This window comes from Lacibacter sp. (genome assembly GCF_057361365.1).
The window spans coordinates 114,582-168,307 of record NZ_JBMQSG010000002.1 but is presented as its reverse complement, the minus strand read 5'-3'; the positions used below and the strand labels follow the sequence as shown (position 1 = coordinate 168,307).

49 protein-coding genes and 2 rRNA genes (1 of these 51 only partly in view) are annotated in these 53,726 nt (G+C 39.7%); 29 read left to right on the top strand and 22 right to left on the bottom strand.

What is annotated here, in order from left to right:
* From ACO1QW_RS01170 to ACO1QW_RS01130, 9 genes are all read left to right on the top strand, one after another.
* Positions 1-338, top strand: a 23S ribosomal RNA gene (locus tag ACO1QW_RS01170); the annotation flags it as partial.
* Positions 339-394: 56 nt separating this feature from the next.
* Positions 395-506: ribosomal RNA gene (gene rrf, locus ACO1QW_RS01165) — 5S ribosomal RNA — on the top strand.
* A 180-nt stretch (positions 507-686) separates the two neighbouring features.
* A complete protein-coding gene (locus ACO1QW_RS01160; RefSeq protein WP_486254917.1) occupies positions 687-1,343 on the top strand; it encodes a DUF2306 domain-containing protein in 657 nt (218 codons plus the stop codon).
* Positions 1,344-1,349: 6 nt separating this feature from the next.
* Positions 1,350-2,588, top strand: a complete 1,239-nt coding sequence (locus tag ACO1QW_RS01155; RefSeq protein WP_486254916.1) for a DUF418 domain-containing protein — start codon at positions 1,350-1,352, stop codon at positions 2,586-2,588.
* A gap of 113 nt (positions 2,589-2,701) precedes the next feature.
* Positions 2,702-4,786 (top strand): serine hydrolase, encoded by a 2,085-nt coding sequence (locus tag ACO1QW_RS01150; RefSeq protein WP_486254914.1) that lies wholly within the window; start codon positions 2,702-2,704, stop codon positions 4,784-4,786.
* Positions 4,787-4,811: 25 nt separating this feature from the next.
* A complete protein-coding gene (locus ACO1QW_RS01145) occupies positions 4,812-5,876 on the top strand; it encodes an alpha/beta hydrolase-fold protein (RefSeq protein ID WP_486254912.1) in 1,065 nt (354 codons plus the stop codon).
* A 177-nt stretch (positions 5,877-6,053) separates the two neighbouring features.
* Entirely contained in the window at positions 6,054-7,052 is a 999-nt protein-coding gene (locus tag ACO1QW_RS01140) for an FAD:protein FMN transferase (protein ID WP_486254910.1), read from the top strand.
* A 110-nt stretch (positions 7,053-7,162) separates the two neighbouring features.
* A complete protein-coding gene (locus ACO1QW_RS01135; protein ID WP_486254908.1) occupies positions 7,163-8,371 on the top strand; it encodes a Gfo/Idh/MocA family protein in 1,209 nt (402 codons plus the stop codon).
* 9 nt (positions 8,372-8,380) lie between these two features.
* Positions 8,381-9,748, top strand: a complete 1,368-nt coding sequence (locus tag ACO1QW_RS01130; RefSeq protein ID WP_486254906.1) for a 3-keto-disaccharide hydrolase — start codon at positions 8,381-8,383, stop codon at positions 9,746-9,748.
* Between the two features lie 88 nt (positions 9,749-9,836).
* Here the strand turns inward: ACO1QW_RS01130 and ACO1QW_RS01125 are convergent, their stop codons facing one another.
* A complete protein-coding gene (locus ACO1QW_RS01125) occupies positions 9,837-11,246 on the bottom strand; it encodes a Gfo/Idh/MocA family protein (protein WP_486254905.1) in 1,410 nt (469 codons plus the stop codon).
* A 236-nt stretch (positions 11,247-11,482) separates the two neighbouring features.
* Between ACO1QW_RS01125 and ACO1QW_RS01120 the strand changes: the two genes are divergently transcribed.
* Positions 11,483-12,718 (top strand): MFS transporter, encoded by a 1,236-nt coding sequence (locus ACO1QW_RS01120; protein ID WP_486254904.1) that lies wholly within the window; start codon positions 11,483-11,485, stop codon positions 12,716-12,718.
* Between the two features lie 63 nt (positions 12,719-12,781).
* Positions 12,782-13,504, top strand: coding sequence for a glycosyltransferase family 2 protein (locus ACO1QW_RS01115; RefSeq protein ID WP_486254902.1), 723 nt, complete (start codon positions 12,782-12,784; stop codon positions 13,502-13,504).
* A gap of 120 nt (positions 13,505-13,624) precedes the next feature.
* Here the strand turns inward: ACO1QW_RS01115 and ACO1QW_RS01110 are convergent, their stop codons facing one another.
* From ACO1QW_RS01110 to ACO1QW_RS01065, 10 genes are all read right to left on the bottom strand, one after another.
* Positions 13,625-15,280 carry an ArnT family glycosyltransferase gene (locus tag ACO1QW_RS01110; RefSeq protein ID WP_486254900.1) on the bottom strand — a complete coding sequence of 552 codons (1,656 nt, stop codon included), beginning with the start codon at positions 15,278-15,280 and terminating at the stop codon, positions 13,625-13,627.
* A gap of 54 nt (positions 15,281-15,334) precedes the next feature.
* Positions 15,335-16,213: an aldo/keto reductase gene (locus tag ACO1QW_RS01105; RefSeq protein ID WP_486254898.1), complete on the bottom strand. Its 879-nt coding sequence runs from the start codon at positions 16,211-16,213 to the stop codon at positions 15,335-15,337.
* Positions 16,210-17,844: a L,D-transpeptidase family protein gene (locus ACO1QW_RS01100; RefSeq protein WP_486254896.1), complete on the bottom strand. Its 1,635-nt coding sequence runs from the start codon at positions 17,842-17,844 to the stop codon at positions 16,210-16,212. The genes ACO1QW_RS01105 and ACO1QW_RS01100 overlap by 4 nt, the downstream gene beginning before the upstream one ends.
* A gap of 78 nt (positions 17,845-17,922) precedes the next feature.
* Positions 17,923-18,372: a 50S ribosomal protein L9 gene (rplI, locus tag ACO1QW_RS01095; RefSeq protein ID WP_486254894.1), complete on the bottom strand. Its 450-nt coding sequence runs from the start codon at positions 18,370-18,372 to the stop codon at positions 17,923-17,925.
* An 88-nt stretch (positions 18,373-18,460) separates the two neighbouring features.
* On the bottom strand, positions 18,461-18,724 hold the full coding sequence (rpsR, locus tag ACO1QW_RS01090; protein ID WP_486254892.1) for a 30S ribosomal protein S18: 264 nt from the start codon (positions 18,722-18,724) through the stop codon (positions 18,461-18,463).
* Between the two features lie 3 nt (positions 18,725-18,727).
* Positions 18,728-19,081: a 30S ribosomal protein S6 gene (gene rpsF, locus ACO1QW_RS01085; RefSeq protein WP_486254891.1), complete on the bottom strand. Its 354-nt coding sequence runs from the start codon at positions 19,079-19,081 to the stop codon at positions 18,728-18,730.
* A 263-nt stretch (positions 19,082-19,344) separates the two neighbouring features.
* The gene (locus ACO1QW_RS01080; protein WP_486254889.1) at positions 19,345-23,949 is read right to left on the bottom strand and encodes an Ig-like domain-containing protein; all 4,605 of its coding nucleotides are present in this window, start codon (positions 23,947-23,949) and stop codon (positions 19,345-19,347) included.
* Positions 23,950-24,097: 148 nt separating this feature from the next.
* Positions 24,098-24,781 carry a methyltransferase domain-containing protein gene (locus ACO1QW_RS01075; protein ID WP_486254887.1) on the bottom strand — a complete coding sequence of 228 codons (684 nt, stop codon included), beginning with the start codon at positions 24,779-24,781 and terminating at the stop codon, positions 24,098-24,100.
* Positions 24,778-26,481, bottom strand: a complete 1,704-nt coding sequence (gene recJ / locus ACO1QW_RS01070) for a single-stranded-DNA-specific exonuclease RecJ (protein ID WP_486254885.1) — start codon at positions 26,479-26,481, stop codon at positions 24,778-24,780. The genes ACO1QW_RS01075 and recJ overlap by 4 nt, the downstream gene beginning before the upstream one ends.
* A 2-nt stretch (positions 26,482-26,483) precedes the next feature.
* Complete coding sequence (locus ACO1QW_RS01065) at positions 26,484-27,428, bottom strand: polyprenyl synthetase family protein (RefSeq protein WP_486254883.1); 945 nt, start codon at positions 27,426-27,428, stop codon at positions 26,484-26,486.
* 215 nt (positions 27,429-27,643) lie between these two features.
* On the opposite strand from ACO1QW_RS01065, the gene ACO1QW_RS01060 reads away from it, so the two are divergent.
* From ACO1QW_RS01060 to ACO1QW_RS01030, 7 genes are all read left to right on the top strand, one after another.
* Entirely contained in the window at positions 27,644-29,362 is a 1,719-nt protein-coding gene (locus ACO1QW_RS01060; RefSeq protein ID WP_486254881.1) for an OmpA family protein, read from the top strand.
* 138 nt (positions 29,363-29,500) lie between these two features.
* Entirely contained in the window at positions 29,501-30,331 is an 831-nt protein-coding gene (locus ACO1QW_RS01055) for an outer membrane protein assembly factor BamD (RefSeq protein WP_486254879.1), read from the top strand.
* On the top strand, positions 30,306-30,647 hold the full coding sequence (locus ACO1QW_RS01050) for a DNA-directed RNA polymerase subunit omega (RefSeq protein WP_129130186.1): 342 nt from the start codon (positions 30,306-30,308) through the stop codon (positions 30,645-30,647). Before ACO1QW_RS01055 ends, ACO1QW_RS01050 begins: the two co-directional genes overlap by 26 nt.
* 92 nt (positions 30,648-30,739) lie before the next feature.
* Positions 30,740-31,939, top strand: a complete 1,200-nt coding sequence (gene coaBC, locus ACO1QW_RS01045; protein ID WP_486254876.1) for a bifunctional phosphopantothenoylcysteine decarboxylase/phosphopantothenate--cysteine ligase CoaBC — start codon at positions 30,740-30,742, stop codon at positions 31,937-31,939.
* Positions 31,932-32,852, top strand: a complete 921-nt coding sequence (porD, locus tag ACO1QW_RS01040) for a type IX secretion system protein PorD (protein WP_486254874.1) — start codon at positions 31,932-31,934, stop codon at positions 32,850-32,852. The genes coaBC and porD overlap by 8 nt, the downstream gene beginning before the upstream one ends.
* Positions 32,849-33,268, top strand: coding sequence for a DUF4296 domain-containing protein (locus ACO1QW_RS01035; protein ID WP_486254872.1), 420 nt, complete (start codon positions 32,849-32,851; stop codon positions 33,266-33,268). Before porD ends, ACO1QW_RS01035 begins: the two co-directional genes overlap by 4 nt.
* A complete protein-coding gene (locus ACO1QW_RS01030) occupies positions 33,252-33,962 on the top strand; it encodes a hypothetical protein (RefSeq protein WP_486254870.1) in 711 nt (236 codons plus the stop codon). Before ACO1QW_RS01035 ends, ACO1QW_RS01030 begins: the two co-directional genes overlap by 17 nt.
* Here the strand turns inward: ACO1QW_RS01030 and ACO1QW_RS01025 are convergent.
* Genes ACO1QW_RS01025 through ACO1QW_RS01010 form a run of 4 tightly spaced genes read right to left on the bottom strand, consistent with a single transcriptional unit; the run spans position 33,959 to position 36,571 of the window.
* Positions 33,959-34,609 (bottom strand): response regulator transcription factor, encoded by a 651-nt coding sequence (locus ACO1QW_RS01025; protein WP_486254868.1) that lies wholly within the window; start codon positions 34,607-34,609, stop codon positions 33,959-33,961. The genes ACO1QW_RS01030 and ACO1QW_RS01025 overlap by 4 nt on opposite strands.
* A gap of 35 nt (positions 34,610-34,644) precedes the next feature.
* A complete protein-coding gene (locus ACO1QW_RS01020; RefSeq protein ID WP_486254866.1) occupies positions 34,645-35,469 on the bottom strand; it encodes a sensor histidine kinase in 825 nt (274 codons plus the stop codon).
* Between the two features lie 31 nt (positions 35,470-35,500).
* Positions 35,501-36,166, bottom strand: a complete 666-nt coding sequence (locus ACO1QW_RS01015) for a hypothetical protein (RefSeq protein ID WP_486254864.1) — start codon at positions 36,164-36,166, stop codon at positions 35,501-35,503.
* Between the two features lie 57 nt (positions 36,167-36,223).
* Positions 36,224-36,571, bottom strand: a complete 348-nt coding sequence (locus ACO1QW_RS01010; RefSeq protein ID WP_486254863.1) for a hypothetical protein — start codon at positions 36,569-36,571, stop codon at positions 36,224-36,226.
* 547 nt (positions 36,572-37,118) lie between these two features.
* Here ACO1QW_RS01010 and ACO1QW_RS01005 point away from each other — a divergent pair.
* From ACO1QW_RS01005 to ACO1QW_RS00990, 4 genes are all read left to right on the top strand, one after another.
* A complete protein-coding gene (locus ACO1QW_RS01005; RefSeq protein WP_486254862.1) occupies positions 37,119-37,778 on the top strand; it encodes a response regulator transcription factor in 660 nt (219 codons plus the stop codon).
* Between the two features lie 109 nt (positions 37,779-37,887).
* Positions 37,888-38,580, top strand: coding sequence for a response regulator (locus ACO1QW_RS01000; protein ID WP_340435853.1), 693 nt, complete (start codon positions 37,888-37,890; stop codon positions 38,578-38,580).
* A gap of 77 nt (positions 38,581-38,657) precedes the next feature.
* Entirely contained in the window at positions 38,658-39,503 is an 846-nt protein-coding gene (locus ACO1QW_RS00995; RefSeq protein WP_486254860.1) for an aminotransferase class IV, read from the top strand.
* A 30-nt stretch (positions 39,504-39,533) separates the two neighbouring features.
* Positions 39,534-40,844 (top strand): cryptochrome/photolyase family protein, encoded by a 1,311-nt coding sequence (locus tag ACO1QW_RS00990; RefSeq protein WP_486254859.1) that lies wholly within the window; start codon positions 39,534-39,536, stop codon positions 40,842-40,844.
* Position 40,845: 1 nt separating this feature from the next.
* On the opposite strand, the gene ACO1QW_RS00985 is transcribed toward ACO1QW_RS00990, so the two are convergent.
* Both ACO1QW_RS00985 and mqnB read right to left on the bottom strand, forming a co-directional pair.
* Positions 40,846-41,661: a 1,4-dihydroxy-6-naphtoate synthase gene (locus ACO1QW_RS00985; RefSeq protein ID WP_486254858.1), complete on the bottom strand. Its 816-nt coding sequence runs from the start codon at positions 41,659-41,661 to the stop codon at positions 40,846-40,848.
* Between the two features lie 12 nt (positions 41,662-41,673).
* Complete coding sequence (mqnB, locus tag ACO1QW_RS00980; protein WP_486254856.1) at positions 41,674-42,330, bottom strand: futalosine hydrolase; 657 nt, start codon at positions 42,328-42,330, stop codon at positions 41,674-41,676.
* A 97-nt stretch (positions 42,331-42,427) separates the two neighbouring features.
* Here mqnB and ACO1QW_RS00975 point away from each other — a divergent pair, with 97 nt between their 5' ends.
* The 4 genes from ACO1QW_RS00975 to fabD all read left to right on the top strand — a co-directional run bounded on the left by ACO1QW_RS00975 (position 42,428) and on the right by fabD (position 45,079).
* Entirely contained in the window at positions 42,428-42,838 is a 411-nt protein-coding gene (locus ACO1QW_RS00975; protein WP_486254854.1) for a 6-pyruvoyl trahydropterin synthase family protein, read from the top strand.
* Between the two features lie 91 nt (positions 42,839-42,929).
* Positions 42,930-43,343 (top strand): 6-pyruvoyl trahydropterin synthase family protein, encoded by a 414-nt coding sequence (locus ACO1QW_RS00970; protein ID WP_486254853.1) that lies wholly within the window; start codon positions 42,930-42,932, stop codon positions 43,341-43,343.
* A 76-nt stretch (positions 43,344-43,419) separates the two neighbouring features.
* On the top strand, positions 43,420-44,016 hold the full coding sequence (folE, locus tag ACO1QW_RS00965; RefSeq protein ID WP_486254851.1) for a GTP cyclohydrolase I FolE: 597 nt from the start codon (positions 43,420-43,422) through the stop codon (positions 44,014-44,016).
* Between the two features lie 172 nt (positions 44,017-44,188).
* Positions 44,189-45,079 carry an ACP S-malonyltransferase gene (gene fabD, locus ACO1QW_RS00960; protein ID WP_486254849.1) on the top strand — a complete coding sequence of 297 codons (891 nt, stop codon included), beginning with the start codon at positions 44,189-44,191 and terminating at the stop codon, positions 45,077-45,079.
* 59 nt (positions 45,080-45,138) lie between these two features.
* On the opposite strand, the gene ACO1QW_RS00955 is transcribed toward fabD, so the two are convergent.
* The 3 genes from ACO1QW_RS00955 to ACO1QW_RS00945 are packed head-to-tail and all read right to left on the bottom strand — an operon-like array spanning position 45,139 to position 48,618.
* Positions 45,139-45,588, bottom strand: coding sequence for a GNAT family N-acetyltransferase (locus tag ACO1QW_RS00955; protein WP_486254848.1), 450 nt, complete (start codon positions 45,586-45,588; stop codon positions 45,139-45,141).
* A gap of 52 nt (positions 45,589-45,640) precedes the next feature.
* The gene (locus ACO1QW_RS00950) at positions 45,641-47,440 is read right to left on the bottom strand and encodes a serine hydrolase (RefSeq protein ID WP_486254846.1); all 1,800 of its coding nucleotides are present in this window, start codon (positions 47,438-47,440) and stop codon (positions 45,641-45,643) included.
* A 47-nt stretch (positions 47,441-47,487) separates the two neighbouring features.
* The gene (locus ACO1QW_RS00945) at positions 47,488-48,618 is read right to left on the bottom strand and encodes a trans-sulfuration enzyme family protein (RefSeq protein WP_486254844.1); all 1,131 of its coding nucleotides are present in this window, start codon (positions 48,616-48,618) and stop codon (positions 47,488-47,490) included.
* A gap of 93 nt (positions 48,619-48,711) precedes the next feature.
* Between ACO1QW_RS00945 and ACO1QW_RS00940 the strand changes: the two genes are divergently transcribed.
* Entirely contained in the window at positions 48,712-49,206 is a 495-nt protein-coding gene (locus tag ACO1QW_RS00940) for a DinB family protein (protein ID WP_486254842.1), read from the top strand.
* A gap of 5 nt (positions 49,207-49,211) precedes the next feature.
* On the opposite strand, the gene ACO1QW_RS00935 is transcribed toward ACO1QW_RS00940, so the two are convergent.
* Complete coding sequence (locus ACO1QW_RS00935; RefSeq protein ID WP_486254840.1) at positions 49,212-49,658, bottom strand: DUF1569 domain-containing protein; 447 nt, start codon at positions 49,656-49,658, stop codon at positions 49,212-49,214.
* An 85-nt stretch (positions 49,659-49,743) separates the two neighbouring features.
* Positions 49,744-50,757 carry a beta-ketoacyl-ACP synthase III gene (locus ACO1QW_RS00930; RefSeq protein WP_486254838.1) on the bottom strand — a complete coding sequence of 338 codons (1,014 nt, stop codon included), beginning with the start codon at positions 50,755-50,757 and terminating at the stop codon, positions 49,744-49,746.
* 135 nt (positions 50,758-50,892) lie between these two features.
* On the opposite strand from ACO1QW_RS00930, the gene ruvA reads away from it, so the two are divergent.
* Together ruvA and sov are read left to right on the top strand one after the other, a co-directional pair.
* Positions 50,893-51,477 (top strand): Holliday junction branch migration protein RuvA, encoded by a 585-nt coding sequence (gene ruvA / locus ACO1QW_RS00925; RefSeq protein ID WP_486254837.1) that lies wholly within the window; start codon positions 50,893-50,895, stop codon positions 51,475-51,477.
* A gap of 39 nt (positions 51,478-51,516) precedes the next feature.
* Positions 51,517-53,726: the beginning of a T9SS outer membrane translocon Sov/SprA gene (sov, locus tag ACO1QW_RS00920; RefSeq protein ID WP_486254835.1), read on the top strand. 5,074 nt of this gene lie beyond the right edge of the window; 2,210 of the gene's 7,284 nt are visible here — the first part of the coding sequence; it begins with the start codon at positions 51,517-51,519; its stop codon lies beyond the right edge, outside the window.

Below are 53,726 nucleotides of genomic sequence, written 5' to 3'. Positions count from 1 at the left end.
GGCTGTTCGCCGATTAAAGTGGCACGTGAACTGGGTTCAGAACGTCGCAAGACAGTTCGGTCCCTATCTGTGGTGGGCGTTAGTAAATTGAAAGGACATGACCTTAGTACGAGAGGACCGGGTCGTATGTACCGCTGGTGTATCTGTTATGCCGCCAGGTGTAATGCAGAGTAGCTATGTACAGCAAGGATAAACGCTCAAAGCATCTAAGCGTGAAACCTTCCTTAAGATGAGTTTACTTTTAAGGGCCGTCAAAGACGATGACGTTGATAGGCTACAGATGTAAAACTGGTAACAGTAAAGTCGAGTAGTACTAATTACCCGTAAGCTTTAATTTTTTTTAAATTGCAAACTGCAATTACAACTTTTCCCAATATGATCTTATTTAAGAGTTTATGGTGGTTTTGCCGAAGGTGTTCACCTCTTCCCATACCGAACAGAGAAGTTAAGCCCTTCATGGCCGATGGTACTGCACTACAATGCGGGAGAGTAGGTAGCTGCCATATTTATTCTAAGCCCTTCAGTTTACTGAAGGGCTTTTTTGTTTTTAAAATTTCCCAAGTTTCCATTCCTTCTTCTCGTTCCTTTCCTATAACCCTAATGGGTGATTTTATTCTTGAATGACTTAGCCGAGGTTTGTACTTACAGAAAAACTACTGTATTTTCAAAAGACCAACCAATTGCTTATGTTCATTTTGAAATCGGCTGCAACAATTGCAGTATGGGCATTCATACTTATTCTTTCTGTTTATTTCTTTCTCGATAATGTTGTTGCTTATTTCTATGGTTATAGGAGCGGGATGTTTGGCAACAATTTATTTCACAACCAGCTTTGGGTAGTGATGCATATGGTTGGAGGATCAATGGCATTACTATTAGGACCCATGCAATTCTGGCCATTTATCCGCAAGCGGTTTGTTGCTTTTCACAGGCTATCCGGCAAAATCTATATGGCAGGAATTGCATTGATCGGTATTTCTGCAGGAAGACTTTCTCTTATAAGCAGCTGCGTTCCTTGTCGTGTTTCACTTTTCTTATTAACCCTGTTTGTAGTGCTGAGTACTGGGTTTGCATGGCGTGCCATTAAAACAAAAAATACAAAAACGCACAGGCAAATGATGGTAAGAAGTTATATCTGTGTATTAGGCTTCGTTGCAGTACGTATTGATGATGTGTTTGCTCTCGATTTTCTATTTGGCGATATAACAGATCCAACCTTCCGAAGGGTAGTTAATGAATATTTCTTTTCGTTTGTTCCATTGCTCATTGCTGAAATAATCATGGTGTGGTGGCCTTCGGTTGCATATACGTTTAAAATAAAGTCCTCAGCACCATCAAAGTAAGCTATCGTGAATCAAACAGCTGCAACACCACTTGAAATAAGCGAACGTGCAACGATATTAGATGCACTCCGTGGCTTCGCTCTGCTTGGTGTATTGCTTGATAATATGTTTGGTTTCACCGGTTGGGCTTTTCTCAAATTGCAAGAGAAGGAGGCGTTGACAACCTGGCCATCAGATGCTGTGCTGGGACTAACCGAGCTTGCCTTTGTTCATGGAAAATTTTACAGCATCTTCTCTCTGCTGTTTGGTATTGGTTTTTCAGTTATACTTTTTCGAAGTGAACAACGTGGAGAAAATCCATTGAAAATATTTTATAGAAGATTGTTTTTTTTAGCATTGATTGGTGCAGGGCATTTGCTCCTTGTTTGGGAAGGTGATATTCTTTTGTTGTACGCAATTGTTGGTATGCTGCTACCACTTTTCAGAAAGTTCAGCGATAAGACATTGATTATATGGGCTTCTCTGCTTATTCTTTCGCCAATTGTAATTGATGTGTTGAGAGTCGTTTTTCAATTCAGCCCGGGTAAACTATTATTCGAACAAGCAGCCGCTATTGATTTAAAAAACAAAGTGCCTCAAGACAGTTCCTTTTCGAAATACATTTTTACTTCATCGGATAGTTGGCAGCATTGGCGCAATTGGCTGGAGCCAGGTTTTTTTTATCGTTATGGAGATTTGCTGAATAGCAACCGTATTCCAAAAGTATTAGGGATGTTTTTATTTGGCTTTTACGCAGGAAGAAAAATGATGTATGTCAACCTTCATGCTCATGTTTCATTATTTAAAAAGTTAAGAAGATGGGGTTTCATTGTTGGTATACCCGCAGGAATTGCAACCGCCTTCTGCGAGGTCGATGAAAAGTCGGTGCCCAATGTTATGGGTTTAGCTGATACTGTCATGTATGCATTTAGCGTAGTGCCGCTTTGTCTTGCATACATTTCTTCTTTTTGTTTGCAATGGATCAAAACAAATGGAGAGACCTGGTTAAAATTACTTGCCCCAGTTGGCAGAATGGCGTTGACAAATTATTTGATGCAGTCTGTTATTGGTATCATCCTGTTTTACGGCATTGGATTTGGGCTTGGCGGTAATATAGGGCCTTCCTTTTTCTTTCCAATTGGCATTGTAGTTTACAGTTTTCAGATATTATACAGCACCTGGTGGATGAAGCATTTTAATTATGGTCCGGCAGAATGGATATGGCGCATGCTGACGTATGGGAAATACTTACAACTTAAAAAGTAAACAGTTAAGCAATGAACAACGTTTTAAAGTAATGTGAAACTGCGCCATAGAAAATAGGTTCAAAGTAATGTAGAATATCTTATAGTCAATAGTTCATGAACAAATAAAAATATATGCGCTCAATTGTTATTGTTTTTTTTCTCGCTATCTATTTTTCGAATATTCAAGCCCAGGATCGAACTGCAAAATTCGACAGCCTGTTTACTCAGTTGCATAAGGAAAATAAATTTTCAGGCAATGTGCTGATCGCCGAGAATGGTAAACCGATTTTTCAAAAAAGTTACGGTATGGCTTTTCGTGAAAAAGGCCAGGCGCTCAATAGCGAATCTGTGTTTGAGCTTGCATCGGTGAGTAAACAATTCACCGCCATGGCCATCATGATATTAAAAAAGCAAGGAAAATTGCGTTATGAAGATAGCCTTCGAAAATTTTTCCCTGAGCTGCCATATCATAATATCAACATTCGTCAGCTACTCAACCATACTTCAGGCTTACCCGATTATATGGAGCTTTCAGAAAAGTATTGGGATGTCACAAAAATTATGACCAACAAGGACATGATTGCATTGTTGGCTGAAAAAAAACCGGCTATTCATTTTGCGCCAGGTGAAAAATGGGAATACAGCAATACAGGTTATGCATTGTTGGGAAGTATTGTGGAAAGGGCATCCGGCAAGAGCTTTGCAAATTTTATGGCGGATAATATCTACAAGCCTCTTGGTATGACAAGCACCCAGGTTTATCAAAAAAGATTAGAGAGCCGCACAATCAATAATTATGCTTACGGCTATGTAATGGATGACACCAAAAAAGATTACGTGATGGCCGATAGTTCCTCCGAAGTGAAATCATTGGTTTATTCAATGGATGGAATTTTTGGCGATGGAGTTACAAACTCTACCACAACTGACCTATTGAAATGGGACCAGGCATTGTATACCGAGAAACTTGTGCCGAAAGCCATGTTGCAGGAAGCGTTTAGTCCCGGAATGTTAAACAACGGGAAAAAAACTGAATACGGGTTCGGTTGGTTGATAAGAGAACATCCCGTTTTTAATACTACCTATTTTCATTCGGGTGGGTGGCCGGGCTATACAACATGGATTGAGCGACACCCGAAAACAAATAAGACGATCATCTTGCTGGCAAATGCAGGTAGTGCAAACAAAATTGTTGAGATCAGGAATATTCTATACCAACGGGAAGATCGGGAACCTGCTGAAATAAAGCTGGACGAAAAAACAATGTCTGCGTATGTTGGAGATTATAAAATGTCGGATAGAGATACCATACATGTAATGCTTGAAAATGGAAAATTGTTTGCTTATGGTGCAGGCCAGCCAAAACACCAACTGCATCCGGAACAACACGATCTTTTTTTTAGGAAGAACAGTAGTTATAAAACACAATTTATTTTTAACGCAAATGGTAACGTTGAATCTTTAAAAATTTTACGGGAAGCAGGGCCGGCCATTGAAGCGGTGAAAGTAGAAAAACGAAAAACAGTGTTGGCCATCTTCCCACACCCCGACGATGAAACAGCTATTGCTGAAGTGTTGATTAAATATGCTGAGCTTGGTTACAAAGTGCAACTCGTTATTGCAACAGATGGAAAAGATGGAACAAGGGTTACAAAAATTCCGGCAGGTGATTCATTGGGCAAACTTCGCAAAGAAGAAACAAGATGTGCCTGTAAGATTATGAATATTGCGGAGCCTGTTTTTTTAGGAATTGAACGATTGGATACAAAGATCGGCGTTGGAAAATATTTTGGAGAGCACAAAAGATTTATTGACTCGTTGAAAAAGCTTGTTCCTTTAATTGATCCGGCATTTATTTTAACTTTTGGACCCGATGGTGATACACGCCACTCTGAACATATTATTGCCGGAACTGGAATTACACAAATGCTGTTGCAGGAAGGATGGGTTGACCGTTATCCTCTCTATTATGTAGCGTGGACAAAAGAACAAGGTAACATGTTTGATCTGGCTTATGTAAATGAGCAATATTTTAATGTAAGAATTGATTACACGCAAGCGCAGGAGACAAAAGCATTAACGATCATGCCTTGTTATCCTACACAATACACAGCCGAAGAGTTAAAACAAGACAAAGAGAAGAAGCTGAGCGATAAAAATAATTTTCTTCACTTCCGGAAATTTGTGGTGAAACAGGGAATGCAGTCCGAGTTTTAATTTTTATGAATAATATCAGTGTAACATGAAAAAACAATTGAGCTTACTGTTTGTGTTTTTTATTACCGTGCAGCTTACTGCGCAGGATACAAGCATAGTAGAAACGAAAACTTTTCTTGCACCATCGTTACAAAACAATAAAGGTGGTGAAGATGCTAACCGTCGCCTTTCAATTTACCTACCGCCAGGCTATGAGAAAAGCAAGCAACGATACCCCGTAATTTATTTTCTGCATGGGTTTGCTGCTGAAGATAAAGACATGATGGAATGGATCGGGTTTAAAAACCTGATGGACTCAGCAATAAAGGCCGGTCATCTTCGTCCGGCTATTCTTGTGATGCCTAACAGCATGACAAAATATTTTGGCAGTTTTTATACCAACTCGTCTGTTGCAGGTAAGTGGGCCGATTTTATTGGGAAGGATGTTGTTGAATACATGGATAAGAATTACCGCACTATTGCAAATCGCAATAGTCGTGGGTTAACTGGTCATTCAATGGGTGGCAATGGTGCTTTAAAAATAGCGATGCTATTTGCCGATAAATTCAGTGCGGTGTATGCCATGAGTCCAGGTGCTTTACATTTTTCTGATGAGTTTAGTTTAACCAACCCGGCATTTAAAAGAGTGACTCAACAGAAAAGTATGGACTCCTTACGTAATGCAGCACCTTACTACGATTTTGAAAAGTTTCCTTTTTTTGAAATGATTTATGCCAGCCTGTGCAGAATGTATTCACCCAATGAAAATGAACCTTTGTTACAGGCAGATCAACCAATAAGCTATGTCAACAATAAAATGGTTGTGAATGCTGCGGTACTGAAAAAGTGGGAAGCCAATTTCCCCATCAATATGATCGAAGATCACATTATGGATTTGAAAAGTTTGGCTGCTTTAAAAATTGATTGGGGACGCAACGAAGACTTCAAACATATTCCACGAACAAATATGGATTTCAGTAAGAAACTTGAAGCACTGGGTATTAAACATTTTGCAGAAGAATATATTGGCGACCATGGAAATATGCTTGTTGGTTTTGAAGGAAGAATATTTACCGAGCTATTGCCTTTTTTTGAGAAATATTTAAAATGATGGACTTTTACAGCTGATGTATAAATAGGCTTCATAGCGAAACATTTTCCATTACTAAAATTAAAATCAACAGGTGATTCAGTGAAACCGTTTGCGCATGTTTATACAACGGTTGCCGTCCAAATTTTTGCTACCTTTTGCCTCTTATCGGACAGTGTGTGTTTGGTAGTTTAATTTATGCGATCATTTCTTCTTCTCTTCTTTGTAGCCCTTGCTGCCCATCGTTCCGTTGAATGGCAACGTTTCACAATTACCGGTGTTGCACAAGGCACAACTTATTCTGTTATTTATTATGCCCAAGACAGCGTGGTTTCAAAAGCAATGATCGATGAGCAATTAATGAATCTTGATAGTTCGCTGTCTTTATACAAACCTTATTCGCATATTAATCAGTTCAACAATTCCGCAAAAGGAATGACTGTTGACAGGCACTTATTACAGGTTGTAAAAAAATCAATTGATACTTACAAACAAACAGACGGCTTGTTTGACATCACTGTGCAACCGTTGGTGCAGGCCTGGGGATTTGGTGTTACCAAAGCAAGCGGCGCTCCTGATTCTGCATCAATAAAGAATATTCTTCCTTGCGTTAATACCAAGCTGTTACAACTGCATGGCAACAGGCTGAGTAAAGCAAAGCCTTGTATAAAAATTGACTTAAACGGAATTGCGCAAGGTTATTCGGTTGATGTATTGGCTGCATTGTTAGAAAAACACGGAGTTAAAAATTACATCGTTGAATTAGGTGGGGAAATAAGCGTGAAAGGACGAAAACAGCCATCAGGTGAAAAAATGAAAATTGGAATTGAATCTCCAAATGAAGATGCATTTGAAAATCATCCCCTGCAAAAGATCATTTCACTAGATAAGGGAGCTATTACAACATCAGGCAGCTACAGAAAGTTTTATGAAAGCAAAGGAGAAAAAATTACACATCTCATTAATCCTAAAACGGGGTATCCGCATAGGAACGAACTGATAAGTGTAACGGTATATGCAAAAGATGCAATGACTGCCGATGCGTACGATAACGCTCTAATGTTGATGGGGCTTAAACAAGCGTTAGCTTTTGTTGAGCGCAGAAAAGACCTGGCAGCTTATTTTGTTTATAAGAAAGCTAATGGAAGTATATCAGACACAGTAAGTTCAGCATTTTTAAAACTGATGAATCCGTAACTTAGTCCACTCATGAAATGAGTCATAAAATTTTCGATATCAACTAAATCCTTAACTGATGAAAATTTTATGCGAATAACATGTGGCTGAAGAAAAACTAAAAGATGCACATGAAACGTAGAAATTTTATCCGTCAATCGGGATTGCTTACCGCAGGTTTATTATTGCATCAGCAAATGTTGCAGGCTTATTCACCAACAAGCGAATCAAAGATTATTTCAGTTGGTATTATTGGTTGTGGCGATAGGGGTGTAGGTCTCGGTTATGTGCTGAATGAAATGCCTGAGTTGTTCCGGCTGAAAGCCGTTTGCGATGTGCTTGCATTTCGTCTCGACCAGGCAAAAAAACTCGACAAGCAAAACAATCTTCGATACGAAAAGGACTATCGTAAACTACTCGATGATAAAACCATAGATGCAGTAGTTATTGCTACGCCTCTACATAATCATTATGAAATTGCAGCCGCCGCTATTAAAGCAGGCAAGCAGGTGTACCTTGAAAAAACAATGACCTATAATGCAGAGCAGGCACTTGCATTAGTAAAGTTAACAAAGCAATATCCTAAACAGGTTTTGCAGGTGGGTCATCAATATCGTTACACACCACTTTATTTCAAAGTAAAAGAACTCATCGATAAAGGTTATCTCGGCAAAGTAACGCAGATTGATTGTCGTTGGGATCGTAACTGGAACTGGCGCAGAGCTGTACCTGCCGGTTATACCGACAGGCAAGTGAACTGGCGTATGTATAAAGAATATTCAGGCGGATTGCCTGCAGAATTATTATCGCACCAAGTCGATTTTATTAACTGGGCATTTGGAACTCATCCCGACGAAATACTTGGTACAGGTGGTATTGACTATTATAAAGACGGACGGGAAACCTTTGATAACGTGCAAACAATTTTGCGTTATAACAAAGAAGGAATGATCGGGAACTTTGGTGCAACATGCGGCAATGAAAAAGATGGTTATCTTTTTAAACTAAAAGGAACAAAGGGAACCATTCAATTATTGACGAATGATGGAATATTTTTCCCGGAGAAGCAAACAAAGAGCGAGCTGGAGACAGTTGATGGTGTTACGGGCGCTACTAAAATTGAATGGAACAAAGAAGGCGGTATACCTATCTTAAAAGAAAAATCAAAAGATGGCAGTTGGTATGCCCTGCAGGAATTTTATAAGACCATTACTGAAAACGGCAAACCCGTATCAAATGTTATTACAGGAGCCACCACTGCGTTTTGTGTTCACCTCATGAATCAGTCTATTTACAAACATTCCATTGAAACATGGAAACCGGATTTTAACCTCATATAAATAATCAAGATGAAAAGAATTTGCACGATTGCTCTCATGTTTATTGCATTAAACAGTTTTGCCCAGAATGGCGAATGGAAATCGTTGTTTGATGGTAAAACACTCAATGGCTGGAAACAAATGACCGGATCTGCACCTTATACTGTCGAAAATGGTGAACTGGTTGGAACAACAGTTCCCAATTCTCCCAATTCATTTTTGGCGCTTGAGCAACGCTACACCGGCGATTTTGTATTGGAACTTGAAGCAAAAATGACCGATACCACTACTAATTCTGGTGTGCAGTTCAAAAGTAATTTTGATCCGAAAGCAAATAATGGTAAAGGAAGAGTATACGGTTATCAATTTGATTTTGATCCCAGCTTCCGTAAATGGAGCGGTGGTATTTATGATGAAGGACGAAGAGAATGGTTGTATCCTGTTTCACATAACCCGAAAGGACAGCTATTTTTCTCACCGAACGTTTATCATAAAATAAGAATTGAATGTATTGGCAATACAGTTAAAACATGGTTAGATGGTGTTGCTGTTTCGTATGTAGTTGACACATTAACAGCAAACGAAGGTATTCTTGCGTTGCAGGTTCATTCAATTGGACGTCCGGAGCATGCAGGCGTTAAAGTGTTTTGGAAAAATATACGCATTCAAACAAAAGGCATACAGCCAAAATCTTTCCCTAAAGGAATTTATGTTGCTAATCTGCAGCCCAATGAGCTAACAGCTTACGAAAAGCAAAACGGCTGGAAGTTATTGTTCGATGGGAAAACAACTAATGGTTGGACAGGTGCATACAAAAAATCATTTCCTGAAAAAGGATGGGAAGTAAAAGATGGTATTTTAAAAGTATTGTCATCAACAGGTGCTGAATCAACAAATGGTGGCGACATTGTTACAAAAGATCAGTACAGTTCATTTGAACTGTCTTTTGATTTTAAATTAACAAAGGGTGCCAACAGTGGTGTGAAGTATTTTGTAACACTAAATGAAAACAACAGCGGTTCAGCAATTGGCTTGGAATATCAATTGCTTGATGATACGCTTCATCCCGATGCAAAAGCAGGAAGAGATGGTAACCGCACACTCGCTTCTTTATACGATCTTATCAAGGCACAAAAGACAACACGCTTCATCCGTCAACCCGGTAACTGGAATACAGCACGCATTATTGTACATCCGAATAATCACGTAGAACATTATCTCAATGGTATTAAAGTATTGGAATACGATCGTGGTTCGCAGGCATTTCGTGAGCTTGTTGCCATCAGCAAATACAAAGTATGGCCAAACTTTGGCGAAGCACCGAAAGGCCATATTTTAATACAGGATCACGGCAATGAAGTTAGCTTCAGAAGTATTAAGATAAGAGAGTTGAAATAGTTTTCGTCTGACGAATTACATAAACAAAGAAGCCAACTGATTACAGTTGGCTTCTTTGTTATAAATTATTCATTAAACGTTTGATGTGTTACACTTTATAGTATTGCTCCCATCCTTTTCTTGGTGGTGGACCAATCAATAATTCATTTGCACGTTTGCTGCTTGTAACAACTTTCTTATTTCTGTCGAATACAATTTTCTCACCTGTCCATTGTGCTAATACGCCTAGGCAGAATACCTGGCTTAACGGGCCTGCAACTGCAAATGATGAGCGTGTTTTTTCTTCGCCCTTACATGCTTTTAAAAAGTTAGCAAAGTGATTTGAAGGACTTGTTGGAACAACAGGCAGTTTCGATGCCATGTCCTTTGCTTTTGCTTCAGGAATAATTGATAATGTACTTGCATGCGAACCACCTTTGAACGTAAGATCTTTGCTGTAAATAATTTTGCCGGGATTGAGTTTTGCCGGTTGCATCGCACCTGTGCTTGGTGGTGGAATGCTTGGATCTAATCCCTGCACACCATAACCTTCAGGAATAGGAGGTAAGTTATCGATACCATCGTACCATTTAATTTCTACGGGCGGCATATTGCCACGCTTTGGAAATTTGAAGGATAATGTAGTGGACATGGGGTAGAAGAAATTATTATGTCCGCTTAACTTCAACGGATCAACTTCATATGGCAATCCAAGATCAAGAAACTCATGAGCTGTATCAAGAATATGTGCACCCCAATCGCCCAACGCACCCATGCCAAAGTCGAACCAGCAACGCCATTGCCCATTTACAAAATCTTTGTTGAACTCATGACCTTGCGTTTGCATTTGCCAAACATCCCAGTCAAGTGTTGATGGAATAGGTTCTGCTGGTGGAAACGAAGTGATCTTCGGGTTCCAGCCATGCCAGCGGCGTGCAGAATTCATATGAGCAGTTATAGCAGTTACATCTTTAATAATGCCTGCATCTTTCCATGATTTGAATTGAAAATAGTTTGCTTCCGAATGTCCCTGGTTACCCATTTGTGTTACTACTTTCGGGTTCTTCGCTGCAGCTTTCATCATCAGCTCAACTTCCTGGAAAGTGCGGGCCATTGGTTTCTCAACATACACATGCTTACCCAAACCAATTGCCATCATGGTAATCGGGAAGTGAGCAAAATCAGGAACACCAATTGAAACAGCTTCTATCTGGTTACCCATTTTATCAAACATCTGGCGAAAGTCTTTAAAACGGGGAACATTCGGGAATTGCTTAATTATGTTTTGCGTATGCGGTGCTTCCATATCTACATCGCAAAGCGCTACAATATTTGCAAGCCCTGTTTTATAAAGTTCCTGTATGATCTCGGCACCACGGTTACCAATACCTACGCATGCAAGGTTTACTTTATCTGCACGAAAGCCTCTACCCATTAATAAACCTGGTGTGGCAGCAGCTGCTGATGCAAGCAATGCATCTCTTAAAAATTTTCTTCTTGAATAATTATTGGCGGACATGTACAATCGATTTGTTTATGACAGAATGTTGTGCTTAAAGATAGGTAATAATGAAATTGAGAAAAGCGAACGCTCAATCGTTTGCGACATTCATTTTCCGTTCATGTAAAGGATAATCGGCTGTAAGTTCGTCTTTACGTAAATTTGCAGCTTCTCCGGGAAACATCTATCTGTCCTTTGTATGTCCCGTGAACACCTATCTCTCTGCAAAAGGATTTATTTAAAAGATTAACAGTATGAGTAAAAATGAACGGCTGATCATTGTTTTGTTGGCATCCATCAACTTCACCCACATTCTTGATTTCATGATCATGATGCCATTGGGAAATTACCTGATGCCTTATTTTAAAATAAGTCCGCAACAATTTACATTTCTCGTGGGAGCATATACGTTAACTGCAGGTATATCGGGATTCACTGCTGCATTTTTTGTAAACCAATTCGACCGTAAGAAAGTGTTGTTGTTTGGTTATATCGGTTTCTTATTGGGAACAATTGCCTGCGGTATTGCACCGGAGTATGAATTATTACTTGCAGCACGCATCCTCGCAGGAATGTTTGGAGGATTGATTGCTGCCCAGGTGCTTTCTATTGTTGCTGATCTTATTCCGTACGAAAGAAGAGGAGCAGCGATGGGCGCTATTATGAGTGCATTTGCAGTGGCTTCAACATTTGGTGTGCCCTTCTCATTATATCTTGCTAATATCATCAGCTGGCATGCACCATTTATACTCGTGGGTGTACTAGGTTTTGTCATCGTTCCATTGGTTTGGAAATATCTTCCGGCAATGAGTGGGCATATTGCTGAACGAAGCGAAGACCGCAATAAGTTTGAGGCATTGCAAGTAGTAGCACAAAATCCTACGCAACGACTTGCGTTGCTGTTTTCTTTTTTGATGATGATGGGACACTTCCTCATCATTCCGTTCATTAATCCATACATGGAATTTAATAACGGCTATTCGAAAGTTGTTACGCCCATGATCTATCTCGTGGGTGGTATCTCCTCTTTCTTTGCGGCAAATATTCTGGGTAAGCTGGCCGATAAGTATGGTAAGTTCCAGGTGTTTTCTGCATCAGTTCTTACATCATTGGCGTTTGTGTGGATCATCACTAACCTTCCACCCGTTCATGTGGCATTGATGCTTACGCTTTTTGCCATCTGGTTTGTATTGGCTACAGGACGGGGTGTTGCTGCGCAAGCCATGATAAGTAATGTGGTAAACCCGCAACACCGTGGAAGTTTCATGAGCTTTAACAGCAGTGTGCAACAATGGGGAACAGCTACCGCTTCTATTATTTCAGGAATTATTGTGGTGCAAGGGGAGGGCGGAAAGATTTTGCGTTACGAATGGCTGGGTTACCTGAGCATTGTTGTGCTGGTGGTTTGTTTTTTTCTTGCCAGGAGGCTATTCCGTAAAATGCAGAATACTCCTGTTTCTCAACTGGAGATGCCTTTACAGGAAGTATAATTTTTCTAGTTGCAGCCATAGAATTCTGTAATCTTGCAACTCAATTGCGAACAGATATTGTACATGACAAACAGCATTCAGAAACTTTCCATTGTAATACCTGCTTATAACGAAGCAAAAACCATTCACTTGATCCTCGATAAGATCAGTGCAGTGCAGTTGCTCAATAATATTGAGAAAGAAGTGATCATCGTAAATGATTGCAGCAGCGATGATACCAGGGGTGCTATTGAACGATATATGCAGCAATCATCTTTGCCAATTGTTTTGTACAATCATGAAGTGAATAAAGGCAAAGGCGCTGCTTTGCATACCGGTATTAAACAAGCCATAGGTGATCTTGTAGTGATTCAGGATGCCGACCTTGAATACGATCCGCAGGAGTTTAATGTGTTGTTGAAACCTGTACTTGATGGGTTTGCAGATGTGGTATACGGGTCACGTTTCATGGGAGGTAATGCGCATCGTATTTTGTTCTTCTGGCACAGCATCGGTAACAAAGTGCTTACTACATTATCAAACATGTTTACCAATCTGAACTTGACAGATATGGAAACCTGTTACAAATTATTCCGCAGGGAGATCATCCAGAAAATTGATCTGAAAGAAACACGTTTTGGTTTTGAACCTGAAGTAACAGCAAAAATTTCACGGCAGCCCGATATTCGTATCTACGAAGTTGGTATTTCTTATTACGGACGAACTTATGCTGAAGGGAAGAAGATCAATTGGAAAGATGGTTTCCGTGCCATCTGGTGCATTTTGAAGTACAATTTATTTCGATAGGATTTTGAAGTTGGTCCAATATTTCTCACCGCAGAGAAAGAAGGACGCTAAAGCAATCGCAGAATGAACCCTCTGCATTTAACTCCTATTCTCTTTTCTCGGCGGTAAAAAACTCTTTGCTTACAGCATCTTCACCACATAATATTTTTGGCACTGTTCCGCTCTTGTGTTCTTGTTGAGAAATTTTCCTGAGAGTGAAGTAACATGATAATCCAATCCTTCTTTTTCAATCACATGCATTTTCCCACTTTGCTGAATTTCCTGCAAACCTTCATCAGATGTGTAGAGGTAAGTGCCTGTCGTTGCTGCATTAAGTGAATCAAGTTTGGTAACGATATGCTTTGCATAAAAGTGAATGGCTTTCCCACTACCCGTGAATTTGTAAAAGAAAAACTTGTGGGCAGGAATTTTTTCATCAACAATATATCGACCAACAACATTACCTGATTGATATTGCAGCAACTGCGGATAGAACCATGAGCTGAGAAAAATATTCAATCCAATGATCAATGCAAACGAAACAGCAATAATCTTCCTGTTTATTTGCTTATTCATTAATAATACAATCGTTGCAGCAAGACTGATGACAGGAATGGTCCATGGCCAGATAGAAGTTGTTGGAAAACTGTAGAGCAATATTATGGCTGGTGCAACAACCAAAGCTGCACAAACGATCCATTGAATAGGTGTTAGAATATTACGCAGTAACGGGAGTTTCTTTTCCCAAAATAACAGGTATATCATTTTGCCCGTGATGATGGCAATGAACGGAAGCACCACATAGATGTAATGCGGTAACTGATATTTTGAAATACCCAAAGAACAATAGCTCAAAATAAAACCACCTGTAGTTAAAAATTCTTCGTTCCTGCTAACAAGAAAGCGATTGCGAATGATGTGGATGATCTCGTAAACAAGCCCTGCAACAAAGAACAAGGTCCACGGCAGCATACCCCACAATAAATTTTCAAACAGGAAACTGAAAGGAGCATTGTTGTTCCATACATTCTCGCCGGTGATACGGCCAAAACTTTGTGTCCAGTAAAAGAATTTTAAGCCGGAAACATTCTTTAATCCATTTACTGTTTTTTCAGGATGTAGATCGAACTGTTGATATAAACCAATGCTCATTGGTATTAACACAATTGCAATCACTAATATGCCCAGCAAATAAACCGGTTGAAAAAGTTGTTTCCATTCACGCTTCAATACAAAATGACTACCGAATGCAAAAATGGGAACAAATAACGCAATCGGTCCTTTGGTGATCATACCTCCGCCAATAGCTGCAGCGCCTAAAATAAAATGAATGATCTTTTTTGATTTATACCATTCTGCTAATTGCCACATAGCAATAATTACCCAGCTCATTAGAATCGTATCGGTGCGAATGTCACTCGTGATCAGAAATACTGCCTGGCATGTTGCCAATACAGCAGCAGATAAAAGAGCAATTGTTCTATCGTAAAACAATTTTGCATAACGAAAGGTTGCAATAACAGCGGAGATGGCAAAGAGGATAGAAGGAAATTTGTAACCAAGATTATTCTCGCCGAATATTTTCATAGATAAAGCTGACACCCAAAAGAGAAAAGGCGGTTTATCTAAATATTCTTTCCCTTGTTCATACACCTGCAGGTAGCTGCCACTCTCTTTCATTTCACGGCTAATACCTGCGTATTGTGATGCATCAACATCCATTGTGTCGACAGCGATACCAATAAAATAAACAGCGCAAATGAGAGCGAAAAGAACGAGTATGTTTGTCTTGTTCATGTAAGTTATTCCAGATTGAAGGCACGAAACTACATTCGTTTATTGATAAAGAAGTTATGCCACTTCTCTTCCTGTACTTGCACGCCACAACATAAACCATTCTTCACGCTCCAGTTTTAAAAGTGTGGCAGCAACTGCGGCGTGCACACGTTCAATTTTAGACGTACCTAATACCGGTAAAATGTTTGCAGGATGTGTCATTAACCAGCTCAGCAAAATAACATCGGCACCTGTTGCATATTTTTCAGCAAGAATATTGGCAACAGCAATAATGCGTTTGTTACGTTCATCCTCATCATCTTCTATGAATAAATTGCCGCCGCCCATCGGGCTCCAAGCCATGGGGATAATACCGTGTTGCTGACATTGATCCAATGTTCCATCACCAAAAGGTTCAAGGTGGAGCAACGAACATTCAACCTGGTTTACGGTAACAGGGATACGACTTCTTAATAGATCAACCTGCCACTTCCTGAAATTGGACACACCAAACTGCAACACTTTACCTTGTTGTTTCAACTGTTCAAATGCTTTGGCCACTTCGTCTGCATTGAACATAGGGTCGGGACGATGGATGAGTAAGCAATCAATATAATCCGTTGCAAGATTTTTTAATGAACGATCTACCGATTCCATAATATGTTCATAGGAGGTATCATAAGATTTTATTTTATGATGGGGACGATTAACAGAGACCATTTGAATGCCACATTTGGTAATGATCTGCATCTGTTGCCTTAAAGACGGTTGCTGCTGCAATACTTTTCCAAACTCTTCTTCTGTTGTGTAATCACCATAAATATCAGCATGGTCAAAGCTTGTAACACCAGTGGCAATACAGTCTTTAATCATCTGCTCATATTCATCGGTTGTAAATCTTGCTCCCCATGCACCCCATTTCATGGTGCCGGCAATGATATTGGAATACTTCATTTTAGTGTTGAATTTTCGATGATCATTTCTGCTAAACGTCCATCACGTTTGTAAATATCGTTACGCAAGTTCAACCTTCCACTTCTGTCTACCCATGATGTGAAGTAAGCAATAAAAACGGGGATCGGCTTTTTGATTTTTACATATTGTTCCTTCTCTGCATTAAGTGAAGAATCAATTCGTGCTTCAGTCCATTCAGGTTGATGGCGTAAAACATACATAGCAAGTCGCCGTGGATCTTCAACCCGGATGCATCCATGGCTAAACGCTCTTTTATCCTGGCTGAATAACGATTTTGAAGGTGTATCGTGCAGGTAAATGCTATGACTGTTGGGAAATAAAAACTTCACCTTGCCCAATGCATTCCATGGTCCGGGCTTTTGTCTTACCGCATTCCCGTTCCATTCCATATGATTACGTTCGAGATAATTTTTATTTCTGCGGATTGCAGGAAGAATTTCATTTTTCATAATGCCCGGGGGTACATTCCAGTAAGGACTAAACACCACATTGTTCATCAGTCCATTGAAGATGGCTGTTTTGTTCAACACTGTGCCTACTACCACATTCATACTCCATACCAGCGAATCATGTTCGTATGCATGGAATTTGTATTCGGGAATGTTGATCACAATGTAATCTGTCTTTAGTGAAACAGGCAGCCAACGACAACGCTCCATGTTTACAATGATCTGCTCCACACGTTTTGAAATGGGATAATTTAATTCTGCAAGCATGCTGTTGCCGACAATTCCATCATCTTTAATACCATAACGTTCCTGGAAATTTTTCACGGCATTTTCTAATTCAGCATCAAAGATTGGCGATTTATTATTACTCTTGAGATCGCCGAGCAAGAATAGGTGCTCTTTGATCTCACTGATCACTTTGCTGCTATCGTTTAACCGATAAGTTTTCTTATCAGCTTTAATGGGTTTCCATTTACCGCTTTCTTCAAGTGAACGATATTGTTTCAAAAATGATTTCAGTAAACCATATTGGCGGTAAACAGGTTCTGTTTGCATGAAGGCAGATGATGGCACTTCCAACAATGAATCAAGGAACGCTTCGTATGATAATTTCTTGCGAGGCAATCCCCAATCAGTTTCGTTCATCGCCTTGGCTCCAAGGCCCGACCAAACTTTCTTTGCATAGAAAAAATATTGAGCGGTGAGCATCAACTCTGCTGTGCTGTTTGCTTTTTCAGTAAAGCTTTCTGTTGAATCGTTATCCATCAGCTTATGAAACTCATCCTCGTATAAGATTTGCATAGGCACGCCTTCGTCAGAAATGTTTTCGATCTTGTTAAATAAGTTGCCGGCCTGCTCAATCATTCCATTGTTATCGAACCAGGCATAGGAGAACCGGCGATGACTATAAAATTCGAGCAAGTCTTTTTCAAATGACTTCAACTTCGGGTATTTGGTAAAGAAGTCCGGAATAGCACTGCTGTCGAACTTTAATTTTGTTTGCGTGCTGAAATTACCGGGCAATGTAATATCCGGTTGTGGTTTGGGAATAGTATCGGTGCTAACAGGTTTATCCTTTCCGTCAGACGATTTACAACTTGTAAATCCAGAAACCAGGATAATGAGAAGAAAGTATACTGAACAAATTGTTTTAAAAGGCATTCTTTAAGATTGATGCCATGAAAATAAAAAAGTCCTGCTTATAAAAGCAGGACTATGATTATTTCGTTTGAAAAGAAATTAAGCTTCAGCTACAATCTCAAGATCAATTTCAGCTTCGTTACCGTTGGCAAAATCAACTTTTGCTTTGTAGGTTCCGAGTTCTTTTACTTCATCAGTAAGGTGAATCTTACGACGGTCAATTTCATAACCTTTTTGCTCACGAATTGCACGAGCAATCATAACGGTTGTAACGCTACCGAAGATTTTACCGCTGGTACCTGTTTTAGCAGTAAGCTTTACAGGAGCTTCAGTAAGTTTTGCAATTACCGACTTAATTTCAGCCAGCATTGCATCTTCTTTCTTCTTCTGAACTTTTAAACGCTCAGCCAATTGCTTTACGTTTGAAGGAGAAGCTTCAACGGCAAATTTTTGAGGGATCAAAAAGTTGCGGGCGTACCCGTTCTTTACTTTTACCACCTCGTTCTTCCCGCCGAGTGTATTTACATCCTGAATTAAAATAACTTCCATTGTTTTGTTTTTAGTTTCCGTAACCCAGTCTTTTCAAACTGTCTTCTCGGCCGTGGCGGAGAGTTAGGGAAAGGTTCACTAATTATTTTTATTTCAACAAATCAGTTACATAAGGAAGCAACGCCATTTGACGAGCTTTCTTAACTGCATCTGATAATTTACGTTGGTACTTTAAAGAGTTACCAGTTAAACGACGGGGAAGGATCTTACCCTGTTCGTTCAAAAACTTTTTGAGGAACTCAATGTCTTTGTAATCGATGTAACGGATACCATACTTCTTGAAACGGCAATATTTTTTGCGAGGTTTCTCGGTTTTAATCGCCGTCAGGTATTTGATTTCATTCTTTGCCATGACTTAAGCCTCCGCTTTTTGGTTACCGGTTGGTACGCCATTTTTCTTTTTGTCATTGTACTCAACGGCGTATTTGTCGAGTGCAGTGTACATGTGACGGAGCACTTGCTCATCACGGTGGATTTGTACATTCAACTTCTCATTAAAGTCTGAAGCTGCTTTGTACTCAATTACCCAGTAAATACCGGTTGTTTTTTTCTCGATTGGATAGGCGAGAGATTTTAAACCCCAGGGATTGCTGTGCACCACTTCGCCGCCATTTGCTGCGAGTAAATCGGTGTAGCGTTTTTGTGCTGCCTTGAATTCGTCTTCAGACAGAACCGGGGTAAAAATCACCATCATTTCGTAATTGTTCATTACTGTTTGTGATTTAAAATTAATAATTGGGTTTATCCCATCGGATTCCGGCATTTCTGCCAGAAAATCTGCCAATACAGATTTGGGGCTGCAAAGGTAGGGGAAACAGGCTGAAGATGGTGCAGCAAGCAGAGTTTATTTTCCTTGAAACCCTTACCCAGCAAAGATCACCGGAAATAGCTGATTCAGAAGCTATTTGCCTGGTTGAGGACAAAAAAAGCCCCGTCAACGACGGGGCTTTCCAAATAATAAACGAGTTGAACTTATAGTTTCAGGAGTTTGATCACCTGACGATCTGTTCCCTGGGTAATCTCAGCAAAGTAGATACCTGAACGGAATCCTTCCCCAACTACCAGTTTTTGCATGGAGTTGATATTGCTTCGTTGTTCCAGAACCCTTCCCTGAATATCCAATATTCTCAGATTGATCTTTCCATTTTGCTGAGCACTGATCAAAAGCGTGAACTCGGAAACAGATGGATTTGGCAATACCTGTACCATCAGTTTGCCGGTTTCAATCGCTCCATTTCTTGCTGAAGCAGGGGGAGCTGAGCTACTGCAGGCACCCAACATATCGCCATGTGCCAAGTGGTTTACCACATCGCCCTGGCTGATGCTGATGGATTGTTGATTTTTATGGCAGATTGTAACCTTGTCGAGTTTCTTACCACTTCTTACATCTACCACATCAATTGTTTTTTCAGCAGTCGCCTGGCAGCCATTTGCATCGGTTACTGTCACAATGTAAGTTGTTTGGGTAACCGGACTTACGGTTGCAGTTGAAGTTGTGGCACCAGTGGACCAGTTGTAATTGTATGATGCTGTGCCGCCGTTTGCATTTGCTGTTAATGTAAGTGAAGAGGCAGGGGCATATCCGATGTAAACAGTATTTGCTAATGTACCTGATGGTAATGCGTAGGCATCAGGAATAGTAACTGTTGGATTAGCATTAATAATAACAGTTGTGCTGCATGTAGCTGTATTTCCCCAGCTGTCAGTTGCTGTCCATACGATAACACTGTTACCGATGCTGAAGTCGCCACTTGCGTTGTTACCTGTGCCATTACGCTCTGTTGCACCAGTGATGCTGTAAACATAACTGATCGCATCGCCACAATCATCATTTGCAACAAATGCAGGGATTGTGTAATTGAGGGAAGTAGCGGCGCAAAGTTTCACTTCTGCAGTGCATGTTGTTACTGCGGGTGCTGTTGTGTTGCTGAAGCGGTAACGACTAAACACAGGATAATGATCTGATGTTGTTGAACCGTAGTTATTCACTAACGATGTAACATCGGTCAGGATCTTTGCACTTGCAGGAAGATAATCGTTTACCAATTCATTTGAAATAGTTACATGATCGATAATGTCGTTATAACTCACAGTTGATTTTTTACCAGCAAGGCTTAATGGTAATGTCACAGGTGTGAAGCTGGTAATATCATCCGTAAATATCTTGTATGAAGTAACGGGAGGATTTATACCTGCAGTGATGGTGATGTCAAGATCATCATTGTAATCACCCAGCATAATGATCCTGTCGGCAGCATAATTCTGTTGCAATGTATAGTGCAACGTGTCTGCTCCACGTTTTCTCCTGTTATACGATTCAGTTGTTGGTGATGTATTTGCTTTTGCATGTACCAAAACAAATTTCACAGGCTTGGTTTCACAATTAAGTGTTACATCAGCACTCATCATAAATGGAAAACGGCCACTCGCCCAATAATCGTAAGCAGGATTTGTAAGATCTGCTGCCGAATTGATTCCTTGCGATAATAATGCAGTTGTGCTTACATTACTCAATACTGAAGTTTTGTAAATGAAGGCCAGCTTTTGTGCTGTGGCCAATGCAGACGGAGGATTTTTGCTCGTGTTGGTGTGTGATCCATAATTACTGATCACATAAGTATAACCAGGCATTTGACTCACTACGGCTGCCAAACGTTCTTCACTTACTATTTCAGTAACTGCATATACATCGGCATTAATATTATTCAGAATGGTTTTTACGTTTTGTTCCTGCTGGGCATCATTTGTTGGGCCATTTTCGGCGCTGCCAAACCATTCGATATTCCAATTCACAACTTCAAGCGTAGTAACAGGATCGATGCTTGTGCCGCTTACATTAACTGTTTGCGAAATATCACCCGTTGTAATTGAAATATTTCCAGCGAAATCAACATTGTTTTGTGTTGGTGCAAAACGAACATAAACTGTTTTAGAAATGTTGTTTGCCTCAACAACTGAATAACTGAGAGAAGAACTGAAACTGTTTCCATCTTTCGATAAAGTAAAGGCGCCAGTTGCAGTTAATGTAATATCACTTGTTAAATCGTTTCCGATAATAGTGAATGTTTTATCACTTGTTGTTCCGCTTGCAGCAAATGCAAATTGAACATCAGTAGTACTTACAGTTAAACTTGGCGGTGGTGGCACAGGTGAATTGCCAAGGCTAATATCATCCAGCGTCCAGCGTGCACCCTCATCTTCATCCGAATAGTAAACAAATGCAAAATGCACATTGCTTCCTTTGAATGCAGAGAGGTTGATGTTTTCTGATAAGGTCCATACGTTTGATGTTTGTGTCGGAAACTTGCCATTAATATCAGTCCATGTAGCAGTTGACGGATCACCACTTACATAATCAGTTGAAACTTTCAATTGCAGAGGCTGACCGTTGAATGCAGTGCGGCTCCAGAACGAAAGCAATGGATAATTGGTTGAAGTCAAATTAAACGATGGTGAAATAAGCCAATCTGTATTGGGCACATTTGTTCCATTTGCAAAACCATTGATCTGTACTCCGCTTGGGAAGGCTGTTGTTCCTGCAGGTGCGTTTGGATCACGACCGAATGTTGTACATCCCCAAACAACACTTCCAACCTGGCTGTATTGTGTAAAGCCATCGCTTAAACCAGAAGTGCAGTTCTGGAAGTTGGCAACATAAATATTAATGCCCGTTGTAAATGCCCATGTGCTGTTGCCGCTGATGCCCGCAAATGGGTTGCCTTCAAGATCTGTAACAGCGCCTGCTGAAACTTCGAGATAGTAGGCAGTGTTTACCTGCAAGTTGTTTAATGCAATAGTTAATGTTCTGCCTGTAAGAGTAGCGCTGCTTATATTGATCGTTTGCACAATACTGTTGTCGCTTGTTTTCTTCAACACAATTGTTCCGCTTCCTTTCACCACATCTTCATTAAATGTGATGGATGCCGAAAGGTTAACGGCAGTGTTGGTTGTGCCGTTCGCAGGAACTAATGTTGTTACAGTTGGGGGAATAAGATCAACAGGATTTGCTTCAATGGTAAAGTCATCAATAGCCAATCCATCATCAGAACCACTTGCATTGAAATCGTTCCACCGAATAAGGAAAACTGTTCCTGCTGGAATGGATAAACCACGAATAGTATAAATAATCTCTTTTTTATTTTCTACGCTGTTGCCGTCTTTATTTCCCGCAGCCGTGCCTGTGTTGGGCGTTTCAAAATCAAGTGCATCAACAGTGATCCATGTGCCATTAGAAAGACTTGTTGCATCGAGGCTATATTGAAATGAAAGTTTATCCGCTCTTAGTGTCGTACCTAAACGCCATTCTTCTCCTGTGTAACTAATCTTGATTTTTGTGATTACCGTTCCAGTGCTATTTTGAATTTGTGCACCGAAAGATGAAACGAGACTTCCGGATTGCAAGGTACCCAATGCTCTGTCGGTGCTTCCGGTCGCCCCAAAACTGTATGTATCGCCTGAAGTTGAAGAGCCATTTCCTGCACTGTATAATCCGTTTGCATTACCTAAGGTTTCTAAAAATAGCCAACCGGTGGGAAGAGAGGAAGATGTGCCGGTATTTACAAGTGAGTTAAAATTCTGTGTGTAACTGGTGACAAGTGAGATATTGGGATTTGCCAAGAGATCGTTGTCAGCCATAGTGATACTGGCATTTGCTGTTCCAACAATTGCCGGGCTTGTAACGGAAGTTATAGTGATCTCAATGCTTTCGTTTCCTTCAATTAAAATATCATCAATTGTATTTAAGGTTATAGTTGCTGATGTGTTGCCGGGTGCAATAGTAACAGAGCCCGCTTGCGGATTTGTATAATCGGTGGTAACGGTCGCCGAGCCCGCTAATGTATATGTAACTGTAATACCGCCCGCAGGTGCAGGGGCAGTAGCGGTAATCGTGAAGCTGCCATTCGTGGAAGGCTCAGCAGCGTTTGTTCCTGCAACAGCTGAAACAGATAACGCAGGACCTGAACATGGATTTAAGGTGGATGCTGTATTTCTTGGTGTTGGAGCCGCAGCCGCAAAATCAGCAACGTTATTATTGTTATCAGTACAACCATTCAAAGCTCTGATGACTGCATTTGTATTTGAAGGGGCAGGAGTTGCTCCACTACCTTCAAAACAATTTGCGGTGCTGCCAAATCCTACGAAATCTACCACAGTTGGTCCGCTGGGGCAACTTGTTCCGGCAGTAATTAATGTGTTTACATTTAACAGCGCTACTTTGCCGGCAGTACCGCTCATTGCAGTTGTTGCCGTTACGTCAGGTGTTGGCAAAGCCGTTGTGCCGCCTGCACCTTGTGCCTGCTGAATAAGATAATACTGGCCGGGTGCAAGTGTGACGTTGGTAAGATCAGTCTTTGTCCAGGATGTACCTGTTGCTGATGCGTATTGTACAGACCATCCGTTGAGACTGACAGAATTTGTGCCTCTGTTGAATAATTCAATAAAATCATGGGTGTATGTAGCACCGGTATTCCCCCCGCCACCGTACACCTGACTTATTACTACTTGCGAAGAACCGGTTAAGATAAATGCTGCAACAAATAGTAGTGACAGCAACAACCGTAGTTGAAGTTTTCTCATTGCTTTAGTTTACGTTACTTTAAAAAAATGTGGAGATTACAGGAGAAAGGATCGGATTAATCGGCAGGATATTGAAGGTTAAATGTAAGGCCTATCAATGATTAAGGAATAAATCCACGATGAAATTTTTATTAACAGTAAAGTCACTTTAAAGAGCAGGTGCCTTTTTTGAAAGGATAACTCCTTCCAGGAAATTGTATTTTTTAATGCGGTATAAAACGTCGTAACCATCGGCAAAAAATAATTCCTCATGTCGGGGGCTGCAATAAATTACATAAATGTCACGGGGGAAATATTGCAAAGATTGATTGATTATATGGATAATTTTTTTCATCAACACCTCATCAAAAGGATTGAAAAGAAATACAGTTGTCACATCTCCGCTAATATTTAAGGTGCTGATATCGCTCCAGATCAAATCATAGTCTATTGAAGGGTAGCGTTTTTTTGTTAGTGCAAGATTTTCTGCTGCTGCTTCAATCAGTTGTTTTGCAAAATCAATCCCGGAAAGTTTTGTAAAACCGTAAGCTGCTGCTACGCACAAAGCCCGGCCTTTGCCACAGCCGATGTCTAAGAACCTCCCTTCTTTTACTTTTGCCGGCAAATGATTCAACACTTTTTCAACAGTGAAATAATTTACGGGCATGTATTCCGTGGCATGTGATAATTGATTGCCTTTGATCTGGAATTCTGAAAGATCATTGGCTGAAGTAGTAGAGATGCCGTATTTTTTTTCGCCTTTTAATTCTTGTTTTAAGGTGAAGAAACCTATCCTGATGCCCCAGTTTGAAGCAATGTATAAGAAGTAGTTTATGTGTTGCAGAAGTTTCAATCAGTAGATTGTCTGATGTCGATAACCTTTAGTTGAAGACTGATGGTGCCGTTCCAATCATTTTCATCAATTGTATACACTATGTCGAATTTACCGTTTTGTACAATGGGAAATAAATGTGCTGCCCGAAAGAATATTCCTGTTATTACTACATCATTTTGTTTAACAACTAAACGGATATGCTGATCTTTCACAATTTTACTAAAACCGGTATCGCTTACGTTTTTCGAAACAAAAACCGGACGCATATTCTCAGGGCCAAAAGGTTCCATTTGTTTGATGATGTTGTAAAGCCCTGATTTTATATCGGCAAACTGTAACTCTTCATCAATAATAATTTCAGGAACCAGCTGCTCTTCTTTAATTGTTCGCATTACTTCATTTTCAAAGGCAGCAGCAAATGCGTCAATATTTTCGGGCATCAAGGTGAGGCCTGCGGCCGCAAAATGTCCTCCATATCCCAACAGATGTTCACGACAGGCATGAATAGCTTCATATAAATTAAAGCCATTCACACTTCTTGCACTGCCTGCGGCATAATCGCCACTTTGCGTAAGCACAATTGTTGGGCGATAATAGTGTTCAGTTAATCTTGATGCAACAATGCCAACCACGCCTTTATGCCAATGCGATTGATAAAGCACTGTTGATTTTCTCATTTTCAGTTGTTCGTCTCCGTTAATCAGCGCAAGCGCTTCTTCGGTAATAGACATATCTGCTTCCTTTCGGTCATCATTATCAGCATGAAGCATCTCTGCAAACGTTAAAGCTTCTTCATACGTTGAAGCAATAAACATTTGAACGGCTTTACGGGCATCATCCATACGGCCTGCGGCGTTAACACGTGGTGCAATTAAAAACACAAGGTTATTAATATGCATGGTTGTTTTTACAGCACTCAAAAACATCAACGCTTTAATACCGTTCGAGGGCTTTTCATTCACACGTCTCAATCCGTGAAAAGCAAGGATACGGTTTTCGCCGGTCATGGGAACGATGTCTGCTGCAATTGCTGTTGCAACAAGATCAAGGTAGCGATGTACATGTTCATCATCAAGGTTTAACGTTTGTACTAATGCGCTGATAAGTTTAAATCCAACACCGCAACCACACAATTCTTTGTAAGGATAAGCACAATCTTTTTGCTTGGGATTGAGAATGGCAACGGCTGGGGGTAATTCGGTATCGGGCAAATGATGATCACATACAATAAAGTCAATGCCTAATTCTTTTGCATAGACAATCAACTCAACTGATTTAATGCCGCAGTCGAGTGAAATAATAAGATTAAAGCCGTTGGCTTTTGCAAAATCGATCCCTTGTTTTGATACTCCATATCCTTCACGGTAACGATGAGGAATATAAAAGTCTAATAATGATGTATCGTAAACCGAACAAAGAAATTGGTACATGCATGCCACACTGGTTGTGCCATCAACATCATAATCACCAAACACCAGCATTTTTTCATTGACATTGAAAGCATGAAGCAAACGATCAACTGCCTTTTGCATATCCTTCATTAAAAAAGGATCATGCAGGTCATTTAGTTGCGGACGAAAATATTGTTTGGCTTTTTCAAACGTATCAAATCCTCTTTGAACGAGGATGCTGCAGAGTACAGGATGAATCTTCAACTCTTGGTTTAGTGCCGCAGTCCTTTGCGTATCTTTTTTTAAGAAAGTCCATCGTTTCTGCATGCTTAATATTTTCTATCGGTGGTATATCTTACCAAAGCTTCAAGACCATCTCGTATTTCATTTTTGGGGAACTGATGAAGAATCGAAATGGCTTCATCACGATATTGATTCATCGTTTGTTCAGCATAACCAATACCTCCTGCTTTTATAACCTCGTCAATAATGTATTGAACGTTTTTCTTCTGCCTGTTTTCGTTTTTAAGGAGATAAATCAATTCTTTTTTCTTATCAGGTTCAGCATTGTTCAAAGTGTAGATCAATGGAAGAGTCAGCTTTTTTTCTTTGATGTCGTTTCCAGTAGGTTTGCCAATAGAAGCACTGCCGTAATCAAAAAGATCATCTTTAATCTGAAAGGCAATGCCCGCTTTTTCTCCAAACAATTTCATCTGCTCTGTTTTTTCAACATCCATGGTTGTAGACCAGGTTCCTGCAGCACAGGCAGAGGAGAGAAGGGAGGCTGTTTTATTTTTAATTATTTCGAAGTAAACTTCTTCGCTAAGGTTTAGTTTTCTTGTCTTTTCTATTTGCAGTAGTTCACCCTCACTCATCTTTTCAACTGCTTCCGAAAGTATTTTTAACGTGGTAAAGTCATCGTTTTTCAAAGAAAGTAGCAGACCTTTTGACAAGAGATAATCGCCTACCAACACCGCAATTTTATTTTTCCAAAGAGCATTGATTGAGAAAAAACCTCGCCTTTCCATCGATTCATCTACAACATCGTCATGAACAAGGGTGGCGGTGTGCAGCAATTCCACAAGAGCAGCCGCACGGTGGGTACTTTCGGTAATTGGTCCAAATAATTTGGCGCTCAGGAACACGAACATGGGCCGAACCTGCTTCCCCTTCCGTTTAATAATGTATTGCATGATCCGGTCAAGCAACGACACCCGACTTTTAACCGCCTGGCGGAATTTTTCTTCAAAAGCCTGTAGTTCGTCTTTTACCAATAATTGAATTTGGGAGGAAGCACTCATGGGTTGGCAAATTACATTAATTGCACATCTTTCGTTTATTTTGGATGCCCAATGCAGCAATATTTGATGGAAATTGGTCTCATATGACTATCTGATTGTAAATAAATTGCAAAAAATTTGCTTTTTAAACTGTGATCTCTATTTTTGCACTAATCATCAGGAATTTTCGAAACTTAATTACAACAACTATGGCAAGCAAAAAGTACACCCTTCTTATAGGGGCCCTATGTTTTATTTTAACAAACCTCTCTGCTCAGAGCTACGATTGGAAAGACTCCTCTCTTATCCCTAAGAAATCACAAGCTCAGCACAACGAATTTTTACAAAATCAGCAACCTTTCCCAGCAAAGCCACGTAACCAGTGGGAAATTGGTTTAAGCGTTGGTAATGTTTTGGTGGCTGGCGACGTAACACCTGTTATCCCTCAAATTGGTTGGGGTGCACATGTGCGTAAAGCATTTGGTTATATTTTTTCTGCCAGAGTGCAATATGCAGGTGGTATCGCAAAAGGGTTGAACTGGATCCCTGCGTTCAACTATGCAAAAAATCCGGCATGGGCTTCACAATACAATGCTCCCACAAATTATCGTTATACCGGAGCTGCGGGTTCTGTTCCCGGCCTTCCAAATGGCTCACCTGGGGAGCTTTATCAAATCGGTTCAAAGAGTTTAGCGGCAGGTCAGTACGTACCTTACAATGAAACTAACCAGGATCCGGTTTACTATAACTTCAGAACTATATCTCATCAACTTTCGTTACAAGGTATAATCACACTAAATAATATCCGTTTCCACAAATCAAAAACTAGCTTTATTATCTATGGTCTTGGAGGTATAGGAGGCATGGTTTACGAATCAAAAGTAGATGCCCTAGATGCAAATGGCAGAACATATGGGAAAGCTCCAAGTGGCACAGGTCTTTTCAGCCAAGTGTATACCCAATACCAAGTTACAAACAAAAATAAGCGTGAAATCCGCCGAGACTTGAAAGCCGGCATGGATAAGAAATATGAAACTGCCGCAGAAGGACAAGATTGGCGTCGTCCTAAGTTATTTGATATGACTTTCAGGCCAATGGTTCAAGTAGGCGCTGGGTTGGCTTTTAAAGTAGGCAAGCGTTTCAGTATAGGTATTGAAGAAGTATTGACTGTAGTGAAAGATGATCTTCTCGATGGTCAACGTTGGCAAGAGCATTCAATGGGTGATGCTTCTTTAACTCGTGATTTCGACAACTGGCATTATACAAATATTAATTTCAACTATAGCCTTGGTTCTAAAGCTGTTGAGCCTCTCTGGTGGTTAAATCCATTGGATTATGCTTACAATGAGTTGAACGCTCCACGCCACATGAAGCTTCCAAAACCTGTTTTGGATGATGCTGATGGCGATGGTGTAACAGATCAGTTCGATAACGAACCTAACACACCAGCAGGTTGCCCTGTTGATACTCATGGTGTTGCTCGTGATACTGATGGTGACGGTGTTCCTGATTGTAAGGATAAGGAATTGATCACTCCAACTCAGTGCCAGCCAGTTGATGCTGACGGTGTTGGTAAGTGCCCAGATCCTGAGTGCTGCAAAAACTTAGCTGCTGCTCCTCCAGCTTGTAACCTGGTTGATCTTCCAAGCATCAACTTCGGTGGAAACTCAAGTTCATTGAGCGCAGAAGGTAAAGCATTGGTTGGTAGTGTTGCTTCTTCACTTCGTGGTAATCCAGAATGTAAATTGATCGTTTGCGGTAGCGCTGCTAAGAGCAAATCTGGTCAGGCATTAGGTCAAAAGCGTGTTGACGCTATCGTTAAATACCTCGTTGAAGTACAAGGTATCAGCGCTGACCGTGTAGTTGCTCAGTACGACTGCCATGAAGGTGATCCTTCAGTAGTTGAGCTCCGTGCAGAAAAGAAATAAGTTTATATAGACTAATTGCTTATAAAGCCCTCCGGTCAAACGGGGGGCTTTTCTTTAGGAAAAGATTAACCGCATTTTTTTCCTCTTAGAAAAAGGATAGGTCTAATTTGCCCGAAAATCTTAACTTTGCTGGCTTTTATGAATTTGATTACCCGTCTTGTATTTTTCGTGGTTGTTACCGGCTCGCTTGCAGGATGTAATAAAAAGACTATTACAAATATCCTCAAGAGTAAAGACGTAGAATATAAACTTGGTATGGCTGAGCAGTACTATGCTAATAAGAAATATAGTAAGGCGCAGATTCTGTACGAAGATTTGTTTCCATTATTGCGAAATGACCCACGTTTTGAAGATCTTTATTATAAGTATGCGTACTGTGGCTTTTATCAAAAGGATTACCTGAGTGCAGAAAATCTTTTTAAAGGATTTCTTGAAGTGTTTCCTAAGAGCCCGAAAGCCGCAGAGGTTGATTATATGAGAGCTTATTGCTATTATAAACAATCTCCTGGTGTTGATCTTGATCAAACAGCTACTCAGAAAGCGATAGGGTTTATGCAAGCGCATCTCAATAACTATCCTGAATCGTCAAAAGCTGAAGATGCCAAAAAGATTATAGAAGAATGTTATGCAAAGCTGGAACAGAAGGAATACAAAAGTGCAGAGCTTTATTACAATGTGGGCTCGCATAGAGCGGCAGCGATTACATTTACTAACCTATTGAATAGTTATCCGGAATCGAAACGTGCAGATGAATATAAATTGATGATTATAAAATCATATTATCAATACGCACAAATGAGTATTGAGGAAAAGCAAAAAGAACGTTTTCAGAAAGTGGTAGATGAGTATTATGATTTTGTTGATCGTTTCCCTGAAAGCAAGCTGTTAAAAGACGCTGAAAAATATTTCACTCTTTCTACAAATAATTTAAAACAAAATAAAAATGAGCAGACTGATACGAAAAGTTAGCGCCAACACCAGCAATGTTGTTGAAACAAAAAATGTGGCTGACTTGAAGGCAAAGACCGGTAATTTATATGAATCAATTGCAGTTATTGCTAAACGTGCCAACCAGATCAATATTTCTTTGAAAGAAGAACTGCACAATAAACTGGAAGAGTTTGCAAGTCACACCGATAGTCTTGAAGAAATTCATGAAAATAAAGAGCAAATCGAGATTTCAAAGGCTTACGAAAGAATGCCTAATCCAGCTTTGCTTGCAACGCAGGAATTTGTGGATGATAAAGTATATCATCGCAGAGCAGAGAATGATTTGTTTTCTTAATCTTTAGTTGCGTAAATGATTTAAATGGCGGTCGTTACACGACCGCCATTACTGTTTTTTTATTGAATATTTTACTCTACTTTCATTTTCTGATGAAGCTACAGGGAAAGAAAATTGTATTGGGAATTACCGGCAGTATTGCTGCTTACAAATCTATTCTGCTCTTAAGGTTATTAGTAAAGGACGGGGCCGAGGTGAAAGTAATACTCACGCCTTCAGCAAAAGACTTTGTGTCTCCTCTTGTGTTATCGACTTTATCAAAGAACAATGTACTCACCGATCTTTTTGATGAAAACAGTTGGGCTAACCATGTAGAACTTGGAAGATGGGCTGATCTAATGTTAATAGCTCCTTTAAGTTGTAATACGCTGGCGAAAATGGCCCATGGAATGTGTGATAATCTCCTGCTTGCTGTTTACCTGTCCGCCACTTGCCCGGTAATGATTGCTCCGGCTATGGATGAAGATATGTGGAAACATCCGGCAACAAAACGCAACATTGAAATACTTCAATCTTACGGAAATCAAATAATACCCGTTGAAGCTGGCGAACTGGCCAGTGGATTAATTGGAGAAGGAAGGATGGCTGAACCAGAAAATATTCTACAAACAGTGCATGGTTTTTTTTTGACCAGCGCTCAGTTTAAAGGGCAGAAAATTCTTATTACTGCAGGCCCTACCTACGAAGCAATTGATCCGGTGCGATTCATTGGTAATCATTCAAGTGGCAAAATGGGAATCGCACTTGCTGATGAGCTTGCAAACCGGGGAGCGGATGTTGTACTTGTCCTTGGCCCTTCATCTCAACAAATCACAAACAATTCCGTAAAAGTCATTAGGGTAAACAGTGCCGAAGAAATGTACCAGCAAAGTGTTGAACAGTTTGCTGATTCTCAGGTAGCGATTATGTCGGCGGCAGTGGCAGATTATACACCTATCGTTACGGCAAATGAAAAGATCAAAAAGAATGAAGGCGAGTTAGAGATTAAATTAAAAAAGACAAAAGATATTCTTGCAAAATTGGGTGAAAGTAAAAAAGACGGCCAGTATTTAGTTGGCTTTGCTCTTGAAACCACAAATGAAAAGGAGTATGCGTTGGGAAAATTGAAGTCGAAAAAAGCCGACATGATTGTATTAAACTCTTTAAATGATGCAGGTGCCGGGTTTGGTGGCGATACAAATAAAATTACCATATTCGACAAGAATGAACGGGAATATTCGTTTACAACAAAGAGTAAGAAAGATGTGGCAAAGGATATCGTGGACACAATTAAAAAATTGATGCATGTATAAAAGCATATTGCTTTTTTTGTTTTTTATTTCAGTACTGATCAGTAATGCACAGGAACTTAACGCCAGAGTGCGTGTGGTCGATAACCAAATTCCGACAACAATTGACAGGAAGATATTCCGAACACTAGAAGCATCACTTACTACGTTCTTAAACAACCGCCGTTGGTCTGCTGATAACTTTAAGCAGAATGAAAAGATCAACTGCCAGGTACTGATCAATCTTGAAGGAATGGGTGAGCCAAATGTTTTTTCTGGAAGTATCACTATCCAAGCGGCACGGCCGGTTTATTCTACTTCATATGTTTCTCCTATTATCAATTTTAAAGATCCCAATTTTGATTTTAAATATGTAGAGTCGCAACCGATGGAGTTTAATGAGAACCGTATTTCAGGATCGGATCCATTAGTCTCCAACTTAACAGCAGTGGTGGCCTATTATGCCTATCTTATCGTTGGGTTTGATTATGAATCATTCTCATTGCGTGGTGGTAATCCATATTTTCAAAAAGCACTTAACATTGTGAATAATGCGCCGGATGCAAGTAAGATATCGGGATGGAAGTCATTTGAAAATAATAATCGTAACAGGTATTGGCTCACAGAAAATCTTATCAACAACCGTTACACTGTAATACATGATGTTTATTACAATTACTACCGGAAAGGGATGGACTATTTGTACGAAAATGAAGCTGGCGCACGTACCGAAGTAATGAATTCTTTGGTGTATCTCGATAACCTAAACCGGGAAACTCCCAACTTAATGATCGTTCAGTTTTTTATGCTGGGTAAAGCGGATGAATTGATCAACCTCTTTAAAAAGGCACCGCCACAGGAAAAATCAAAAGTTGTTGAAGTTCTCAGCAGGCTCGATGTTACCAATTCGAACAAATATAAACAAGAGCTGAGATGAGAGGCATGTTGATATTGTGGATCATTCTTGCTTTCTGCGCATGCTCTGAAACAAAAAAAACTCCAGAGAATATACTTGAACCAGAGAGATTTCAAAAAGTACTTAAGGATGTCATGTTGGCTGACGCATTATCAACAGAGCGTTCGTTCAAAGACACATCGCTTAAAATAAAAGATGCAAATGCTGCTTATTTTTTGAAGATATTTGAGATACACGGAACTACAAAGAATGAGTTTATGCGGAGTTATAATTTTTACCTGAGCCGTCCTGATCTTCTTCGTGTCATTTCCGATTCCGTTTCTGCAGTACTTACCAGAGAAAATCAACAATTAACAACAGATACACTTAAACCAAAGCCAAAGCCCAATGGTAATAACAGCCCGAAAATTAGAATCGGAGATGGGAATAAACAGTGAGATCGCTCACTATTTTGCTAACGAACGGAAAGTGCCATCAAATAACGCTTATTGGAAAAACAAGCGGATTTATATTTCATTTGGCTTTGGATTTCAAGCCATCCCTTTTATGTTCGACTTAGTGCATAAATGCGGCATATCTACTGAACTGCTTTTGCACGAAGATCACCTAAGTCTGATGGAAGAAGGGTTTGATAAAGTAGGGAAATATGAAAGCAATGAAATTACTTTTCCCGAATTTTTAAATGAATGTAAACTGTTGTTGCAAGGCAGGGTAAGGCAAAAACACCTTGCCGCAGATCTTTTTGCACTATTCTCTGGAAAACCTACATCGTATTTCGAATTTGAGACAAAGCATAAAGCGCTTGCAAGATCCGATAGTTTTCTTTTTACATTGGTTGATCTTGATGTATCTGATGAATGGGTAAGATCTTTTCTGCCCATATGGTATTCTCTGGCAAGACCAGTTTTATTGCTGGACGACTTTAAAGACCTGGAACAAGATAGAAAGAATGCTGATGAAAATATAATTATAGAGCTTGGCGATAACGGTAAAGCTGTAAAGCAGGCCTATGATTTCGGGATGCAGGATTTAAAGACATTAACCACAGTAAACCCAAAACTCGCAAACTATATTGAAGATTTTTTTAAGAAATCACTATTACAGGAACATATCCGTTCAATGCTTTCTTAGTCAATTAATGAGTTTTTCATTGCAAAGAAAACAAGCCCCACGGAGTTCTTAACGCCAAAACGTTCCATTAAGCGATCCTTAATTGCTTCAACGGTTCTCGCACTGATCTCCATTTCTTTCGCTATTTCCTGTGCAGTGTATTCCATGCAAAGCAAACGAATCACTTGCTTCTCTTTGTCTGAAATTTGAATTTCGCTATTGAGTGTGGGCACTGCCTTAACCTTGTTATGCGACTTTTTAAGGAGTATTCTGTTTACAAAATTGTTGAGATAATATCCTTTTGTAAATACTTCAAGTATCGCTTTTTTTATTTCGGAAGGATCTGAACTTTTTAAGAGATATCCATTGGCACCATTTTCCATGAGGTGAGTTACGAAACGCTCATCTTCATACATTGTAAGTACCAACACGTGAATGTTTGGATAAAGTTTATTTACCGCCTTGGTAGTTTCAATACCATCTTTGCCTGGCATACGCAGATCCATTAGAATTACATCTGGTTGTGCTTCAGCTAACCCAGCCAATAATTCTTCACCGTTTTCGGCTTCAAGAACAAATCTGATGTTTGTATACGATCTCAACGAAAGGATTACTCCTTTTCGAAAAATTTGGTGATCGTCTGCTATTGCAACTTTAATTTGGTTCATAAGATCAAGGGTTGTAAAGTTAGTGTTTTCAGATGTTATAACATCGCCTCAATCGGTATCTCGATAGTAACCTTATAATAGGTGTTGGAAGGATCTTTTTCAAACAAAATTTTCGAGTTTAAAATCTTTACCCGGCTATAGATATTTTTCAACCCCATACCTTGTGGAGTATCCCTCAGCTTTTCATATTCAGTTTGTGTTAGTCCCTCGCCATCGTGATGCATACGAATATAAATGTATTGATCCGTTTTATTTTGTGTAAGATGGATAAAACTTGAATGACTATGCTTGATGGTATTATTTACAAGTTCCTGCAACACCCTGAAGATCGACAATTCATATTCCAGTTTCAGGCGGCGTTTGTAATCATGAAACCGGGCACTTGCGCTAATAGAGCCGCTACCGTTTATTTTCTGAAACATATCGTTCACCGCACTCTCTAATCCAAAGTTTTTCAACGTTGGCGGAATCAAACTATGCGACATATTCCTGATGAGCTGAATAGTATCATCAATAATTTGTTTTGCATTGTATATACTCTGCAATTGCGTTCCCTGATCCTGGTGAATAAGGTTTTCGTTAAGATATAATCTCACAGTTGCCAAAAGCGGACCAGCATCGTCATGAAGATCAGCTGCAATGCGTTGCCTTTCTTCTTCCTGGCTCTGTATAGAAGCCTGCAGCATCATCTGTTGTTGTTCTTCCTGCATTTTTTTCATGCGTAGCTGAAAGTAAATAACCTTCCGCTGATGAAAAACGATAAACACAATTAATCCAATTGCCAACAGCAACATTCCAAATGTGCCGAAATAAACGACATAAGTTACATTGGTAGCGTTTGTGGCTTGCAAAAAAAACATGGGTTGTGGCAGTGGTTTTGGTTGTGTTCAGTTAGGTTAGGGATAGTCGCCCATCGGAAAGCGCTTGCTTATCAGGCTTAATTGTAAATGCAATTGAAAATAGAACATTCCGGATGATAAAAATCAAAGCATGTATAATGATATATTGATTTTCGAAAACCGCAGATTGTTTTACAATATTATTATACCAAAAGATAAAAAAAGTTCCGGCCGTAAAAACAAGAAACCCAACAATAGACCAAAAAGAACTTTGCGTATAAATAAACATTGTTTTTGGAAAACGGATTTGCTCGAAAAAATACAGTAAACAAAACAGTAGAATTAGAACTGTATTTACTGTTGTTACAATGGAAGTAATTGTGGAAGTTGTTTTAAAAATATAGGGAATGAATTGAAGTGCAGCGTAGCCGATAGTACAAATCAAGGTTAGTTTTTTGTTTATTGGACTCACTAGTACCTCTCGGAAAAAGAAATAAATAAAGGTTAAATAGGTTAAAGGATTAAAGAAGCTTATGACTTGAGTGATTCCCAGATTATCAGTTTTGGCACTAATGATAAACGCAGCTTGCTGAAGTATAGTGAATACAACAAACCAAAAAATTACCCAGTTTTCTCTGCTTTTGGATCCTGTTCTAAGGAAAAAGAGAAAACTGGGTAATAAAAGGGAAAGTCTTGCTATAGTTTCTAATAACTCCAAAAAGCGATTTTGAAGCCAAATATAAAGAACTTTGCAGACTTAATTTTAAGCACTTGATTACCAGCCAGCAGTTTTGAAAGTTTGGTCGCTCACCAATCCTTCTTCTGTTTCTAATTCGCCGGTAACTTTTACTACATTGTAGTTCAAGATTGGGTTCATGTTTGCATCAACACCAACTAAAATTGCTTGACGAACGCCTTGATCGTTGTATCCAGGAACAATTGTAATACCAGCACAACCAGGTTGAGCAAGGATCTTTTCGATCATTTCTCTTCCCATTGTGTTAGCATAATGTTGCTCAGGATGTTTGTCGAAAAAACGTTTTGCCATTTCCTCGCCAGCTTCGAATCCAATGTGGCGACCAATGCTTTCTACTTGTGGTTTTTGAAGTAATTCATTTTGCATAGTTGTAGGTTTAGAAGTGAAGTTTAAGGCACTAAATTTTCAAAATTTGGACGCCTATGCAATAGCTTTGTATGTGAATAACTAGTACGAAATGTCATAATATGCACTAATTCAATACATTATATCTGATAATTCAGAAAATAAGTAAATAGACTAAAGCAATATTACGATAATATTTGCGTAAAATTACTATTTATAAAATGGGAAATTAACGTGAAATTTATTCGGAAATGAACGAGGTAAGACTACTGTGTGAAAAAAATGTGCATAAGTGAAAACCCTTAAAAAAGAGCATTAATGCCGAATAAATAATTTTCAAAAAGCATCCTTTATGCGATGCCCAGGCAAAAATACTCTTGAAAACCTGGAATGCAAGCAAATCATAAACTGTTTTTAGCGGCCAAAGTTTTATCGACCGTCCTTTTTTGCGTGCCTTTCTTGCCCTTATGTTGAATTTCCCTGTAAAAACCCACTTTTGCTAATAGTAAACTTTGAAGTATGAAAACTCTGAAGTATTTTGCAGAAACCTCAAAAACCACAATATCCGATGTCTGCAGACACTAACATTAAGTTCGCCATAGCTGACGATCATAAAATCTTCCGTGACGGTATTAAAATGGCTCTCGGCGGCAGGCCCCACCTCAAATTAATTTGGGAAGCTGAAGACGGTAAAGACATGATGCACAAGCTTACCATCAAAAAGCCCGACATACTTTTAATGGACATCCGTATGCCTGAACTTGATGGTATAAATGCTTTGCAATTGATCCGCAAGGAATACGAAGAGGTGAAAATTGTGGTTCTAAGCATGTATGATGATCAGCAAATGGTGAGCAAAATGATGGAAATGGGGGCAAATGCTTATCTCACAAAAACCACAGATCCCAATGAAATTTACGATGCCATCCTCACTTGTATGAACGAAGACTTCTATTTTAATGAGTTAGTAAATCAGGCTGTTTTACTAAAGTTGAATTATAAGAAAACAGTAAAACAATTTTATCCAAACTCAACAAAATTCTCAGAGAAAGAATTGCAGATATTGAAACTCCTGTCTGAAGACAAAACAACAGAAGAAATCTCGAAAATCGTTTTTCTTAGTCCACGTACAATTGAAACTATTCGGCAGAACATGAAAAACAGGGTAGGTGCAAAGACCATTGCGGGTCTTATTGTTTACGGTATGCGCAATCGGCTTATAGAGTAGGTACCGTAAAAACCACAAGTTAAAATCAGGTACTACTACCTGTAAAAATGAGCAAAAAAAAATTCAATTTGCACTCTGAACTAAGTATTCTGTCTTTAACGTATATCCTATGTACACAATGAAAACCGTAAAACCAGCCGACTCAACAACTGACTTAATTAAAGTAGCGATCACAGATGATCACGTTTTGTACCGTGCCGGTGTAAAAACCGCATTGGGTATGAAAAAAGATATCCAGGTGATCTTTGAAGCCGACAACGGCATGCATCTGTTAAATATGCTGAAGTCAATTCAGCCCGATGTTATTCTCCTCGACGTGCAAATGCCTATTATGGATGGCATCGCCACTCTCCCGGAAGTAAAAAAGCTTTATCCTGATATCAAGATCATTATGCTTACAATGCATGATGAACACACAATGATCACCCGTTTAATGGAGCTTGGCGCAAATTCATACCTCACCAAAAACTCCGATAGTGAAGTTATTTATGAAGCTATCAAAACCTGTCACGAGCAGGAGTATTTCTTCAATACACTTACTAACAAGGCATTGATCGACGGCTTGAAAATGAAACGCCAAGGCGATGCAATGATGGGTCATGATGTAAAATTGAACGATAAAGAAATTAATATCCTTCGATTAATGTGTGAAGAAAAAAGCACAAAGGAAATTGCTGATATCGTTGATTTAAGTCCACGCACAGTGGAGGCGATTCGAGATAAACTCAAATCTAAGATAGGGGCACGCTCAACAGCTGGGTTAATTCTTTATGCTGTAAAACATAATATTATTGAAGGTTAAGATATTTTCAACCAAAACCAACCTGTGTAGGCGATACTGAAAAGTGTCGCCTCTTTTTTTATCTATATTCGTTGCGTATGGCGCAATACTATAGCCTTGATGGGAAATTATATGCCGGAGACGAATTGTGTATTCATCCCGATAACCGCTCTTTCCGGTATGGCGAAGGATTATTTGAGACCATTCGCTTGCATAAAGGTGAAATGCCTTTGTGGAGTTTACATTGGAAACGATTGAGCGAATCCTTGCCCAGGTTATATTTTCAATTGCCACCTCATTTTACAAAAGTAGAATTACAGGAAGAAATTTTACGAGTAGCCAAACGAAATGATTGCCTCGATGCTGCAAGAGTTAGGGTTACTTTTTTTAAAGGAGAAGGGGGTATTTGGGAGCAGGCAAGTTTACCGTTTCACTCTTTGGTGCAATGCTGGCCGTTAGAACGAAAAGAATTCAGCATGAACGAAAACGGATTGGATATTGGGTTGTTTAGTGAAGGACGAAAGTCCTGTGATGGTTTTTCTAACCTTAAAACCAACAATTACCTCCTGTATGCCTTGGCAGCTCAGTATGCTAAAAATGAAAAATTTAATGAATGCCTGGTGCTTAATCAGCATGAGAGAGTTTGCGACGCAACAATTGCAAATGTATTTTTTGTAAAAGATGCCACCATCCATACTCCACGGCTGGAGGAAGGATGCATCAACGGAGTGATGCGTCGATATTTAATTGAAAAATTGAACAATGCCGGAACGCCGGTAATAGAGGGCGCATATTTGCCAAATGAAATTGCCGATGCAGATGAAATATTTTTCACGAATGCATTCAACGGCTTACGGTGGGTTAAACAATGGAGCAACAGAACTTATATGTCCCAGCAATCTTCAGCTATTTTCCATCGGTTTATTTCTCCCTTATTTCCCTAAACATTCTGCAGCCCGGATCGTTATACAAACATGGCAAAACAGAAAGTAAATATTTGCTGGTTCCGCAGAGATCTCCGCTTACATGATAATGCAGCATTGTACCATGCATTGAAAAATGATTTGCCAGTAGTGCCTGTTTTTATTTTTGATAAAAGTATTCTTGATCAGCTGGAAGAAAAGAATGACCGGCGAGTTGAATTTATTCATGATACCATTACCCAAATGCAACAGCAATTGGAAAACATGGCAAGTTGCATGGAAGTTTATTATGGTTATCCGGCAGATGTATTTCAAAAGCTTCTTGTAAAATATTCGATCGATAAAGTGTTTACCAATCATGATTATGAACCCTATGCACAACAAAGAGATACTGCCATTCAAAAACAGTTGAATGATGCTGGTGTTTCATTTCATACTTATAAAGACCATGTAATTTTTGAAAAAGACGAAGTACTAAAAGATGATGGCAAACCTTACACAGTCTTTACACCTTATAGTAGAAAATGGAAAGCAAAACTCAGTAAGTTTTTTTTAAAGAGTTATCCAACAGAAAAATATACCAGCAATTTTTTCAAGCAAGCGCCAGTTACTATTCCGTCGTTAAACGAAATGGGTTTTGAAGCAGCCGGGCTTTTATTTCCATCTATAGAAGCAAAAAAAGAAATCATTAAGAAATATACCGAACAACGGAACTTTCCAGCAATTAACGGTACTAGCAGGTTAGGCGTTCATTTGCGTTTTGGTACAATCAGTATCCGGGAGCTTGCCCGGAATGCAGAAAAAATGAATGAAACTTTTTTGAACGAACTTATTTGGCGTGATTTCTATCATATGATCCTGTGGCATTTCCCACAGGTTGGGAAAGGCAAAGCATTTAAAAATGAATACGATTTTATAGAATGGCGAAATGATGAAAAGGAATTTCAGAAATGGTGCGAGGGGCTAACAGGTTATCCCATTGTTGATGCCGGTATGCGTGAGTTAAATGCAACAGGTTTTATGCATAATCGGGTACGCATGATCGTTGCATCTTTTCTTACCAAACATTTATTGATCGATTGGAGATGGGGTGAAGCATATTTCGCCAAAAAATTATTAGACTTTGATCTGGCGGCCAATAACGGCGGCTGGCAGTGGGCTGCAGGAAGCGGTTGCGATGCTGCACCGTATTTCCGCATTTTTAATCCTTATCTGCAAACACAAAAGTTTGACCCAAAGCTGGAATATGTGCGTAAGTGGGTCCCTGAATTTGAGGGATTTGATTATGTGCAACCAATCGTTCAACATGAGTTTGCAAGGAAACGCTGTCTTGAAGTTTATAGCAAGGCATTAAAGAAATAAATCATCTCTCTTGGTTCGCAGCTTGCAACATTTGCTCCACTGCCTTCATGCCATCTTCGCCTAAGTCGAGCGAATAATTATTTACATACAGATCAATATGTTGCCGCATTACTTCTTCACTCATCTCTTGTGAATGTTGTTTTACATAATTTGTAATGAGAGGATAATTGCTGAAAGCATATTCAAGACTCTTGCGTATTAACCCATCAACTTTGTTCTGAATGTCTGCATCAATGCGTTTATGTGCAACTATTCCACCTAGAGGGATCGGGTAACCAGTAGTAGTCTCCCAATATTCACCGAGATCCAAAATTTTATGCAATCCCTTTTCCTGGTAAGTAAACCTGTTTTCATGAATAATCAGGCCCATATCAACTTTACTACTTAAAACAGCATCTTCAATTTCATGAAAGATCATGAACTGTTTTTCCTTTGCATTTGGAAAAGCTTGGGAAAACAGAAAATGAGCTGTTGTGTTTACGCCGGGTATTGCAATAGTTGAATGATCAACAATATCCTGAAGTTCTTTTACATTCGTACCTCGTACTTCGTTTTTGGAAATTAACAGGGGTCCCACTCCTTTACCTAAAGCACCACCACTCTTTAATAAATGGTATTGATGGCGAACCAGAGGATAAACCCCATAACTGATCTTTGAAAGATCAAGTTTGTCTTGTTTAGCCCATTCGTTTAATGTTTGTACATCTTCAAGCTGCACATCAAACGATAAACCTTCTGTATCGATCTTGCCATTTACCAACGCATCAAAAATGAACGTATCGTTCGGACAAGGAGAAAAACCAAGCGTTAATTTCATACCAGGCAACATTTATAAACTTTCAACCAAACGTATTAATTCTTTATTCAGGTTCTGCACAGCTTCTTTCAATTTCCACTTTTGCTTGTTCCGTTCGCCTACATAATTTGAAATACTCCTAATCTGTACAAACGGAATATTTTCTTTTATGCAAACAAAATGAAATGCTGCACCTTCCATGTTTTCGATCTTTGCTTTGTAGTTAGCTTCATACAGTGCCGCTGTTTTTTTGGAAGAAGTTATTTGGTTTATTGTAACGCTTCCAACCGTAGGAAGCTTAGTACGTTCCATCAACACCTTAAATGGATTTGTAAGTTTCTTTTGTTTAAAAGGGAACTCGTTTGCAGCTAACAACTTCAAATCAAACACATCCTTATAGCCATCTTTTTCCTGTACTCCCAAGTCAGCTAACGCTTCTTGTTTTACCGCAACAACATCACCCAATTTCAACGATTGATCAAACGCTCCTGCAATACCAGCCATGATGATAATGTCGGGCTTTTTCACCTGTAAATGCTTCATCAACGCATAAGTTGTATTAATGGAGCCAACACCCGTAATAAGAAAATCGAGCTGTAAATCAATGTAATTCAGCTTTTCTGTGGTGCGACAATGTTGAATAAATGGTTTGATTTCCAACACGGTGGCAGAAACGACTAAACAATTCATGCAGCAAATTTCGGGAAGAATAAAACAAATTGAGGAATAACATCAAAATGACGCATTCTTATTACCTTTGCGGCCCAACAATTTGAAGGGTTCGGCAATGGTTTACTTAACAAGATTAGAACATTTTAATGCGGCGCACAAGCTTTACAATCCTAAGTGGAGCCTGGAGAAGAATGAAGCCATGTTTGGCAAATGTGCCAACGAAAACTGGCATGGGCATAATTATGATCTGTTTGTTACCATTAAAGGGCAAGTGAATGAAGACACAGGTTTTTTGTTTGATGTAAAAAAACTCAGTGAGCTTATTAAAATTCATGTGCTGGAGAAACTCGATCATAAAAATCTGAACCTCGATGTTGATTTTATGCAAGGCAAAATGTGTTCAACAGAAAATCTTGCAAAAGCTATTTGGCAACAACTGCAGCCACACCTACCGGAAGAAGTGTTGCTTCACTGTATTAAACTCTACGAAACGCCCCGCATTTACGTTGAATATTTTGGAGAGTAAACCTTTTGCGGCGTACCTTGTTATAGTACCTCATTCATCCTGCAAAGTATAACGGTTATATGGCAGGTAAAATGTAAACAGGTTTTCTGTCATGCAACAAAAAGTAGCTGTCTTTCGTCACGAACATTTTAACGCTGCCCATCGCTTATATAATCCCGAATGGACAAACGAACGCAATGATGCCGTATTTGGCAAGTGTAATAATCCTTCTTTCCATGGGCATAATTATGAGCTTGTAGTAAAGATCACAGGTGTTCCTAATAAACAAACAGGTTATGTGATGGATCTGAAACAACTTAGTGATTTAATAAGAACTGAAATTCTTGAACGCTTCGATCATAAAAATCTGAATCTCGATACCGTTGAATTTAAAGATCTGAATCCAACTGCAGAAAATATTGCTATTGTGATTTACGATTTGTTGCGCCCGCATATTGATGCAGACAAAGATTTGCAGGTTCGCCTGTACGAAACACCCAGAAACTTTGTAGAATATCCGGCATAATTATAAATGATCACTGAAAATTCTGATGCAGTAATTGTATTCAAATTTTCAAATTTTCAAATTTTCAAATTCGATTATGGCTTATAAAAAAACAGAAGAATACGAACAGAACATTACAGCAGGATTGATAGAGAATTACAAAAGTGCATTGAATTTACTAGGTGAAGATCCTGAAAGAGAAGGGTTGCTAAAAACGCCTGAACGTGTTGCAAAGGCTATGCAGTACATGACGCAGGGTTACCAAATGGATGCAAAGGCAATTCTTGAAAGCGCAAAATTTCATGAAGACGTGAGCGAAATGGTGATTGTAAAGGATATTGAGTTGTATAGCATGTGCGAACATCATATGCTGCCATTTTTTGGTAAAGCCCATATTGCCTATATTCCTAATGGTTACATTACGGGTTTGAGCAAACTGGCAAGAGTGGTGGATGTTTATAGCCGTCGTTTACAGGTGCAGGAACGTTTAACTACGCAAATACTGGAAGCAATTAAAGATTCATTGAACCCAATGGGCGTGGCAGTGGTAGTGGAGGCACAGCATTTATGCATGATGATGCGTGGTGTGCAGAAGCAAAATTCTGTTACAACTACTTCTGCTTTTTCCGGTGAGTTTCAAAAGCAAGCAACAAGAAGCGAGTTTCTAAAACTTATTTCGGGAAAATTCAATTAAAATCTTTTTGTTCTTGGAAGAGGTCTGTTGTAATTATTGCAACAGACTTCTTTATTTTTGGCCATTAAACTATTTGTATGAAATGAGCCATAGATTATCGAGTCATTTACACGTAAGACGATGATGATTTTATGGCGAATAACATATGACCAAAACAATAAAAAATGAGCATATGAAACATGCGTTTGTATTTCCGGGTCAGGGGTCACAGTTCAGTGGAATGGGTAAGAATTTGTATGATGCGAGCACCTCGGCCCAGCGATTGTTTGAATCGGCGAATGAAATTTTAGGTTTTCGAATTTCAGATACTATGTTTAATGGAACAGATGAAGACCTGAAGCAAACGAACGTAACACAACCGGCTGTGTTTTTACATTCGGTGATTGCTTATAAAACAATTGAATCGGCAAAACCGGATATGGTGGCGGGGCATTCGCTTGGTGAGTTTAGTGCATTGGTAGCAAACGGCGTATTGAGTTTTGAAGATGCGTTGCAACTGGTAAGCGTTCGTGCAACAGCCATGCAAAAAGCCTGTGAATTAAATCCCTCAACGATGGCAGCCGTGCTTGCATTGGCCGATGAAAAAGTAGAAGAGGTTTGTAAACAAGTGCTGGAAGAAACAGGTGAAATTGTTGTGCCGGCCAATTACAATTGCCCGGGGCAGCTAGTGATAAGTGGTTCACTGAAGGGAATTGATATTGCATGTGAACGCATGAAAGCGGCAGGTGCAAAACGAGCTTTGGTGTTGCCTGTTGGCGGCGCATTTCACAGTCCGTTAATGGAACCTGCCCGTGAAGAATTGAAAGCAAAAATTGAAAGCACAAATTTCTATACACCGCAGTGTGCCATCTATCAAAACGTGGTTGCGAAGGCAGTGTTGGATAAAGATGAAATCAAGCAAAATTTAATTGATCAGTTAACAGGTGCTGTACGCTGGACACAAAGTGTACAATCAATGATTGTTGATGGTGCAAGTAAGTTTACAGAAGTTGGTCCTGGTAAAGTGTTGCAAGGGTTGGTGCAGAAGATCAATAAAGAAATGAGTGTCGAGGGAGTGAGCTAAGGAAATAATAACTGCCAGATATAGTAAACGAATAGGCCGCATTTTTGCGGCCTATTCGTTTACACGGGTATGCTGCAATTGATCCATTCTCCATCTAAATCAGCGTTATACTTTTTATAGAAATTTATAGCTGGCTCGTTCCATTCTAATACCTGCCAAACAATTCCGCTGAAGTTTTTTTCTTTTGCTTCAACGATCAATTGATCAAATAATAATTTGCCCATTCCTTTTCCTCTTGCTTTTTCAGTAACAAGAATATCTTCTAAATACATGCGCTGGCCCTTCCATGTTGAATAGCGGATGTAATACAAAGCAAAGCCCAACACCAAACCATCTTCTTCTGCTACAAATGCCCACCAGACTGGGTTATTACCAAATCCACTTTCAACAAAATGTTCCAAAGTAACAGTTACTTCCTGCGGTGCTTTTTCATACAAAGCCAACTCATTCACCAGTTCAAGTAACCGTGGACAATCTTCCTTAACTGCTCTTCTGATAATAATGCTCATAACTTAATTTTTTCATTTTCGTGTGGCGGCGTGAGAGCCGTACCGACGAAATTTATTTTTTTCTTGTTGCTTTAAATGTTCCGTTTGGTTGAATAAAATGGAGTGCAGTTACTTCTCCTGCAGCATTCTTTTCAAAACGGACACTAAACCCACTGATCATTTTAAAATTGAACAGGTCTGGTTTAACGGGTATCATTTCATAATCAGGTTGACCAGGCACCAGAACCATTAATGTTTTTTCTCCTTTCAAGTAAGTTTTAACAATAGTTGGCCCCGGTAATTCATACTCTCCAACATATTTGTCAAGTTCTGCCTTGCTTACATCTATTGTTTCTACTTTCTTTTTAAACTCAATATCTTTTACACCTGTCTGTAATGGTAAAGAAATGGATTCTATCTCTCCTTTGATATTAATATTGAATTGCCCTTTCATAGCATCATCTTCGTCTGCATCCACACCATCTGCAACAGGAATAAAATTGAAATAGTTGTAGTGATAGTGCTTCACTTTAAACGTGAGTGCATTAAATTTTGCAAGCATTGAATCCTTGTGCTGCTCAATGGTGATAGTGCCATAGCTATCATTGGTAAATGTTCCTGCATAATCTGTAAGTGCATGTGTTGGCCGGGTATTGAACTTGCGTTGTGAACTATCGGCTTTTAATTTTTCTTTTGCTGCAACTTTCGCCTTTTCAACGGCAGTTTTTTGTGTGCGGTGCCAGTCTCTATATTTTAATCCCAGCAAACGATCTGCAATGGTATTGCGTATGATGCCGGGGATAGCTGACCCGTTTTGATTTACTGAAACAAAGATGCCAATACTGTCTGTTGGAAAAAATGAAGTGCTGCTGCTAAAACCATCAATATTGCCACCATGCTCAACACGGTAATGTCCACGATAGTTTGCAAGAAACCATGCAAGTCCATAATTACTGAAAAATACATCGGGCTGTTCCTTTGTTGGCAAGCCTGCCCCAATCACCATTTGCGAACTGACGGCCTGGTTATAGTAAATGGCGGGTAAAATTTCTTTGCCGTTGAACTTGCCGCCATTCAGCCACATCATTACCCAGTTGGCCATGTCTTTTGCATTGGAGTTGATAGAACCTGCCGGACCAATTGCATCAAGATTCATGAATTTCATTCGCTTGATTACACCATCTTTTTCATTGTAACCAAATGAATAGTCAGGAGCTTTAACATGATCATTCATCGAAGTGTTGGATGCATTCATGCCTAATGGTGTAAACAATTGTTCTTTGATCAATGCTTCCCAACTTTTACCGCTTAGTTTTTCTGCCAGCACTCCTTGCGCTAAAAACATGAAGTTGTTGTATTGCCACAACCTTCTGAGTGACACAGTCTTTTCAAAAAAGCGGATGTTGTAAATAAGACTGTCTCTTTTTGTAGCAGAACCATACCAGGCAAGATCATGTCTTGGCAGTCCCGTACGATGGCTCATCATATCCCTTGCAGTAATATTGTTGGTTAATTCATCGTCGATAAAACGCAACTCCGGCAAATATTGATTTACGGGTTTGTCTAAATCTAGTTTGCCATCTTTCAATGGAAAGGCTAATAGTGATGAAGTAAATGCTTTGGTGCAACTCCCTATTGCAAACAAAGTGTTTTCGGTAACCGGTACTTTGTTTTCATAATCCTTGTATCCAAATCCTTTGGCAAGAATTACCTTATTTTTTTCTACTACTGCAACCGTTACACCGGCGGCACTCCATTCTTTTAAAATACGATTGATAAAGGTGTCGATGCCAGCTAAACGTTTGTCGGTTGTCTGGGCGTGTGCTAATTGCATTGCTGTGACAGCAACAAGTAACATCAAAAGTTTTCTCATTATGCGATGTTTTGATTTGCGTCGGTACGGACGTAAGCCGCAAGACGTTAATATAAAGATTGTAATGCTTGTTCAAAATCTGCAATCAAATCTTTTACATCTTCAAGCCCTACAGAAATACGTAAAAGATTATCGGCAGTAGGCGAAAGCTCCCCTTCAATTGATTTGCGATGTTCGATCAAACTCTCCACGCCACCCAAACTTGTTGCATGCGTGAACAACTGTAATGCATCTGCTAATTTCAACGCATTTGAACGATCACCTTTTACAAGAATAGATAACATTCCGCCAAAACCATTCTGCATTTGTTTTACTGCAACGGCATATTGCGGATGCGAAGAAAGACCGGGATACAACACACGTTCGATCTTTGGATGTGTTTCAAGATACTGTGCCAGATGCATAGCATTGCTTGAATGAATGGGCATGCGTGCAACAAACGTCGTTAAGCTTCTGCAAAGCAACCAGCAATCGTACGGAGAAGGAACAGCGCCGCCAAGTTTTTGAAAAGAGCGGATGCGATCGTAACGTTCATTGGTTTCTTTAAAGATCAATGCACCGCCGAGGATATCACTATGGCCACCTAAATATTTTGTGGTTGAGTGTAACGAAATGTCAACACCAAGATTAGTTGGACGTGTATAGAATGGAGATGCCCATGTATTATCAGCCACAGTAAAACAGTTGTGTTTTTTTGCAATGGCCACAACTGCCGCAATGTCTGTTACCTTCAATGATGGGTTTGATGGTGTTTCCATCCAAATCAGAGTTGTGTTGGGTTGAATGGCTTGTTCAATCGCTGTATGATCCGTCATGTCAACTAACGTGTACGACAGGCCGAAACCGCCAAACATGGCGTCTAGAATTGTGCGGATAGAAAAATATGTGTCATCAGGTAAAATAATATGATCACCTGTTTTCAAACTTTGAAACACATTTGTAGCTGCAGCAAGCCCTGATGCAAAACTTACACATGCCGCACCGTTTTCCATCTTCGCCAGCTTTTGTTCAAGTGAATGACGGTTCGGATTGTCATACCGTGAATAAAAATAACCACCCGGATAGCTTATGCCATCATCACCACGTTCAAAGGTGGTAGATAAAATAATCGGCGACATCACTGCGCCGCTTTCGTCTTTAATATTGTCTTCGTGAATGATTCGTGTAGAAAATTCCATGTTAATCCCTTTCAGTTTCAGCTTTAAAAGTACGCATTAATGCAGCTTGGCTAATCCATTAATTCATTAATTTCAGCAGTAAAACATTTTCATATGAAAGAGTTGCTTTCAGCGTATGCTACATACAATCATTGGGCACATGAACAGATCACCAATGCCATTCTGGAAATGGATGAGCATTTACATCAGCAGATCGTAAAAAGCAGTTTTCCGAATATGTATGCAACTGTTCTTCATTTGTGGGATGCAGAAAGTATCTGGTGGCAACGCATGGAAGGACATCAACAAATGGTGATACCAAGTAAACAGTTTAATCCAACAATGAAGGAAGCGATCAACGGACTATTGCAACAAGCCGGCGAGTGGGAGCGATTTGTACAACAAGCATCTGACGAACAATTACAGCGTGAATTTTATTATAAAAACCTGAAGGGAGAACAGTTTCGTTCAGCAGTGTGGCAGGTGCTGCATCACCTGTTCAATCATGGCACTTATCATCGGGGACAGTTGGTAACAATGATGCGGGAGTTAGGCGCAACGACAATTCCCGCAACTGATTTTATTCATTGGTATCGAACCCGTTCATAATCTGATTATACGTTGAATTGTAGTAAATGATGATCGGCATGTTTATAGGCAAATAAACCAACCTGTTCTTTCGTCATTGGTCCAAAGAATGGATGAATAAAATTGCGATGATCGTAAGAGCCAAATTGTTCAATACTATTGATCCATTCTTTTTTATGTTGATTGATATCACAAAGTTGGTCATTGGTTTTTAGTAATGGGCTTGTTGGAGAGTTTCTTCCGAATCCGGTTTCGTCTTTTAAAACTTTCTTAAGAAACACCGGCCCAATGAGGCGGCCAATAAAAACACGTTTGATCTTTATCTTGCCAAAAAACATTTCATCACACAACACGCAATGTTTCACCATTTGCGATACATTCATTTTGCCCCATTGGGCATTGTTGGCTTTTGTCAAAGAATGAATGCGTGTTACCAGTTCTTCCCGTACTGCAGCATCAAAAACGGATTTCATGTAATTGGTTTTTATTTCAATTGCCGAAATAAAACAAAAAAGCGATTGCTTTCACAACCGCTTTTCATTATACTTCTTTTCTTTTTTAACTCTTAGCTTCCTTTCCATCATAGGCCCATTTGATCCAGGTGGCACCCCATGTAAAACCTCCACCAAAAGCAGCAAGCACAATGTTATCGCCTTTCTTCAATTGACTTTCCCATTCCCACAAACAAAGAGGAATAGTACCTGCAGTGGTATTGCCAAACTTTTGGATATTGATCATCACTTTTTCTTTTGCCAAACCCATGCGTTCTGCAGTGGCATCAATGATACGCAGGTTAGCCTGGTGTGGTACAAGCCATGCAATATCTTCACCAGTCAAATTATTTCGTTCTAACAATTCAGCGCTTACATCGGCCATGCCTTTTACAGCAAACTTGAACACTGTCTTTCCTTCCTGGTATGCAAAATGCTCACGGTTGGCTACTGTTTCCATTGATGCGGGACGAAGACTGCCGCCTGCTTTCATATTCAGAAAATTTCTGCCGGCACCATCGCTTTTTAAAATACTATCCAGCACACCATAGCCTTCTTCGTTTGGTTCAAGTAATACGCAAGCAGCACCATCGCCGAAGATCACGCAAGTGTTACGATCGGTATAGTCGATAATAGCACTCATTTTATCGGCACCAACCACAACCACTTTTTTATAACGACCACTTTCGATATATGAAGCACCAGTTGTAAGGGAGAAAAGAAATCCGCTACAGGCAGCACTTAAGTCAAAACCAAAAGCATTTACTGCACCAATTTTATCGCACACCACATTTGCAGTTGAAGGAAACACCATATCAGGTGTAACTGTACCCACGATCATACAATCTATTTCTGTCGGGTCGATACCACGCTTTTTGCAAAGATCCAGCACAGCTGGTACAATCATGTCGGAGGTAGCAAGTCCTTCGCCTCTTAAAATTCTTCGTTCTGAAATTCCGGTGCGGGTGCGGATCCATTCGTCATTCGTATCAACCATTTTTTCCAGGTCGAAGTTTGTTAACCTGTCTTCAGGTACCCATCCGGCAACAGCTGTAATGGCAGCAGTAATTTTATTGCTCATTTATTCTATGTATTTAAGGTTTACGGGTAAAGGCCCGTTTAACCGGCTGCAAATATAAGACTTGCACAGAAAGCCATGGGGTGGAAGGTTAAAGGTTAAGAGTTTAAGGTTGGTAAAAAACTCTATTTTCGTTTCATGTTTGCATACCTTAAAGGAGCATTTACCCTCAAGACCCCAACTGTCGTTCACATTGATGTTCATGGTGTTGGGTATGAAGTACAGGTGAGTCTGAACACTTATTCCAAAATTCAGTCGCTGAATGAAGGCACTTTGTTTACTCATCTTTTGGTAAGAGAAGATGCCCATATCCTTTTTGGATTTTACGATAAGCATGAAAAAGAAGTTTTTCTGCATTTGCTGAGTGTAAGCGGAGTAGGAGCGTCAACTGCCCGGATGATGCTTTCATCGCTGCAGGCCGACGAGGTGGTAAGGGCCATTCTTTCGGGAAATGAAGGGCTTTTGGAGAGCGTAAAAGGCATTGGGAAAAAGACCGCCCAGCGTATTGTTCTTGAGTTAAGAGACAAATTAGCAAAGTCACCAGTTGAAGCGAATATTTCTACACTGACTCACAATAGTTTAGAGCTTGATGCGTTAACAGCTATGACCGCTTTAGGTATTGCCCGAAATGCAGCAGAATCAGCCATAAAAAAAGCCCGGCAAAACAGTACGGAGTTTACCGAGGTTCAGGAACTGATAAAAGCAGCGTTGAAATGCCTTTAGTGAATATCAAAACTTATTTGCTTATAGACCTTGACCCTGATGCAACGCACCATATCTGGAATTACCCTCCTGACCATTGTACTGACCTGCTTTTCATTGGTGAGCTACAGCGGCACCCCTTTGCCACAAACACCACAACGTGACACTACTCCAAATAATTTACGTTTTCCATTAACCGATCGAAGAGGCGATGCCTTTACAGAACCAAACCGTAATACGTTTGATCTGCAACGTCCGTCAAATATCAAGGATTCTATTGTTTACGATCCTGCAACAAAACGATACTATATCTATCAAAAGATCGGTCGTAGCTGGTATCGTAAACCAAGTTATCTCACATTCGATGAAATGCTGGCGTATAAAAGCAGGCAGGATGAACGTGATTATTTTCAACGCCGACTCAACACTACATTAAATCTCAATCGTAAAATACTCGACCCGAAACTGCAGGTACGCCCAGGTTTCTTTAATCGTTTGTTCAGCAATACCGGTATTCCTAAAGTGGAGATTCGTCCTCAAGGTGATGTTACATTAACAGCTGGCTACATTGGTCAGAATATAAAAAACCCAACATTACCTGAACGTGCAAGAAAAAATGGTGGTTTTGATTTTGATATGAATGCCAATTTTGGTTTGAATGCCAAGATCGGTGATAAACTGAATTTTCCTGTTACCTATAATACACTCGCTAACTTCCAGTTCGAAAATCAATTGAAGCTAGATTATGTTGGTAACACCGATGCCATCATTAAACGTATTGAAGCAGGTAATATTCAATTTCCTGCACGTGGTTCTTTAATGCCGGGGGCATCGGCATTGTTTGGTTTGAAAACAGAATTGCAGTTCGGCAAGTTGTATGTAACAGCAGTGTTAGCCAATCAAAACTCAAATCGTCAGCAGGTGCAGTTAGCTGGTGGAACAGGTTTACAACAGTTCCAGGTAAAGGCCGATGAATACGAAGAGAACAGACACTTCTTACTTGCTCAATATTTTAAGAAGAACTATAATAAGAACATGAAGAATATTCCGGCTGTTACAACACCTGTGCAAATTCTTCGTATGGAAGTTTGGGTTACCAACCGTACAGGTTCTACAACTGAGAACAGGAATGTTGTAGCGCTGATGGATCTTGGTGAATCGCAACCCTACAATCCAAACATCTTTTCACTTACTTCATCAGAACTTCCACAAAACGGAGCGAATGATCTTTACCAACGGATGGTCAATGATCCTGCAACAAGAGATGCAGCTTTGATCACAAACCGTTTGCAAAGTTTTGGTTTAACTGCCGTTCAGGATTTTGAACGCACGTTTGCACGCAAACTTCGTCCTGAAGAATATTATTTCAATCCACAGATCGGTTTTATTTCACTCAATACCATTTTGCAACCCGATGAAGTATTGGGCGTGGCTTTTCAATATACTGTAAATGGTAAGGTTTACCAGGTGGGTGAATTTTCAAACGATGTTACTCCCGATACAACAGCAAGTAACAGTGGCACACAAAAAGTGTTGTTCCTTAAAATGCTGAAAGCAACATCACAACGTCCCTTGTTACCTATCTGGGATTTGATGATGAAGAACGTTTACTCTGTTGGGTATGGTCAACTGGAAAGAAAAGATTTCAAATTCAATATTCTTTACCAGGAACCAGGTGGTGGTGAAAAAAGATATATACCTGAAGGTGAAGAAAAAGGAAGACCCATCATTGAATTAGTAAATCTTGATCGCTTAAATAATCAGAACGATCCGCAGCCTGATGGTGTGTTTGATTACGTAGAAGGATTCACTGTAAACTCACAATTAAGCCGTGTTATTTTTCCTTTACTTGAACCATTTGGTAAAGACCTCGAATATATTTTTCGTGGTGTTGATTCAAACGACTTGCGACAGAAATACTTATTCTATCCATTGTACGATTCGATTAAATGGGTAGCACAGCAATCACCACAATTGAATCGTTATATTTTCCGGGGTACATCAAGAAGTGCGGGTGGAGGCGGCGATATTCCTTTGGGTGCATTTAATGTTCCGCCGGGTTCTGTTACTGTTACTGCCGGTGGTCAAATCTTAAGAGAGAATGTTGATTACACGGTTGATTATAATCTTGGCACCGTAAAGATCATTAACCAGGCCATCGCAAATTCAGGTGTGCCGATCAATGTTGGGTTTGAAAATAATGCAACGTTCGGTATGCAGAACCGCAACTTTATGGCGCTGCGTTTAGATTATAAAGCCATTGAACGACA

What these genes read in the sequence shown, in the direction of transcription:
- rplI (WP_486254894.1), bottom strand. Translation starts at nt 18,372, where the DNA reads ATGGAAGTTATTTTAATTCAGGATGTAAATACACTCGGCGGGAAGAAC.
- mqnB (WP_486254856.1), bottom strand. Translation starts at nt 42,330, where the DNA reads ATGAATTGTTTAGTCGTTTCTGCCACCGTGTTGGAAATCAAACCATTT.
- ACO1QW_RS00935 (WP_486254840.1), bottom strand. Translation starts at nt 49,658, where the DNA reads ATGAAATCCGTTTTTGATGCTGCAGTACGGGAAGAACTGGTAACACGC.
- ACO1QW_RS00930 (WP_486254838.1), bottom strand. Translation starts at nt 50,757, where the DNA reads ATGAGCAATAAAATTACTGCTGCCATTACAGCTGTTGCCGGATGGGTA.
- ACO1QW_RS01160 (WP_486254917.1), top strand. Translation starts at nt 687, where the DNA reads ATGTTCATTTTGAAATCGGCTGCAACAATTGCAGTATGGGCATTCATA.
- ACO1QW_RS01150 (WP_486254914.1), top strand. Translation starts at nt 2,702, where the DNA reads ATGCGCTCAATTGTTATTGTTTTTTTTCTCGCTATCTATTTTTCGAAT.
- ACO1QW_RS01135 (WP_486254908.1), top strand. Translation starts at nt 7,163, where the DNA reads ATGAAACGTAGAAATTTTATCCGTCAATCGGGATTGCTTACCGCAGGT.
- ACO1QW_RS00975 (WP_486254854.1), top strand. Translation starts at nt 42,428, where the DNA reads ATGGTTTACTTAACAAGATTAGAACATTTTAATGCGGCGCACAAGCTT.
- ACO1QW_RS01120 (WP_486254904.1), top strand. Translation starts at nt 11,483, where the DNA reads ATGAGTAAAAATGAACGGCTGATCATTGTTTTGTTGGCATCCATCAAC.
- recJ (WP_486254885.1), bottom strand. Translation starts at nt 26,481, where the DNA reads ATGCAGAAACGATGGACTTTCTTAAAAAAAGATACGCAAAGGACTGCG.
- ACO1QW_RS01080 (WP_486254889.1), bottom strand. Translation starts at nt 23,949, where the DNA reads ATGAGAAAACTTCAACTACGGTTGTTGCTGTCACTACTATTTGTTGCA.
- ACO1QW_RS01000 (WP_340435853.1), top strand. Translation starts at nt 37,888, where the DNA reads ATGTACACAATGAAAACCGTAAAACCAGCCGACTCAACAACTGACTTA.
- ACO1QW_RS01035 (WP_486254872.1), top strand. Translation starts at nt 32,849, where the DNA reads ATGAGAGGCATGTTGATATTGTGGATCATTCTTGCTTTCTGCGCATGC.
- ACO1QW_RS01010 (WP_486254863.1), bottom strand. Translation starts at nt 36,571, where the DNA reads ATGCAAAATGAATTACTTCAAAAACCACAAGTAGAAAGCATTGGTCGC.
- ACO1QW_RS00990 (WP_486254859.1), top strand. Translation starts at nt 39,534, where the DNA reads ATGGCAAAACAGAAAGTAAATATTTGCTGGTTCCGCAGAGATCTCCGC.
- ACO1QW_RS01030 (WP_486254870.1), top strand. Translation starts at nt 33,252, where the DNA reads ATGGGAATAAACAGTGAGATCGCTCACTATTTTGCTAACGAACGGAAA.
- ACO1QW_RS01050 (WP_129130186.1), top strand. Translation starts at nt 30,306, where the DNA reads ATGAGCAGACTGATACGAAAAGTTAGCGCCAACACCAGCAATGTTGTT.
- folE (WP_486254851.1), top strand. Translation starts at nt 43,420, where the DNA reads ATGGCTTATAAAAAAACAGAAGAATACGAACAGAACATTACAGCAGGA.
- ACO1QW_RS00945 (WP_486254844.1), bottom strand. Translation starts at nt 48,618, where the DNA reads ATGGAATTTTCTACACGAATCATTCACGAAGACAATATTAAAGACGAA.
- ACO1QW_RS01145 (WP_486254912.1), top strand. Translation starts at nt 4,812, where the DNA reads ATGAAAAAACAATTGAGCTTACTGTTTGTGTTTTTTATTACCGTGCAG.
- ACO1QW_RS01110 (WP_486254900.1), bottom strand. Translation starts at nt 15,280, where the DNA reads ATGAACAAGACAAACATACTCGTTCTTTTCGCTCTCATTTGCGCTGTT.
- ACO1QW_RS01100 (WP_486254896.1), bottom strand. Translation starts at nt 17,844, where the DNA reads ATGCCTTTTAAAACAATTTGTTCAGTATACTTTCTTCTCATTATCCTG.
- ACO1QW_RS00950 (WP_486254846.1), bottom strand. Translation starts at nt 47,440, where the DNA reads ATGAGAAAACTTTTGATGTTACTTGTTGCTGTCACAGCAATGCAATTA.
- rpsF (WP_486254891.1), bottom strand. Translation starts at nt 19,081, where the DNA reads ATGAACAATTACGAAATGATGGTGATTTTTACCCCGGTTCTGTCTGAA.
- ACO1QW_RS01005 (WP_486254862.1), top strand. Translation starts at nt 37,119, where the DNA reads ATGTCTGCAGACACTAACATTAAGTTCGCCATAGCTGACGATCATAAA.
- ACO1QW_RS01140 (WP_486254910.1), top strand. Translation starts at nt 6,054, where the DNA reads ATGCGATCATTTCTTCTTCTCTTCTTTGTAGCCCTTGCTGCCCATCGT.
- ACO1QW_RS01020 (WP_486254866.1), bottom strand. Translation starts at nt 35,469, where the DNA reads ATGTTTTTTTTGCAAGCCACAAACGCTACCAATGTAACTTATGTCGTT.
- coaBC (WP_486254876.1), top strand. Translation starts at nt 30,740, where the DNA reads ATGAAGCTACAGGGAAAGAAAATTGTATTGGGAATTACCGGCAGTATT.
- ACO1QW_RS00995 (WP_486254860.1), top strand. Translation starts at nt 38,658, where the DNA reads ATGGCGCAATACTATAGCCTTGATGGGAAATTATATGCCGGAGACGAA.
- ACO1QW_RS00985 (WP_486254858.1), bottom strand. Translation starts at nt 41,661, where the DNA reads ATGAAATTAACGCTTGGTTTTTCTCCTTGTCCGAACGATACGTTCATT.
- ACO1QW_RS01105 (WP_486254898.1), bottom strand. Translation starts at nt 16,213, where the DNA reads ATGAAGTATTCCAATATCATTGCCGGCACCATGAAATGGGGTGCATGG.
- ACO1QW_RS01060 (WP_486254881.1), top strand. Translation starts at nt 27,644, where the DNA reads ATGGCAAGCAAAAAGTACACCCTTCTTATAGGGGCCCTATGTTTTATT.
- ACO1QW_RS00955 (WP_486254848.1), bottom strand. Translation starts at nt 45,588, where the DNA reads ATGAGCATTATTATCAGAAGAGCAGTTAAGGAAGATTGTCCACGGTTA.
- ACO1QW_RS00940 (WP_486254842.1), top strand. Translation starts at nt 48,712, where the DNA reads ATGAAAGAGTTGCTTTCAGCGTATGCTACATACAATCATTGGGCACAT.
- ruvA (WP_486254837.1), top strand. Translation starts at nt 50,893, where the DNA reads ATGTTTGCATACCTTAAAGGAGCATTTACCCTCAAGACCCCAACTGTC.
- ACO1QW_RS00970 (WP_486254853.1), top strand. Translation starts at nt 42,930, where the DNA reads ATGCAACAAAAAGTAGCTGTCTTTCGTCACGAACATTTTAACGCTGCC.
- ACO1QW_RS01115 (WP_486254902.1), top strand. Translation starts at nt 12,782, where the DNA reads ATGACAAACAGCATTCAGAAACTTTCCATTGTAATACCTGCTTATAAC.
- ACO1QW_RS01125 (WP_486254905.1), bottom strand. Translation starts at nt 11,246, where the DNA reads ATGTCCGCCAATAATTATTCAAGAAGAAAATTTTTAAGAGATGCATTG.
- fabD (WP_486254849.1), top strand. Translation starts at nt 44,189, where the DNA reads ATGAAACATGCGTTTGTATTTCCGGGTCAGGGGTCACAGTTCAGTGGA.
- ACO1QW_RS01025 (WP_486254868.1), bottom strand. Translation starts at nt 34,609, where the DNA reads ATGAACCAAATTAAAGTTGCAATAGCAGACGATCACCAAATTTTTCGA.
- porD (WP_486254874.1), top strand. Translation starts at nt 31,932, where the DNA reads ATGTATAAAAGCATATTGCTTTTTTTGTTTTTTATTTCAGTACTGATC.
- ACO1QW_RS01055 (WP_486254879.1), top strand. Translation starts at nt 29,501, where the DNA reads ATGAATTTGATTACCCGTCTTGTATTTTTCGTGGTTGTTACCGGCTCG.
- rpsR (WP_486254892.1), bottom strand. Translation starts at nt 18,724, where the DNA reads ATGGCAAAGAATGAAATCAAATACCTGACGGCGATTAAAACCGAGAAA.
- ACO1QW_RS01130 (WP_486254906.1), top strand. Translation starts at nt 8,381, where the DNA reads ATGAAAAGAATTTGCACGATTGCTCTCATGTTTATTGCATTAAACAGT.